The sequence below is a fragment of the Knoellia sp. Soil729 genome (assembly GCF_001427985.1).
Taxonomy (GTDB): domain Bacteria; phylum Actinomycetota; class Actinomycetes; order Actinomycetales; family Dermatophilaceae; genus Knoellia.
In genome coordinates this window covers 1-56973 of record NZ_LMSA01000006.1, presented here as the reverse complement: position 1 = coordinate 56973, position 56973 = coordinate 1, and the positions used below count along the sequence as shown (strand labels likewise).

Below are 56973 nucleotides of genomic sequence, written 5' to 3'. Positions count from 1 at the left end.
CGGGGGTCGGGCGACTACGTGTTCGTGCTCGTGCCCGGCGACCGCGAGATCTCCTGGCCCAAGCTGCGCACCCACCTCGGCGTCAACCGCCTCTCGATGCCACCGGCCGAGAAGGCACGCGAGGCCACGGGCTACGAGCGCGGGACGATCACCCCCTTCGGTTCGACGACGGCGTGGCCGGTGGTCCTCGACTCGACGGCGGCGGGGCGCACGATCTCCTTGGGGGCGGGCGCGCACGGCACGTCGGTGACCCTGGAGGCAGACGACCTGGTGCGCGTGCTCGACGCAGAGGTCGTCGACGTCACCGACCCGGCCCAGCCCGGGGCTAGCGCGCCGCCACGACGTCCTTGACGAGCTGGGGCGGCAGGTAGTCGTAGCGCGCGAACCGTCGCGTGAAGGTCCCCGTGCCGTGCGACACCGACCGCAGGTCGACCGGGTAGCGCGACAGCTCGAGCGCGGGCACCTCGGCATGGATGACCGTCCGCCCGTCGTGCTGCGACGGCTCGGTCCCGTGGACCTGGCCTCGGCGACCCCGCAGGTCGGCAAGGACGGACCCCACTGACGGGTCGGCGACGTCGATGTCGACCGCGTCGATCGGCTCGAGCATGGCAACGGTCGACTCGTTGGCGGCCTGGCGCAGCGCGAGGCCCGCGGCCATCTGGAACGCCATGTCGGACGAGTCGACCGCGTGCGCCTTCCCGTCGAGGAGGGTGACCCGGACGTCCACCGCCGGATACCCCGCGAGCACCCCCTTCTCGAGCTGGGCCCGGGCGCCCTTCTCGACGGACGCGACGAACTGGCGCGGGACCGCCCCGCCGACGACCTTGTCGACGAACTCGATGCCCGACCCCCGTGGAAGCGGCTCCACCCTGAGGGTGCAGACGGCGTACTGGCCGTGGCCACCGGACTGCTTGACCTGCCGACCCTGCGCGTCGCACGCCTGCACGAACGTCTCGCGCAGGGCGGTCCGCAACGGCTCCGCCTCGACGGCGATGTGGTGCCGGTCCTCGAGGGACTGCGTGAGCAGTGCGACGTGGTCCGGGCCCATCGCCCAGATCACCACCTGGTGCGTCTCGGAGTTGAGGTCGAGGCGCATCGTCACGTCTTCGCTGACGAGCGACTGGAGAACCGTGGCGAGCTTGTCCTCGTCGCCCTTGCTCCTGGCATGGATGGCCACGGGGAGGAGCGGCTCCGGCAGCACCCACGGTTCGACGAGGGCCGGCCGGTTCGGGCTCGAGAGGGTGTCGGTGGTCTCGGCGACGGCGAGCCGTGCGACGACGACGAGGTCCCCGGCGATGGCCGCGGCCTTGGGCCGCACCTCCTCCCCAAGCGCGGACGCGAGCGCACCCACCCGGTCGAGATCGTCGTCGTGCTCGCGATGGCCGCCGGCCCGCTCGCCCGCGAACTGCTGCAGATGGCCCGAGACGTGCACGGGGTCGTCCGGACGCAGCGTCCCCGAGAAGATCCGCACGAGAGACTGCCTTCCGACGAAGGGGTCGGTCCTCGTCCGCACCACCTCGGCGACGAGCGGCCCGTCCGGGTCGCAGGTGACGGCGCCGAAGTCCCCACCGTTGGTCCTCCAGACCGTCGGCAGCGCCACGTCGCCGGGCGAGGGAAAACCGTGCTCGACGAGGTCGAGCACCTCCTCGATACCGATGCCGCTCGTCGCGTGCGTCGGCAGCACGGGGAAGAACCGGGCCGTGGCCACGGCCGCGTGGAGGTCCTCGCGCAGGGTCGTGGAGTCGACCTGCGCGCCGTCGAGGTAGCGCTCGAGCAGCGTGTCGTCCTCCGACTCCTCGATGATCGCCTCGACGACCTCGCTGCGACGCTGCAGCACCTCCTCGGGCATGCTCGCATTCGCGGACAGGAGGTCGAGCAGCCCGGTCATCGTCGTCCCCGGCCCGTCGGGTTGGACGGGCAGGGCCAGCGGCTGGGCGTCCCCGAAGACGCGCCTGCAGGTCGCGACCGTCTCGCCGAAGTCCGCACGCGCCTGCTCGAGGCGGGTGACGACGATGGCACGCGGCACACCGAGCGTTGCGCACTCGCGCCACAGCATCCTCGTCGGCTCGTCGACTCCGTCCGCGCCCGAGACGACGAAGAGGGCGGCATCCGCCGCCCTCAGTCCTGCCCGCACCTCGCCGACGAAGTCGGGGTTGCCCGGGGTGTCGACGAGGTTGACCACCACCTCACCGCTGGCGAAGCTCGCCACGTCGAGCCCGGTGGACGACCCACCGTCGGTGCTCGGACGCCGGCCCTCGACCCGGGCTGCCACGAGGTGCTCGAAGAGGGTGCTCTTGCCGGCGCCAGGTGGGCCGACGAGCACGACGTTGCGGATCTGCTGGGGGCTGCGGGGAGCAGGGGCCTCCTCGCCACCTGACGAGCGGTTCATGACCACACCTTGCTCCCGGTTGCCTTCACGACACAAGGCCCAAGGTCCGTATGCCGTCCGCTTCCCTCGTGCTGTCGACGGGACCCGATCCGGCTGCGGGACAGGGTCGCCGGTGGGGGGCCAAAGCGGCAAGGCTGTCCCCCAGGCGAGGAAGGCTGGGCGGGGTCAGCCCTCGCGCATCGGGATGCGGATGCCCTGCTCTGCAGCGGTCCGGTCGGCGATGTCGTAGCCCGCGTCGACATGGCGGATGACGCCCATGGCCGGGTCGTTCGTCAGGACCCGGGCGAGCTTCTCGGCAGCCAAGGGTGTGCCGTCGGCGAGTGACACCTGCCCAGCATGCAGCGAGCGACCCATTCCGACGCCGCCACCGTGGTGGATCGACACCCATGAGGCGCCCGACGACGTGTTGACCAGGGCATTGAGCAGTGGCCAGTCGGCGATCGCGTCGGAACCGTCGGCCATCGACTCGGTCTCGCGGTACGGAGAAGCGACGGACCCGGTGTCGAGGTGGTCGCGGCCGATGACCAGTGGCGCGGTGACCTCACCGGTGCGCACGAGCTCGTTGAACGCGAGCCCGGCCTTGTCGCGCTCGCCCTGACCGAGCCAGCAGATGCGAGCGGGCAGGCCCTGGAACGCGATGCGCTCCTGGGCGCCCTTGATCCACGTGTGGAGACGCTCGTTGTCGGGGAAGAGGTCGAGCACCGCGCGGTCGGTGGCGGCGATGTCCTTGGGGTCGCCGGACAGCGCCGCCCAGCGGAACGGGCCCTTGCCCTCGCAGAACAGCGGCCGGATGTAGGCCGGGACGAAGCCGGGGAACTCGAACGCCCGGTCGTAACCGCCCTGACGGGCCTCGTCACGGATGGAGTTGCCGTAGTCGAAGACCTCCGCACCGGCGTCCTGGAACTCGACCATGGCCTGGACCTGCTTGGCCATCGAGGCGCGCGCGCGGTCGGTGAACTCCTCGGGCTTCTTGTCGGCGTACTCGTGCCACTCCTCGAGGCCGATGCCCTCGGGCAGGTAGGACAACGGGTCGTGCGCCGACGTCTGGTCGGTGACGATGTCGATCGGCACGCCCCGGCGCAGCAGCTCGGGAAAGACCGAAGACGCGTTGCCGACGACACCGACGGACCAGCCGCGCATCTCGTCCTTGGCCTTGAGGGCCTTCTCGACGGCCTGGTCCAGGTTCTCGGCGACCTCGTCGAGGTAGCGGTGCTCCACGCGGCGGCGCAGGCGCGCCTCGTCGACGTCGACGATGAGGCAGGCGCCCTCGTTCATGGTGACCGCGAGCGGCTGTGCGCCCCCCATGCCGCCACAGCCGCCGGTGAGGGTCAGGGTGCCGGCCAGCGTTCCCCCGAAACGCTTCTCGGCAATCGCCCCGAACGTCTCGTAGGTCCCCTGGACGATGCCCTGGGTCCCGATGTAGATCCACGACCCGGCGGTCATCTGGCCGTACATCGTCAGGCCGAGGTGCTCGAGCCGGCGGAACTCGGACCAGGTCGCCCAGTCGCCGACGAGGTTGGAGTTCGCGATGAGCACACGCGGCGCCCACTCGTGCGTCTGCATGACGCCGACGGGCCTGCCCGACTGCACGAGCATGGTCTCGTCCTGCTTGAGCGTGCTCAGCGTGCGGACCATGGCGTCGAAGGACTTCCAGTCGCGAGCCGCGCGGCCGGTTCCGCCATAGACGACGAGGTCGTCGGGACGCTCTGCCACCTCGGGGTCCAGGTTGTTCATGAGCATCCGCAGCGGCGCCTCGGCGCCCCAGTGGGTCGCGTGCGTCAGGGACGTGCCGCGCGGGGCGCGGACAGGACGAGCACCTTCCATGACGTTCTCCAATCTCGTTCAGCTCGTGGTGCGTTTCTCACCCAATTCCCCCGATATGCACACGGCGTGTCCGTGCATTTCGGGGGAATTGGGTGAGAAACGCACGGGGGGGATTCGTTCGGTTCAGTTGAGTCGGCCGGTCACCGTTTCGGCGGCCCTCACGACGGTGCCGTCGAGGACTGCCTCATAGGCCGCTTCGAGGTCCGGGGCGAGGAACCGGTCCGGGCCGGGAACCACGTTGCCGCCCTCACCCAGCGCAGCGATGACGGCGGCCGTGGCCGGGGCCGGCTCGAGGGGCGCCCGCAGCTGGATGCCGCGCGCCGCAGCGACGAGCTCGATGGCGAGGACCCGAGTCAGGGCGTCGACCGAGCGGCGCAGCTTGCGCGCCCCCGACCAGCCCATCGAGACATGGTCCTCCTGCATCGCGCTGCTCGGGATGGAGTCGACGGACGCGGGCACGGCGAGCCGCTTCATCTCCGAGACCATCGCGGCCTGGGTGTACTGCGCGATCATCAGTCCGGAGTCGACGCCGGGGTCGTCGGCGAGGAACGGCGGCAGCCCGTTGTTGCGCGCCTTGTCGAGGAAGCGGTCGGTGCGACGCTCGGAGATCGAGGCGAGGTCGGCCGCGACGATCGAGAGGAAGTCCAGGACGTAGGCGACGGGAGCGCCGTGGAAGTTGCCGTTGGACTCGACCCGCCCGTCCAGGGTCACGACGGGGTTGTCGATGGCCGACGCGAGCTCCCACTCGGCGACGCGGGCGGCGTGGTCGATCGTGTCCCGCACTCCCCCGGCGACCTGCGGTGCGCAGCGCAGCGAGTAGGCGTCCTGGACGCGCGTGCACGCCGCGGGGTCGCGGTGCGACTCACGAATCGGACTGTCGGACAGCACCTTGCGCATGTTCTCGGCCGAGCGCGCCTGCCCGGGCTGGGGACGCAGGGCGTGCAGGTCGGCGGCGAAGACGTCGTCCGTGCCGAGCAGGCCCTCGACGCTCATGGCCGCAGAGATGTCCGCAGTGGTCACGAGCTGGCGCAGGTCCGCGATCGCGAGGCAGAGCATCCCGAGCATGCCGTCGGTGCCGTTGATGAGCGCCAGGCCCTCCTTCTCGGCGAGCTGCACCGGCGTGATGCCGGCCGCGGCCAACGCTTCGCCGGCCTCCATCACCTCACCGTCGAGGTCGCGCACCAGCCCCTCACCCATGAGGGCCAGGGCGCAGTGCGAGAGGGGCGCCAGGTCGCCGGAACAGCCGAGCGAACCGAACTCGTGGACGACCGGCGTGATGCCGGCGTTGAGGATGGCGATGTAGGTCTCGAGCGTCTCGGCGCGGATGCCCGTGCGACCGGTCGAGAGCGTCGCGATACGCAGGAGCATGAGCGCGCGCACCACCTCGCGCTCGACCTCGGGGCCGGCACCGGCAGCGTGCGAGCGCACGAGCGAGCGCTGCAGCTGGGCGCGCAGCTCGACGGGGATGTGCCGGGTCGCGAGCGCGCCGAACCCTGTCGAGACGCCGTAGTGCGCCACCGTGTCGTTGGCAAGCCCCTCGATCGTGCCGCGCGTCGCGCGCACGGCGTCGAGGGCAGTGGGGCTCAGCTCGACCGGGGCGCCATGACGTGCCACCTGCACGACGTCGTCAATGCTGAGGCGGTCACCGCCGAGGCTCACCGGGTGTTGCTGCGTCGTCGTGTCCGTCATGCGTCAAGCACACCGCAGGTATGCCGCCCGCGTGAGGTGCGCGGACGGCATACCGTCTCGGATGCGAGACATGGACCTCGAAGGCAGGTCAGGCGCGGGAGGCGACCACACCGTCCTCGTCGACCCAGACCTGCTGTCCCGGCACGAACTCGACGCCACCGAACGACACCGGCACGTCGCGCTCGCCCACCCCGTCCTTGGCGCTCTTGCGCGGGTTGGAGCCCAGCGCCACAGCGCCCAATGGCAGCTCACGCAGGGCCACGACATCGCGCACCACGCCGTGGATGACGACACCGGCCCAGCCCTGGGCCACCGCGGAGCCCGCGATGAGGTCGCCCATGAGCGCCGACTCGAGCGAGCCGCCACCGTCGACCACGAGCACCCGCCCGTCGCCGGGCTCGGCCAGGGCAGCCTTCACGAGGGCGTTGTCGCGGTGGCAGCGCACGGTGCTGATCACCCCGGCGTATGCCGTGTGCCCGCCATAGTGACGCAGCTGCACCGAACAGGACTGCAGGGTGTCACCGCGTTCGTCCCAGAGGTCGGCAGTGGAGACGCGCGGGTCGCTCATGACGCGTCACCCTTGACGGCAAGCACAGGGCACCGGGAGTCGAGCAGGATCCGCTGCGCGACCGACCCCATGATGAGCTTGCCGACCGGCGTGCGGTGGCGCAGCCCGATGACGAGGACGCTCGCCTGCACCTCCGCGGCCAGCCCGAGGATCGCCTCGGCAGGGTCGTTGCCCTCTTCGATCCGGCGAACCTCGGCATCGAGGCCGAGCTCGTCGAGGTCGCGCCGGAGCCGGGCCAGCTGCTCCTCGTCGGCCCGCCTGGCATCGGCCAGGACGTCGTCGCGCGACATGTTCACCACGAGGAGCGACTCATGCCGGCGCCTCGCCTCGTCCACGGCCGCCGTGAGGGCGGCCTCGCCGTGGCCGTTGGGCACATAACCCACCAGAACTGTCATCAGAAGCCTCCTCCGGGAGCGTTTCCGCCACGGCCCATCTGGGCCATGGGGTCGATCAGGTGCCCGTCGGGACCGTCACCATCGTCGCCACCGCCGCCGTTGCTGTCGCCCCTGCGGCGACGGAGGAGGCCACTCACGAGCGGCCACCCCAGGGCGATGACGATGAGCGCGTAGCAGACCCAGGCCACCGGTCCACCGAGGAGACCGTTGATGTCGCCTCCGGTGAGCTGGAGCGACTGCCGCCCCTTGCGCTCGGCGAGGGGCCCGAGGATGACACCCACGATGAGTGGCAGGACCGGGAGCCCGAACCGTCGCATCGCGAAGCCGAGCAGACCCAGCGCCAGGAGGAGCCACAGGTCGAACGGCTGCGAGTTCACGGCATACGCGCCCATGGACGCGAAGAACAGGATGCCGGCATACAGGTAGGGACGCGGGATCTGCAGCAGCTTCGCCCAGGCCGGAGCGAGCGGCAGGTTGAGCAGGAGCAGCATCGTGTTGCCGACGAACAGGCTGGCGATGAGGCCCCAGACGAGTGCCGGCTCCTTGGTGAGCAGCAGCGGCCCGGGCTCGAGGCCCCAACCCTGCAGCGCCGCGAGCATGATCGCCGCGGTCGCGTTGGTCGGGAGACCGAGCGCGAGGAGGGGCACGAGCGTGCCAGCGGCGGAGGCGTTGTTGGCTGCCTCCGGACCGGCGACACCCTCGATGGCGCCGCGACCGAACTCCTCGGGGTGCTTGGTGAGCTTCTTCTCCGCGGTGTAGGAGAGCAGGGTCGGGATCTCCGCCCCACCGGCGGGCAGGGCACCGAACGGGAAGCCCAGGGCGGTTCCGCGAAGCCAGGGCTTCCACGAGCGCTTCCAGTCGCTCTTGCCCATCCAGGGGCGACCGACCGGGATGACCTCACCGGCCTTGCGACGCAGGTGGGCAGCGACCCAGAGGCCCTCACCGACGGCGAAGATGCCGACGGCGACCACGACGACGTCGATGCCATCGGCGAGCTGCGGGATGCCACCGGTGAGGCGCTGCTGGCCCGTGACGGAGTCGATGCCGACGACGCCGATGGTGAGGCCGAGGGCGAGAGCCGCCAGCCCACGGATGCGTGAGGCACCGAGCACGGCCGTGACGCCGGTGAACGTGAGCAGCATGATCGCGAAGTACTCGGGCGCGCCGAGGCTGATCGCGAATTTCACGACCTGGGGCATGAGGAAGACGATGCCGAGGGTGCCGATGGTGCCGGCGATGAAGGACCCGATGGCCGAGGTCGCGAGCGCCTGCGCGGCTCGCCCGGCCTTGGCCATCTTGTTGCCCTCGATGGCGGTGACCACCGACGAGGACTCCCCCGGGGTGTTGAGCAGGATCGAGGTGGTCGACCCGCCGTACATGCCGCCGTAGAAGATGCCGGCGAACAGGATCATGCCCTGGATGGGGTCGAGGCCGTAGGTGATGGGCAGGAGCAGCGCCACGGTCATGGCCGGGCCGATGCCCGGCAGGACACCGACGGCCGTGCCGACGGTGACCCCGATGAGGGCGTAGAGCAGGTTGAGGGGCGACAGGATGTCGCCGAAGCCGCCGATGAGGCTGTTGAGGTTGTCCATCAGAGGATTCCTTGGAGGATGCCGGCCGGGAGGTTGACTCCGAGGCCGACCGCGAACGCATAGAACGTCACGAGCGAGAGGGTCACGCCGATGGCCAGGCCGCGCACGTGGTGCCGGTTGCCGAGCGCGAAGGACGCTCCCCAGAAGAGGAGGGCGCCGCTGATGACCCAGCCGAGAGGCTCGATGAGGACCGCGTTGATGCCGAAGGCCACGATCAGCAGGCCGATCGTGCGCCAGTCCGAACTCGTCCCGAGGTCGACGTCCTCGCCCTCCTCTGCCTCTCCCTGGCCGCCGCGGAAGACGTCAACGGCATAGAAGGCCGCGAGGACGATGAGGGCGATGCCCAGCAGGACCGGCACGGCCTTGGGGCCGATGGGGTCGTTGCTCGAGGCGGCGGCGCCGATCCGGCTGGCGTCGAAGAGGACATAGGCCCCGAGCAGGCCAAGGGCCGCGCACAGTCCGTACTGTGCGCGGTCCTTGGCCCCACCCGACACCTCGGCCGAGGCCGCAGTGGTGGGGTGGGTCATGCCAACCCGAGCTGCTTGAGGATGTCGGCGACGGCGGTGTCCTGCTCCTTGAGGAAGGTGCCGAACTCGTCACCGGTCTCGAACGCGTCGGTCCAGCCGCGCTTGGCCTCCTCGTCCTTCCAGGCCTGGGTGTCGTGCATCTTGGTCAGGGCGTCGACCCAGACCTTCTTGTCGTCCTCGGAGATGCCGGGAGGGGCGACGATGCCGCGCCAGTTCGTGAAGACCAGGTCGATGTTGGACCCCTTGAGGGTGGGCACGTCCTTGAGCACCTCGACGGGCTCCGCACTGGTGACGGCGAGGACGCGCACGGCCCCGGCCTTGACCTGGTCGAGGAACTCACCGAAGCCGCTGGCGCCGAACGCGATCTTGTTGCCGAGCAGGGCGGGGAGGAGCTCGCCACCACCGTCGAAGGTCACGTAGTTGACGTCCTTGGGCGCGATGCCGACGGTCTTGGCCAGCTGCATGGGCAGCAGGTGGTCGGGGCCACCCGGCGAGGAGCCACCGCCGACGGCGAACTTCTTGGGGTCGGCCTTCCAGGCGGCGACGAGCGAGTTGATGTCCTTGTAGGGCGAGTCCTTGGGCACGACGATCGCGCCGGCCTCCTCGATCAGCTTGGCGATCGGGGTCGTCTCGGCGAGCGTCGCCTTGGACTTCTGGGTGTATGCCGCACCGACGACGCCCAGGCCCATCTGCATCGCGAGCTTGCCGTTGCCCTTCTCGTTGACGACCCGCTGGAGGCCGACGGTGCCTCCCGCGCCGGGAAGGTTGAAGACCTGCAGGGAGCCGGTGATCTTCTCGGTCTCGAGCACCTTGGCAGCGGTGCGGGCAGTGGTGTCATAGCCACCACCGGGGGCGTTGGGGACCATGATCTGCAGGCCGGTGGCAGGCTTGGCCTCCGAGGTGGCGCTGGCACCGGCGTCGGTGCCCTTGTCCGCGGTGGCGCCACAGGCGCTCAGGGTCAGGGCGGCGGCAGCGAGTGCTGCGCCGAGGAGAGCGGTCGGACGTGATCTCATCGTCGAGACCTTTCGGGTCAGGGGGATCAGGGGGGACACTGTCCCCTCAGGTGGGGTCGCGACGATGCTGTCCGGTCCAGCCCCCAATGTCCCGCTTCTGTCCGCAGTGAAGGTTGAGTACATAGTGGTCACACTCGCTCGGCGCGGCACCCTCGCCGGCCAGCTGCTCGTGCTGCAGGTCGCGGTGATCCTCGTCGTGCTCGTCCTCGTCGGTGCGCTCTCCCTCGCGCAGTCGGAGGCGACCTTCACCCGGGTGGAGGGTCGCCGGGTCACCGCGCTCGCCGAGCAGCTCGGCGGCAACCCGCTCGTGCGCAGCAACCTGGAGATCCCCGAGACCCGCACCGGCCTGGCCACCCTGGCCCAGTCCTTCGTCGCGCAGTCGTCAGTGGGCTCGGTGAGCTTCGCGGACGCCGACGAGGACGTGCGCGTGTCGACCAACCCGTCCTACGAGGGCGAGCGCATTCCGTTGCCACGAGAGGCAGTTGCCGACGGCGCGAGCTGGTCGGGCACCCTGTCGCTCGACGGGCAGCGGCAGCTCGTGGCCCAGGTGCCGGTCTTCTCGGTGAGCACCGGCCGGGTCGGTGAGCACCTCGGCACCGTGATGATCACCGAGCCCTTCCCCTCCGCGTGGGCGAGGGCGCGAGGAGCGTCGTCCTACCTCCTCACCTATGTCGGAGGTGCGCTGCTCATCGGGCTGCTCGGGTCGTGGCTCCTCGCCCGTCGCATCAAGCGCCAGACCCTCGGCATGGAGCCGCGCGAGATCGCCGGGCTGGCCGAGCACCGGGAGGCGCTCCTCCACGGGATCGCCGAGGGTGTCATCGCGCTGGACCCCCAGAACCGGGTGACCCTGGTCAACGACGTGGCTCGCCACCTGCTCGACCTGCCCGAGCACGCCGAGGGCCTGACCCTCACGGACCTGCGGGTGCGTGGCCGCCTCCTCGACGTCCTCTCGGGCTCGGACGACGACGACGCCGGCGACCGGGTGGTCGTGCGCCGCGGCCGGGTCCTCGTCATGAACCGGATGCACGTCGAACGCGACGGCCAGCCCTTGGGCACCGTGACCACGCTGCGCGACCGGACGGCCCTGGCCGACCTCGAACGCCAGCTGGGGACCTTCCGCAGCAGCACGCAGCTGTTGCGGGCGCAGGCCCACGAGTTCGCCAACCAGCTGCACACGATCAGTGGACTCATCCAGATCGGTGAGTACGACGAGGTCGTGCACTATGTCGACGCCGTGAGTGAGCGCCGCAACTCGCTCGACCTGAGCATCAACAGCCGGGTCGGTGACCCGGCCGTGGCTGCACTGCTCATGGCCAAGGCCAGCCTGGCGGCCGAGCGGCGCATCGACCTGCGGATCACGGACACGACGTCGTTGCAACGGTTGCAGCCGCAGGACTCCGCCGATGTCGGCACGGTCGTGGGCAACCTCGTGGACAACGCGCTCGACGCCGTGAGCACGGTGGGCGCCGGGGGCGGGGGTCCTGCGGCCGGGTGGGTGGAGGTCGCCATCACCCAGGACCGTTCCAGTGTCGAGATCGTGGTGTCGGACTCGGGGCCGGGTGTGCCGGAGGAGATCGTCGGTGAGGTCTTCGAGCAGGGCTTCTCCACCAAGTCCGACGGCGACGGCACGCGAGGGATCGGCCTCGCCCTCACGCGCATGCTGTGCGAGCAACGCGGTGGCGAGGTCCTCGTCAGCCCGAGCGACAGCGGCGCGCACTTCACGGCCCGGCTGGGCATCGACACGAGCGAGGACGTCCTCGCAGCCGGCTCCTCCACCCGCAGTGAAGGGCTGCGCTCATGATCTCGGTCCTCATCGTCGACGACGACTTCATGGTGGCGCGGGTCCACCGCGCCTTCGTCGAGCGCACCGACGGCTTCGAGGTCATCGGCGTCGCGCACTCGGGTGCCGACGCCCTCTCGATGGCCAAGGACCTGGCGCCGGACCTGCTCCTGCTCGACCTGTACCTGCCCGACCGCTTCGGCCTCGACGTCGTTGCCGAGCTCCGGCACGCAGGTTCGCACAGTGACGTCATCGTCATCTCCGCCGCCAAGGAGGTCGACGCAGTCAAGGCGGCGGTGCGCCATGGCGTGGCCGACTACCTCCTCAAGCCCTTTGCGTTCGACGACCTCCGGGAGCGCCTCGAGGGGTATGCGGCGCAACGCGCCCTGCACGAAGCCTCGCCCGAGGACCAGGCCGGCGTGGACCGGCTCTTCGCGCGCTCACCCGCCTCCCGCACGAGCCCGGTCGCCATGCCCAAGGGCCTCAGCCCCGAGACTGCCCAGCTCGTGGAGAGGACGCTGCGCGCGGCCGGCAGCGTCGGCGTGTCCGCGACCGAGACCGCCGAGCAGATCGGCGTATCTCGGGTGAGCGCCCGCCGCTACCTCGAGTACTTCACCACCAAGGGCGAGGCCGAGGTCGCCCTGCGCTACGGCAACACCGGTCGCCCGGAGCGCCGCTACCGCCCCACGTCCGTGACCCCGCGGACCTGAGAACCCGAGGAACGTATGCCGGCCGCCCCGGTGTGCGCACCCGGCATACCCGCGTCGTCTCGGTCGCAACGCAGATCGTAGCCGCCTCTTGTTTTTATACAAATAGTTTGTAACTATTGAAGTCGGCGGAAGGAGCCGACCATGACCCGCACACCCACCATCCTCTACGTGGATTTCACCTGCCCCTGGAGCTACCTCGCCCACCGGCGCCTCGCGCTGCTGTCGGCAGACGGCATGGACGTCGAGGTCCGCGCGGTCGAGCACGAGCCCAAGCCCTCGCACCTCGGCCTCGCCGGTGACGACGACTTCCAGTGCCTGCGCGAGGAGGTCGCGCGTGTCGAGCAGGCGCTCCTGCCAGGTGAGTCCCTGCCGATGAAGCTGCGAGGCTTCGTGCCCAGCACGAGGGCTGCGGTCTGGGCCTACGCCGAGTCCTACGGCGCCGGGGTCGCCGACATCGCGGCACCGATCCTCTTCGAGTCCTACTGGCGCCATGGGGTCGACCTCGGCAAGCCCGCGGTCGTGCGGGTCCTCCTCGCGGAGGCGGTGATGGCGGGGACGTCCCCGAGCGACCCGCTGCGTCGCTGGGGGTACTGCGTCGACGTGACGGGTGGCCCGATGACCTCACTGGCGTGGCGCCTCGTGCGCGCCTGGCGCCACCAGTGGACCGAGCTCGAGAAGGAGGTCGTGCCGGTCCTCCTGCCCGAGACCGGCGACATCCGCTACGGGGTCGACGCGGTCGACCAGCTGGGGCAGCTCCTGCAGGAGCGGGGCATCGACCCGTCCGCCCAGCCGGTGTGGCCGCACCCCGGAACGCGGCCACCCCTGGACGGCCACGGGCGCACCCAGATCCTCCACCCCCTCGGCGCCGCCTGATGGCGCACGCCATCGACGGCCTCGGGGCCACCCGGCGCCAGGTCCTCGACCGCTTGCGCGACGCTGGCACGGCCACCGGCGCCGTGGAGGTTGCGAGCGCGGTGGGGTTGCAGCCCAATGGCGCGCGGTTCCACCTCGAGGCACTCGTCGAAGCCGGGCTGGCCACGCGCTCGGCCGAGGACCGGTCCGCCAGGGGTCGGCCCAAGGTCCTCTACACGGCGCGGCCCGCCACCGGCACCGAGGTGGACGGCTACAAGGAGCTTGCCGAGGTGCTCGTCGAGGCACTGGCCGGCTCCGGGGGAGCACTGCCCGAGGGCCGTTCGGTGGCGGAGCAGGCCGGGATCATCCGCGGTCGTCGCCTGGCCTCGGAGCTGCGCTCGTCGTCGCCGACACCGGAACCCGCGACCGAGGCGGTCGTGGACGGACTCGCGCGCCTGGGCTTTGACTCGCGCTCCGTCTCGAGCCGCACCGGGCGTCGCATCGACATCACCCCCTGCCCCTTCCTCGAGCTCGCCCGCAGCCATCCCGAGATCGTGTGTGGAGTCCACCGTGGGCTCATGACCGGCGTGCTCGAAGGCACGGGTGCGCCGCTCGAGGTCGCCGACCTCGAGCCGTTCGCCACACCTCGACGGTGCGTCGCCCACCTGCGCACCGCCTGACTACTGATCTCCAGTCTGAGCGCCGGTCGCGGCACCGGCGCTCAGGCTGACGACCGCTACTCGCATGCGGACGCCGGTCACCAGTCGCTGCACCGGTCGCTCCACCGGCGCAGTCCTGAGCGGTGCCGATGACCGCCCACCGGGTCAATTCATTCACTGTCGAGCAAACTTGCACGGCAGTGCACACTGGCGTTAACCTGCCGGACATGAGCGAAACTCCTGACTCCACGGCTGGCGATGGACTGCGGGCGCGCAACCGCGAGCGGACCGCGCGCCGCCTCGAGCAGGCAGCGTGGGACCTCGTGGCCGAGAAGGGTTTTGACGCGGTCACGGCCGACGCCGTTGCCGACCGCGCCCAGGTCTCGCGCCGCACGTTCTTCAACTACTACCCCCGAGTCGAGCTCGTGCTCCAGGAGCCGATGCGCCAGGTGATCGGCGCCCTCGTCGAGCGATTCGTCGAGCGCCCCGTCGAGGAGAACGTCGCCGACTCGCTCGCCGCCGTCCTGACCGAGCCACTCGACGCAGAGTTCCTCGAGAAGGCGGCCATCTGCTTCGGTCAGGTCGAGCACTCGCCGGCCGCGAGGTTCTTCGTCCTGGAGGCCCAAGCCGCGGAGGTGGCCCAGGTCGCCCAGGCACTCCGGAACCGGGACCCCTCGATCGACGACCTCTATGCCCAGGTCGTCGCGGGCGCCGTGCTGACCGCGGGCTACGCGGCGACGATGACCTGGGTCAACACGTCGCCCGGCGCGGTGGACGACGCCAGTCGGCAGCAGCACCTCGAGCTCCTGCGACAGGCCTTCGCGCACCTGTTCACCGCCTTCTCCGCCCCCGCAAGCCAGACCCCGGAGGCCTGACATGGCACTACTCCTCTATCGCCTCGGGCGATTCACCGCCCGCCACGCCTGGGCCACCCTCGCGGCCTGGCTCCTGCTGCTCACCGGCCTCGGTGGCACCATGGCAGCCTTCGCCTCTCCCCCGACCTCGGCCATCAGCATCCCGGGAGCCGCCTTCCAGTCCGTCCTGAGCACCCTTGGGCGTGAGATCCCTTCTGCCGCAGGCGGAATAGGCACCATCACGATCGAGAACGAGTCGGGTGCCATCACCCCGGCCCAGCGCACGGCGATCGAGCGCACCCTGGCTGCCTGGAAGAAGGCGCCTCACGTGCAGTCGGTGATGAACCCCTTCGAGACGCAGCAGACGCTGGACGACTCGCGCGCCAGAATCGAGGACGGCGAGAAGGAGCTCGAGACGCAGTCCTACAAGCTCGACCAAGGCCACTGGCTCTACGACGAGGGTCAGCGCGACCTCGCCGAGGCGCGGGCCCAGCTCACCACCCTCGAGCAGTCGGGGCACGGCGAGGGCGAGAAGGCGCGCGTGCTGCGCGACGAGATCGACGCTCGTGTGCGCGGCAACGCCCAGCTCAAGGCGCAGCTCGACGACGGTGATGCCAAGGTCGAGCAGGCGCGCCTCCAGATCGGTCAGGGCAAGCGGCAGCTGGGCCTGACCGACGGCCTGCGCTTCCTCAGCGCGGACGGCAGCGCGGCAATGCTCCAGATCCAGTTCGACACCGCGATCGCCCAGCTCCCTCCCGAGATCCGTGCCCAGATCCCCGAGATCGGCCAGCAGCTCGAGCAGCAGGGGCTGCGCGTCGACTACAACGCCGACATCCTCCAGACCCGCAGCATCATCGGGATCGGTGAGGTGGTCGGTTTCGCCATCGCCGCGGCCGTCCTGCTCGTGATGCTCGGCAGTCTCATCGCCTCCGGCCTGCCGCTGCTCGTCGCCCTCGTCGGCGTCGGCGCAGGCCTTCTTGGTGCCATGGCGGCGACGGCCCTCTTCGAGATGAACTCGATGACGCCCGCATTGGCCCTGATGCTGGGCCTCGCCGTGGGCATCGACTACGCCCTCTTCATCGTCAACCGCCACCGCCAGCAGCTGCTCGACGGCATGCCGGTGCAGCACTCCATCGGCCTGGCCACGGGTACCGCAGGCAACGCCGTGGTCGTGGCCGGGACGACCGTGGTGATCGCCCTGTCGGCGCTGACGGTCTCCGGCCTGCCGATCCTCGCCCAGATGGGCCTCGTCGCCGCCGCGACCGTGGCGGTGACCGTCCTCGTCTCCCTCACGGTCACGCCTGCCGTGCTGAGCCTCATCGGGGCACGGGTCATCTCCCGGCGCACCTGGCGCAAGCACGAGGCAGCCCTCACCGCATCCGAACAGACCCCATCCGAGCAGACCACCTCGGAGGAGAGCCGCAAGGCCTCCTCGGGCCGGGGCTCCGGACGCTGGGGGGTCCTCGTCACCAACCACCCGTGGCGCGCGATCGTCCTCACCATCGTCGCCATCGGTCTGCTGGCGGTCCCTGCCGTGTCGCTGCGCCTGGGCCTGCCCGACGGCAGCAGCGAACCCAAGGACTCCAGCGCCTTCCACTCCTACACCACCATCGAGCGTGACTTCGGGCCCGGCGCCAACGGCCCGATCGTCGCAGTGGTCAGCTTCGACGAGCCCCTCACGGAGGCCGAGGTGCCCGCGATGCAGGTGCGCTACGGCCAGCAGATGTTCAACCTCGTCGGCAGCGAGCGGGTCGTGCCGTTCGGGGTGAGCTCGGACCGCGACACCCTGGCCTTTCAAGTCGTGCCGCTCGAGGGCCCGACGAGCGAATCGACCACGGAGCTCGTGCACGAGCTGGATGACCTCAGCGCCCACATGCCCGAGGGCACGAAGCTCGGCATCACCGGTCAGACCGTCGCCAACATCGAGATCTCGGAGCGTCTGGCCGGTGCGCTACCGCTCTATGTCGCCCTGGTGGTCGGCCTCTCCCTGCTCCTGCTCATGGCCGTGTTCCGCTCGGTGCTCGTGCCCCTCGTGGCGACGGCCGGGTTCCTGCTGTCCGTCGGGGCCAGCTTCGGCGCGGTCGTCGCGGTCTACCAGTGGGGCTGGCTGGGCGACCTGCTGCAGGTGAGCCGGCCCGGGCCGATCATGCCCTTCATGCCGACGCTGCTCATCGGCGTCCTCTTCGGTCTCGCGATGGACTACCAGATGTTCCTCGTCTCCGGCATGCACGAGGCGCACGCGCACGGTGAGGACAGTCGCAGCGCCATCCGCACGGGCTTCCGCAACGGCTACCGCGTCGTCGTCGCCGCCGCGCTCATCATGATGTCGGTGTTCGCGGGCTTCGTCTTCGCCCACCTCACGATGATCCGGCCGATGGGTCTCGGGCTCGCGCTCGGCGTGGCCGTCGACGCCTTCCTGGTGCGCATGACACTGACCCCGGCGGTGCTGCAGCTGCTCGGCGATCGTGCGTGGTGGATCCCCCGCTGGCTCGACCGCCTGCTCCCCGACCTCGACGTGGAGGGCACGAAGCTGCGCGCCCACCTCGAGCGCGAGGCGGACACGACGACGCCCACCGCATCCGACGAGGCGGAGGCCAACGGGCCGGCGCTCGTGGGCGCCGGTTCACGGGGCCGGTGACGACTCAGACCGAGGCGTATGCCGGCGTTCCCGCGAGTGCAGCGTAGCGGCCTCCCAGCGCCAGCAGCTCACGGTGCGAACCGCGCTCGATGACACGGCCGTGGTCGAGGACGGCGATCTCGTCGGCCGACTCGATGGTCGAGAGGCGGTGGGCGATGGTGATCGTCGTGCGGCCGCGGACGAGCTCGTCGAGCGCCTTCTGCACGGCCCGCTCGGTGTCGTTGTCGAGGGCGCTGGTGGCCTCGTCGAGGACGAGCACCTTCGGGTTGCGCAGGATGGTGCGAGCGATGGCGATGCGCTGCTGCTCTCCACCGGAGAACCGGTGTCCGCGAGCGCCGACCACGGTGTCGAGGCCTTGGGGCAGCGTGGCGACGAGGTCGGCGACCTGCGCAGCGCCGAGCGCCTGCCACAGCTGCGCCTCGGTCGCGTCAGGTGCGGCCAGCAGGAGGTTCTCGCGGATGGAGGCGTGCACCAGATAGGTCTCCTGCGACACGACACCGACGATGCGGGCGAGCACCTCGGGGTCGAGGTCGCGCAGGTCCACACCGTCGACCGTCACGCGACCGGACGTCGGGTCGTGGAGCCGGGCCACGAGGGACGCGAGGGTGGACTTGCCCGAGCCGGTGTGACCGACGAGGGCCAGCGAGCCACCGGGCGGGACCACAGCGTTGATGGAGTCGACGGCGTTGGGCGAGTCAGCGGCATACGCAAAGGAGACGTTCTCGAAGCGGACCTCGCCGCGCACGCTTTCGGGGTCGAGCACGACGGGCGCGGTCGGCGCGGCGACGTCGGGGATGAGGTCGAGGTACTCGAAGACCCGTGAGAACAGGGCCATCGAGGAGACCCACTGGGCGCCGACGTTGAGCAGGCCCATGAGCGGGCGGAAGATGCCCGCCTGCAGCGTCGTGAAGGCGATCAGGGTCCCGATGGTCATGCCGCCGGAGGTCGCGGGCAGCCCGGCGACGAGGTAGATGAGCGCGGGGATCGCCGAGAAGATGATCTGCATGGTGGCCATGCGCCAGCGGCCGGCCAGCTGCGACCGCAGCTCGAGGTCGACGAGCTCCTCGGAGGTGGTGGCGAAGCGCTCGGCGTGACGCCGACCGGCACCGAGCGTCTTGGACACGCGCACGCCGGAGACGGACAGCCCCTCCTCGATCTGGACGTTGAGGTCGGCGCGACGGGCCTGCTGGCGCGCGGTGACCTCCCGGCGGATGAGCGCGACGCGGCGGGTCATCCACACGGCCGGCGGGATGACGACGAGCGAGAGGAGGCTCAGGCGCCAGGACAGGGCGACCATCGCGACGGACGTGGCGATCGCGGTCGTGAGGTTGGAGGCGATGGAGGTCGCGGTCGTGGTCACGACGCCCTGCATGCCGTTGATGTCGTTGGTCAGGCGCGACTGGACCTCACCAGCGCGGGTGCGCGTGAAGAAGCCCAGCGACTGCTGCTGCAGGTGGGCGAACAGGTCGGTCCGCAGGCGGTGCATGACGCGCTGGCCGACGCCGGTCGACATCCACGTCTGCACGACTCCGAGGAGCTGGGTGGTCGCGGCCCCGGCGACCATGGCGCCGACGGCGAGGAGGAGCAGTCGCACGTCCTGCTGCGGGATGGCCGTGTCGACCACCTCGCGCACGAGGAACGGCTGGGCCATCGAGATGACCGAGGTGGCAACGATGATCGCGCTGACGATCCCGATGGGCCGGCCGAAGCCACGGAAGAGGTTCGTCACCCGGCGGAGTGGGACGGGGGCGATCTCGAGCTGGGCGCGGTCTCGGGGGTCGACCTGCATCGGGCGACCGCCGCCCATGCCTCGACCGCCGGGCAGTCGCGCGCTGGTGTCCTTGGGAGCGTCATGAGTTCCTGCTGCCATGAGTGCCCTCCCTTCTGTCGTGCTGAAACCTATTGGTGAGGTTGGCTCACAATGAGCCAAACAGGCTTGTTGCCGATATCATTCCCGTATGCCGTCCGCTCCCGTCCCTGCCCCCCGTGACGGTGAACCCGCGCTGGGGGAGCTCGTCATGGAGGTGGCCCGGGGCCTGCGTCGACGGTTCGCCGCCACGCTCGAACCCTGGGGAGTGACGCCACACGAGTCGCGAGCCCTGCGGGTCATCGGCCGCCATGAGCCGACGCGCCTCGGCGTGGTCGCCCAGCACCTGCGCATCGCACCCCGGTCGGTGACCGACGTCGTCGACTCGCTCGAGGAGCGCGGCTTCGTCGTGCGCGAGCCCGACCCGACCGACCGCCGCGCGACCCAGGTGTCCCTCACCGCGTCAGGGCGCCAGGTCCTCCGCGAGCTCGACACCGCCCGGCGGGCCGACCACGAGGGCTACTTCGCCGCGCTCTCCGACCGCGACCGCGCCACGCTGACCCGCATCCTCACGGGTCTGCTCGAGTCGGACTGAGGCCCGACCGATGGCCAACGCCCCCGGCGCCGCACACGCGCTCGACGTGCTCGAGCTGCTCGCCCGCAGAGGTGAGCCGCTGCCCGCCGCGACGGTCGCGCGCGAGCTCGGACTCCCCCGGTCGAGCACCTACCACCTGCTCTCGGTGCTGCGCGAGCGCGGTTACGTCTCCCACCTCGAAGGTGAGCGCAGGTACGGACTGGGCGTCGCGGCATACGAGCTGGGTTCGGCCTACCAACGGCAGGCCCCGCTCCAGCGGATCGCCCGGAGCACCCTCGACCGCCTCGTTGACGTGACCGGCCACAACGCCCACCTCGCGGTGCTGCACGGTCGCGACGTGCTCTATGTCATCGAGCAGCGCGCGCCGCAGGGCCCCGTGCTCGTGTCCGACGTCGGTGTCCGGCTGCCCGCGACGCTCACCGCGACCGGGCTCGCCCTGCTGGCGAGCCTGCCGGCCGGACAGGTGCGGGCGCTCTTCCCGCACGCCGCCACCCTGGTCCAGCGCGATGGTCACGGGCCGAGCACCACGACCGCCCTGCGCTCGCTCCTGCAGTCCGTGCGACAACGCGGGTATGCCGTCGAGGACGGTCACATCACGAGCGGGCTGAGGTCCGTGGCCGTGGCGGTGCTGGACCACAGCGACCACCCGGTCGCCTCGGTGGCCGTGACCTTCCGCTCCGAGCGCGTCGACGACGCGGAGCAGGAGCGGCTCGTGAACGCCGTCCGCCACGCAGCGGACGACCTGTCCACGCGGCTGCACCGGCAGCCGCGGCGCGGCCGAACCTGAGTCCCGCACCACCCACTCCGCACATGACTGCACCGCAGGTGGGGCGGTTGCCCCACCTGCGGTGCAGTGGTCCTTGCGGCGTCCGGCCGAAGCCTCAGTCGCGCAGGATCGGTGGTCGGTATCCGGGACGGCCGGCCAGCCCCGCCGACTTCACGGCTGCCCGACCCACGGCACGTCCGGCTCGACCCACCGCACTCTCCGGCTGCTGCGAGACCCTCGGCGGCATGATGACGACCGGGCACGAGGCGGCATAGACGATCCGCTGCGCGAACAGCGGCGCGCCGGTGAAGGTCCTCGGAGCGTCCACGACGACGAGGTCAGCCTCCTCAGCCGCCTGCAGGAGCACCTTGCGCTTGCCCCCGCGCACGACCCGCACCTCCGCCGAGTGGTCGTCGCCCAGGACCTCGGCGACATCCTGCTCGAGGGCCGCCTGCTCGCTGCGCTGGGTGCTCTGGTCGTCGGTGACGCGAGCCGCCACCCCACCCGAGGTCGTGCCGGGGGGACTGGTGCTGCGCCACGAACGCACGGCGATCAGCCGACCACGGTTCTGCGCCGCTTGGGCCGCGCCCCACTTGAGTGCGGTCGGCGACTTGGACGTGGCACTGACTCCGACCACGACGGTGTAGGGCTGGGCGCCCTCGGTGTGCTCACTCACGACGAACTCCTCAGACCGGAAGGTGGACGGTCTCGTTGCCGTCCTTGTCGTAGCTGCTCAGCGGAGGTGCGATCTCCTCGAGGGACTTGCCCTCGGCGTCCACACCCCAGACCGCCGCGACCGCGGCACCGATGAGCATGATGCCCGCAGCGATGAGGTAGCCCCAGAACATCGGGGTGCGGTCCTTGCCGTCACCGATGAGCCAGCCGTAGAAGACCGGGCCGATGGCGCCGAAGACCTGGGCCACGGCGAAGAAGTACGAGATCGCCTGCCCACGAGCCTCGAGGGGGAAGATCTCGGACACGGTCAGGTAGCCCGCGGAGGCACCGGCGGAGGCGAAGAAGAACGCCACGCACCAGAACGCCGTGTGCGTCGCCGCCGAGAGTGCATCGGCCTGGAAGAAGAACGCCGAGACGGCCAGCACGATGGCCGCGAAGGCGTAGCAGCCACCGATCATCTTGCGCCGGCCGATGGTGTCGAAGAAGTGGCCGAGCAGGAGCGGACCGAGCAGGTTGCCGATGGCGAAGGGAAAGAAGTAGACGGCCGCGCCCGACTTGTCCAGCCCGTAGAAGTTCTGGAGCACGAGCGAGTAGGTGAAGAAGATGGCGTTGTAGAGGAAGCTCTGCGTGATCATCAGCGTCGCGCCGAGCACCGTCCGCTTGGGGTAGAGCTTGAAGAAGACGTAGGCCAGCTGCTTGGGCGTGAGCCCCTCACGGGGCTTGACCCACATGCTGTCGCGCTCCTCGTCGAGCTTCGGCAGCTTCTTGCCTGCCGCGACGACCTCCTTCTCGATGTTCGAGACGATCCGCTCGGCGTCGTCGTGGTGCCCGTGGGTAATCATCCAGCGCGGGCTCTCGGGGATGTGGCGACGCAGGTAGATGATCGCCAGACCGAGGATGGGTCCGATGAGGAAGGCAATCCGCCAGCCGACGTTCTCACCGAAGCGGTCGGTGTCGAGCAGGAAGAGGGTCGCGAAGGCGCCGATGCCCGCGCCGAACCAGTAGGTGCCGTTGATGGCGAGGTCGACCCGCCCGCGGAACCGGCCGGGGATGAGCTCGTCGATCGCGGAGTTGACGGCGGAGTACTCGCCACCGATACCCATGCCCGCGATGAAGCGCAGGACGAGGAAGACGAACATGTTGGGAGAGAAGGCGGCCAGCCCCGAGGCGACGAGGTAGAGCACCAGCGTCATGGTGAAGAGCTTCTTGCGACCCAGGGAGTCCGTGAGTCGTCCGAAGAACAGCGCACCCACGACCTCGCCGACGAGGTAGACCGAACCGGCGAGACCAACCTGTGCGGTGCTCATCGACAGCGACTTCTCGAAGCCACCGGCCGCCACGATCTGGATCTCGATGCCGTCGAGGATCCACGCGGTCCCGAGTCCGAAGATCACCATCCAGTGGAACTTCGACCAGGGCATGTCATGCATTCGTGCCGGAATGAGACTGCGTACCGGCTTGTCTTCAGCGACGTCGGCGGACATCCGTACTCCCCTCGAACGGTGCGGGTAGCCCGACTGGTCGTGGGGCTACCGCCGCACGTTACGCCCGGACATGGCACCAATGGGGGTTTGGACGACCCCGTTTGACCTGCAGTGATGCGGCTCGAGGAAGCGCTCCATTTCGCGGGGTGGGCGACGCCCTCCCATGCCCGGCCGGTGACGGCGACAATGGCCGGATGGCGTCATCCGGAAGTGTCATCGTGCTGGCCGGGGGGACGTCGCGCCGCTTCGGCTCCGACAAGCTCGCCGCGTTGCTGGCCGATGGCCAGTCCGTTCTCGACCGCTGCCTCGTGGGTATGCCGGACGGCTGGCCCCTGGTCGTCGTCGGACCTTCGCGGGTGGTCCCGTCGTCGGTGGCCGACCGGGTGCAGTTCGTGCGGGAGTCGCCGGCCGGGAGTGGCCCACTGGCCGGAGTCGCGGCGGGTGTGGCCGCAGTGACGACGGACCTCGTCTGCGTCGTCGCGGGTGACACACCGCAGGCGGGGAAGGCGCTGCCGCTGCTCGTGTCGGCACTGGAGGCCGACCTCGCGGTCGACGCGGTGGTGGCGGGGGACGGCGACGGCGAGGGCGACGGACAGGCCAACCCGTTGTTGGCGGCCTACCGGACCGAGACACTGCGCGGCGGAGTCCTGGACTCCCCCGAGAACAGGCCCGCTCGCTCCTTGCTCTCCCTCGCGCACAGCGTCCTGCGGGTCGGCGACCAGGCCCGGGACGTCGACACCCCTGAGGACCTGGCGAGCTTGCGTCGTACGTTGGGGTCATGAAGGCGATCACCATCCCCGAAGCAGGCGGCCCCGAGGCACTCGTGCTCAGCGACGTCGACACCCCCGAACCGCAGGACGGCGAGGTGCGCATCAGGGTCAGCGCGGCAGGCGTCAACCGCGCCGACACGCTGCAACGGCAGGGGTTCTACAACCCGCCCGAGGGCCAGACCGAGATCCCCGGCCTCGAGGTCTCCGGCGTCATCGACGCGGTCGGCGAGGGCGTGAGCGAGTGGGTCGTGGGCGACGAGGTGTGCGCCCTGCTGGTGGGTGGCGGCTATGCCGAGCAGGTCACCGTGCCGGCCGGCCAGGTCCTGCCCGTCCCCGCTGGTGTCGGCCTCGTCGAGGCCGCGGCCCTGCCCGAGGTGACGTCCACGGTCTGGTCCAACGTGTTCCTCACCGCGAACCTCCAGCCCGGCGAGACGCTGCTCGTCCATGGTGGGTCCTCCGGCATCGGCACCATCGCCATCCAGCTCGCCCGTGAGGTCGGTGCGCGAGTGGCCGTCACCGCCGGCAGCCAGGAGAAGCTCGACTTCTGCCGCGAGCTCGGAGCCGAGATCCTCATCAACTACAAGGAGCAGGACTTCGTCGAGGAGCTCAAGAAGGCGACCGACGGCCACGGGGCCGACGTCATCCTCGACAACATGGGCGCGAAGTACCTCTCCCGCAACGTCGATGCACTCGCCATCGCCGGACGGCTCGTCATCATCGGCATGCAGGGCGGCACCAAGGGCGAGCTCGACATCAACACGCTGCTGCGCAAGCGCGGTGCCGTCATCGCGACGAGCCTGCGGGCCCGCCCGGTCGCCGAGAAGGCGACGATCATCGCGGCCGTGCGCGAGCACGTCTGGCCGATGGTGGCGCAGGGCCGCGTGCGCCCGGTCGTGCACTCGCGCCACCCATTGGCGAACGCGAGCGACGCGCACGCCGAGATGGAGGCCAGCACCCACATCGGCAAGATTCTCCTGCTCACCGACTGACCGGCATACGCAAGGTCTCGGTCTGATCCGGGACGCCGCGACGTCCCACGGCGCTTCTCCGGCAGGAACCTCTCACCTCGCTTGACCGCCGCGATCAGGCGAGGTGAGAGGAACCCACTTCAGGCGGGGAAGGTGGGGCTTGCCATGCGGGTGAATACTCGGTATACATGTCCTGTTCGAGCACGGCATACCGAGTATTGAGGCTGTTCAGGGGTTCGGCCCCGACTCGGTATACCGGCTCGGCACCGCACGCGAGAGCGCAGGGGTTCTCGCGTCAAACGTCCAGGAGGCACCGATGTCGGTCAAGCAGGGGCTTCTGGCCCTCCTCGCAGAAGGGCCGATGTACGGCGCCCAGCTGCGGGTGGAGTTCGAGGAGCGCACGGGCGGCACGTGGCCGCTCAACGTCGGGCAGGTCTACACGACCCTGAACCGGCTCGAGCGCGACGGGCTCGTCGAGCCGACCGGTGAGGCCGACGGCGAGGGGCGCATCTCCTACCGGCTCACCGAGGCCGGGGCCAGCGAGGTCACCACGTGGTGGCAGACGCCGGTCGACCGCGACAACACCCCGCGTGACGAGCTCACCATCAAGCTGGCCCTCGCGGTGACCGTCCCGGGCGTCGACGTCCAGTCCGTGGCGCAGACCCAGCGCACCTCGACCATCAGGCACCTGCACGACCTCACCCGCCTCAAGCAGCAGGTGATGCGCAAGCAGCGCGACGCCGAGGGCCACGAACCACAGGAGGGCGTGGCCAACCACGACCTCGCCTGGCTGCTGGTCCTCGAGAACCTCATCTTCAGCGCCGAGGCCGAGGTGCGCTGGCTCGACCACGTCGAGACCCGCCTGCACCGGGAGTCGCTGCGCCCTTTTCACCGTTCCGGAAGCACGCCGGCGACGTCCCGGCCTGAGGACGCCGACGAGCGCGCAGCCGCACGGGCGGAGGCACGTCGATGACCACTCCCAGCCTGCTCCTCGACAACGTCAGCCGGGTCCACGGCACCGGTGACACGGCGGTGCACGCCCTTGACGGCGTGAGCCTCGAGATCCTGCCCGGTGAGCTCGTGGCCGTCATGGGCCCGAGCGGCTCGGGCAAGTCGACGCTCCTCAACCTCGCCGGCGGCCTCGACCACGCCACGAGCGGGCGCGTCGTGATCGAGGGTGAGGACCTCACCACCCTGGGCGCCAAGGGCATCGCCCAGCTGCGGCGCCGCAGGGTCGGGTTCGTCTTCCAGGACTACAACCTCATCCCCAGCCTCACGGCCGCCGAGAACGTCGCTCTCCCCCTCGAGCTCGACGGCGAGCGCGCGAGCCAGGCGAGGCGCCACGCCCGCCAGAGCCTGGAGCTCATGGGCCTGCGCGAGCTGTCGGACCGCTTCCCCGACCAGCTGTCGGGTGGCCAGCAGCAGCGGGTGGCCATCGCCCGCGCGCTCGTCGGCAGCCGCCGCCTCGTCCTCGCCGACGAACCCACCGGCGCCCTCGACAGCCACACCGGTGAGGACGTGCTGCGGGTGCTGCGCGAGCGCTGCGATGAAGGTGTCGCCGGGCTCCTCGTGACCCACGAGGCCAGGCATGCCGCCTGGGCCGACCGGGTCGTGTTCCTGCGCGACGGCGTCGTCGTCGACTCGACGGGGCGCGCAAGCGCGGCCGAGGACCTACTCGACAGCGCGAGCTCCGCGCGATGACGTCGGACGCCAACGCCGACGCCGACGCCGACACGGACACCGAAAGGCGTTCGGCGTGGGGTCGCTTCGTGGGCAGCTGGGGCATCGCCCTGCGCATGGCCCGGCGCGACGTCCGCCGCCACCGGGGCCGCAGCGCGCTCATCATGGTCATGGTCGCGCTGCCGACGCTGCTGCTCGTCTTCGCCATCGTGTCCGCGGCCACGAGCCAGGTCACGGGCCCGGAGCAGATCCCGGCCCGCATGGGCAACGGGGTGGCCATGCTCGAGTACCCCCAGTCGGGCAGGGTCGACCAAGGCTTCGACCCGGGCCCGGGCAGCGCCAGCAGTGGCACGGCCGAACCCATCCCGGGCTGGGTCGACGGCGGCAGCGCGTTCGACAACGCGACGGCCATCGGCTCCCTGACCGCGGCCACCGCCGTGCCCTTCGTCGAGGAGTCCCTCGTCACGAGGATCGACGACCGGCGCCTGAGCCTCAGCGGTCTGGCCATCGACCCCCGCCCGGGGCTCAGGGACAAGATCGAGGTCACGAGTGGGCGCCTGCCGCGAGGCCCGGGTGAGGCACTGGTGTCCGACACCGGCAAGGCCCGCGGCCTGCCCACGAGCGGCACCTTCACCGCGACCTCGCAGGGCAAGGAGGTCACGCTCGAGGTGGTCGGCACCGCCACCGCCATCGGCCCGTGGAACGGTACCTACGACGTCGTCGTGCCGGAGCCACTCGTCGCGGGTCAGCCCGGCGGAGGCTGGGTCCTCCTGGGCTCCGAACCGGTGAGATGGCCGGAGGTCACGCGCCTCAACACCTTTGGGCTCACGGTCTGGTCGGCCGACGTCCTGAGGAACCCGCCGCCGGTCAGCGAGCTGTCGATGGAGCAGCGCTCCATCCAGCAGAGCAGCGACAGCCGCATGGGCACGTTCGTGGCCATCGGGGGTGCCCTGCTGCTCATCATCACCACGCTGCTCGTCGGACCAGCCTTCGCCGTCAGCGCCGCACGCCAGCGCAGGACCCTTGCCCTCTCGGCGAGCAACGGCGCCACCACGGCGCAGCTGCGGCACACCGTGCTCGCCCAGGCGCTGGTGCTCGGCGTCGTCGCGGCCCTCGCGGGGTCTGCCCTCGGGGTCGGCGTCGCCTGGCTGTCTACCCGCAGCTCCACCCTCAATCGGTTCCTCGGCATGAACGGTCCCTTCGACGTCCCGTTGGCGGCTGTCGGCCTCGTCACCCTGGCGGCTGTGGCCAGTGCCGTCATCGCCGCGCTGCTCCCCGCGCGCCGGCTCGGCCGTCTCGACATCGTCGGTGTCATGAAGGGGCAGAGCGTCTCACCACGGCCCAGCAAGGCCGTCTTCGTCATCGGTGCGGTCCTGGCCGGCGTCGGCGGGTTCGCGGTCATCTCCATGGCCGCCACCCAGGTCGCCTCGGGAGGCGGCGGCGAGGTCAAGGTCGTCGCCGCAACCATCGCCCTCGTCGTCGGCGCGATCATGCTGGCCCCGATGATCCTCGTCGGCATCGCGCGCCTCAGCTCGCGCCTGCCGGTGTCCCTGCGCATGGCGACGCGCGATGCCGGCCGGCAGCGCTCCCGCAGCGTCCCCGCGATCGCCGCGATCCTCGCCGGCGTCGCCGTCCTTACCATGACCCTCATCGCCAGCGGCAGCGACGAGGAGCAGAGCCGCCGGGAGTACACCGCGCAGAACATCCCCGGTGACGCCAAGGTCTACAACAACGCGAGCCCGGCAGCGGGTGCGTTCGACGTCGACGCGATCACCGCCTCGTTCGCGACGGTGCGGGCCGGGCTCGAGGTCGTGCCGGTCTCGAGCATCGACACCGGGGACCCGTGGATGCGCTCCATGAACCCCGCACCGCCGACGAGCCCCTACGACCTGACCGCGGTCAACGTCGTGCCTCCCGGATGCACCCCGCAGCAGTCAGTCAGCGACATGCTCATGGAGGGCGAGACCTTCGAGGCACCGACGTGCCATGCCATCGGCACCCAGGGGCAGGGCAACGTCGCAGCCATCGCTGTCATGACCAAGCAGGAGATCCTCCGGCGTCTGGGCCTCATGGGACGCGAGGCCGACGCCAAGGTGGTCGCCGACGGCGGCGCCGTCGTCGGGCGGGCACCTGGACGCGCGACCCTCCTGACCGACGGCAAGGTCACCCTCATGACCGGAACCCAGACGGTGGTCCCCGAGGGTGCGGGGGGTGGGGGCAGTCCCTCCGAGGTCCACGACATCAGGACCGTCACCGTGCCGGCCATCGAGGTCGAGCTCACCAAGGAGTCGGTCGGCACGATGCTCGGGCGGGCCATGCTCGTCCCGACGGAGGTCGCGCATGCCAACGACTGGCCGACCTACGTCGACCAGCTCACGGTGCACGACCCCGCGGGCCCGATCACCCAGGATGTCACCGAACGCCTTGGTGCCACGGCCTCCGACGACGTCTACATCGAGACCGAACGCGGCTTCCAGTCGCCGCTGCAGTGGGTCGTCCTCATCCTCATCGGCGTCTTCTCCCTGCTGCTGCTCGTCATCACACTCACGTCGACGGCACTCACCCTCGCCGAGCAGGAGAACGACCAGGCGACGCTCGCGGCACTCGGCTCAGGACGCGGCACCCGTCGCGTCATGGCTGCCGCCCAGGCGTTCGTGCTCTGCGTCATCGGCGCCGTACTCGGTGTCGCCGTCGGCATCGTCCCCGGCATCGCCCTGGCCTATCCGCTGACGGCGCAGTCGTGGAACCCCATCACCGGTGAGCAGCTCAACGGCGACCCGATCCTCGTCTTCCCCTGGCTCGTCCTGCTCGGGTTCGCCCTCGCCGTCCCGGCGGTGTCGGCTGGCCTGGCCGCGGCCGGCATACGCAAGGCTCCGGACGCGACCCACAGAACCGCCTGACTGACAGACCGAACTGACAGACTCTGCGTATGCCGTTCCCCCACGACCCAGCCGGGCGTCACCACGCGATCGCCGACATCTTCACCGACCGCGTCCGCGGGGTGAGCGACTGGGATGCCCCGGCGCCAGTCGACGGCTGGGTGGCGCGCGACGTGGTGCGGCACCTGGTCGAGTGGTTCCCGGCGTTCCTCAAGGGCGGCACCGGCATCACCCTGCCCCACGGGCCGACGGTGGATGAGGACCCGGTCGGTGCGTGGACCTCACATGCCGACGCGGTCCAGGCACTGCTCGACGACCCCGAGACCGCCACCAACGTGCTGAGCAACCCGCACACCGGCGACGTGCCGCTCCCCCAGGCGGTCGACCAGTTCTACACGGGCGACGTCTTCATGCACACGTGGGACCTGGCCCGCGCGACCGGCCAGCCGGACCGGCTCGACGCGGAGTTCGCCAACCAGATGTTCAGCGGGATGGAGCAGTTCGACGAGATGCTGCGGAGCTCGGGTCAGTACGGCCCGAGGGTGCCCGTGCCCGAGTCGGCCGACATCACCGACAAGCTCATGGGTTTCGTCGGCCGCGACCCGTCCTGGACGCCGCCCACCTGAGGCCCGACCCGCACGTGGGGCAGGATGGACGACATGAGCGACCAGCAGCCCACGCAGCCGGAGTCGAGCCGCGAGACCGACGAGCAGGAGACCCGTGAGGTCCACGGCACGGCCACTGTCGATGACGACAAGGTGGTCGTGGTGACGCCCGAGGGCATGGGCGTCGCCGACCGCAACCCCGAGGGCAAGCCCAACCAGAACCCTGCCGACCTCGTCGAGCAGCCGGCCAAGGTCATGCGGATCGGCTCGATGATCAAGCAGCTCCTCGAGGAGGTGCGCAACGCGCCCCTCGACGAGGCCGGTCGCGCTCGCCTCGCTGACGTCCACGAGCGTTCGCTCTCGGAGCTCAAGGACGGGCTCGCCCCCGAGCTCGTCGAGGAGCTCGAGCGCATCTCGTTGCCGTTCAGCGACGAAGCACCGTCCGACGCGGAGCTCCGCATCGCCCAGGCCCAGCTCGTCGGCTGGCTCGAGGGCCTCTTCCATGGCATCCAGACCGCCCTCGTCGCCCAGCAGATGGCGGCCCAGGCCCAGCTCCAGCAGATGCGGCAGCTGCCCCCCGGTCACGCCCCGGCACCCGGTCAGCCGGGTTCGCCGATGGGCATGCCCAACCTGCCGGGTGGCCACGGCGGGTCGAGCAACACCGGTCCGGCCGAGGGCACCGGCCAGTACCTCTGAGACCCCTCGCCGTGTGTGCCTCATGCAGACACATACCTCTGCGTGAGGCACACACGGCAGGTGCCCAGATTCGAACTGGCGAGTAACTGGCGTCGCGATTTTGCGGAAGCGTAGGTTGGCGAGCATGACCGCCACCACGTGGAGCCAGACCGACCTCCTGCGCGAGCTCAGCCCCGTCGTCGAGGAGAACCTCAACCGCCACATCGGCGTGGCCAAGACGTGGTACCCGCACGACTTCATCCCGTGGAGCGACGGTCGCAACTTCGACGGGCTCATGGGCGGCGACCCCTGGAGCCCTGACGACGCACCGATCTCGGAGGTCGCGCGGTCGGCGCTCATCGTCAACCTCCTCACCGAGGACAACCTCCCGAGCTACCACCACGAGATCGCGCTGATCTTCGGGCGCGACGACGCCTGGGGTGAGTGGGTGCACCGGTGGACCGCAGAGGAGGGCCGGCACGGCATCGCCATGCGCGACTACATGCTCGTCAAGCGCATGGTCGACCCCAATGCCCTCGAGGACTTCCGGATGACGCACATGTCGCAAGGCTACGAGTCCGCACACAGCGGCGAGCTGCTCCACTCGCTGGCCTATGTGTCGTTCCAGGAGCTCGCGACCCGGGTGTCGCACCGCAACACCGGCCGCTTCACCGCCGACCCGATGGCCGACCAGCTGCTGCAGCGCATCGCCGCTGACGAGAACCTCCACATGATCTTCTACCGCAACCTCATGGGCGCAGCGCTCCAGCTCGACCCGAGCCAGTCGGTGCAGGCGATCCGTGACGTCGTCCTCAACTTCGCGATGCCGGGCACCGACATCCCGGGGTTCCAGCGCAAGGCCGTCGAGATGGCGGTCGCCGGGATCTACGACCTGCGCCAGCACCGCGACGACGTCGTGGCGCCGGTGCTGCGCTTCTGGAAGGTCTGGGACCTCGAGAACCTCAGCGCCGAGGGCGAGCAGGCTCGCATGGAGCTCGCCGACTTCATGTCCGGGCTCGACACCAAGGCCTCCCGGTTCGAGGACAAGCGCGACACCCTCGCCGCTCGCATGAACCTCTGAAACAGACGGCTTTCAGACTGAGCGGGCTGCGGCGCGTCCGGCGGCCCGACCCGAGAACAGGCACCCACCCACGAACGTGCCCTCGAGAGAGCGGTATCCGTGGACGCCACCGCCGCCGAACCCGGCAACCTCACCCGCGGCATACAGGCCCGGCACGGGTTCGCCGTTCGTCCCGATCACCTGGCTGTCGAGGTTGGTCTGCAGCCCGCCCAGTGACTTGCGGGTGAGGATGTTCAGACGCACCGCCACGAGTGGGCCTCGCTTGGGATCAAGGATCCGGTGCGGTGGGAACGCACGCTTGGTGAGCCTGTCCCCGCGGTACTGACGGGCGACGCGCATGGCCGCGATCTGGGCGTCCTTGCCGAAGGAGTTGTCGAGCTGGCGGTCGCGCTCGAGGACCTGGCGCTCGATGTGCGCGAAGTCGACGGGCGCGTCCGGAGTGAGGGCGTTCATCCTGTCGACGAGCTCGCGCAGGGTGCCGGCCTGGACGAAGTCGACGCCATGGTCGAGGAAGGCCTGGACCGCCGGCGGCACTGCGGTGATCGGCCGCTTGGCGACGTCACGATAGCTGCGGTCGGTGAGGTCGAGGTTCTGCTCGCTGCCCGACAGGGCGAACTCCTTCCCCACCAGGGCGCGGTTGGTGATGAACCACGAGTGGTCGTGGCCGGTCGTGCGCAGGTGGGAGAGCGTCCCGAGGGTGTCGTAGCCGGGGAAGTTCGGCGGCGGGAGCCGGTCCCCGTTGCCGTCGAACCACAGCGACGAGGGTCCGGGCAGGATGCGGATCGCGTGGTGGGGCCACACGGGATCCCAGTTGTTGATGCCCTCCACGTAGTGCCACATGCGGTCGCGGTTGACCACGGTTCCGCCGGCGCTCTCCGTGATGGCGAGCATGCGTCCGTCGACGTATGCCGGGACGCCGGTGATCATGTGCTCGGGCGCAGTCCCGAGGCGGTCGGGCCAGTTGGCCCGGACGAGATCGTGGTTGCCGCCGATGCCGCCACTCGTGACCAGAACCGCGTGGGCGCCGAACTCGAAGTCGCCGACGACGTCACGGTTGGACGCCACCCCGCGTGGCGAGACGTCCTGCGCCAGGACGGATCCACGGACACCGGTGACGACCTCACCTGTGGTGACGAGCTCGTCGACCCGATGGCGTGGGCGATAGATGATGCGGCCGCCGGAGATGTGCTGGCGCACGCGGTCGATGAACGGTGAGACCACGCCGGTGCCGGTGCCCCACGGGATGTGGAAGCGCGGCACCGAGTTGCCGTGGCCACCGGCTCGGCCATCTCCCCGCTCCGCCCAGCCGACCACGGGGAAGAAGCTGATGCCGAACTGCCGCAGCCAATCCCGCTTCTCACCGGCCGCCCACTCGACGTACGCCCGGCCCCACTGGCGCCCCCAGTGGTCCTCCTCGCGGTCCCAGCCGGCACTGCCCTGCCAGTCCTGCCAGGCGAGCTCGAGGGTGTCCTTGATGCCCAGCCGTCGCTGCTCCGGGGTGTCGACGAGGAAGAGGCCCCCGAAGCTCCACCACGCCTGGCCTCCGAGGTTGGCCTCGCTCTCCTGGTCGAGGAGCACGACCGACCGCCCGGCGTCGGCGAGCTCATGGGCAGCGACGAGACCGGCGAGCCCGGCCCCGACGACAAGGGCGTCAGCATCCATGTCGCGACCCTAGTGGGCGCCACCGCCCGGACCCAGCACTGCGCGGGCTCAGCCGACGGGAGCCATGACCAGCGTGTCCCAGGGGATGTCGGCCACCGACTCGACGACGACGTCCGCATCCTGCGCCAGGACCTCGAGCGGAGTCGTCCCGAGGACGGCCACCACCAGCCCGGCCCCGGCGGCTCGTCCGGACACCAGCCCAGCGGTCGCGTCCTCGACGACCACGCACTGCGAGGGGTCCAGGCCCAGCCTCGACGCACCCAGCTGGTAGGGCTCGGGCCCGGGCTTGCCGTGCGAGACATCGCTCGCCGTGACCACGACGGTCGGCCTCGGCAGCCTCGTCGCGGCGGTGCGCACAGCGGCCAGCTCACGTTCGCAGGAGGTGACGATCGCGTGCGGCACCGCCAGCTCGTCGAGGCGGGCCAACACCTCCCGCGCACCCCTCAGGGCGACGATGCCGTCGGTGTCGGCCAGCTCGATCTCACGGATGCGGGCATGCGCGGCCAGTCGCTCGGCGTCGGTGCGCTCGGACATCACCGCATCAATCGTGTTGATGCTCGTGCGTCCGTGGGAGCCCGCGAGCGCCGCGGGCTCGAGGTCGAACTCCTCCGCCCATCGCATCCACGACCGCAGGACTGCCCCGGTCGAGTCGATGAGGGTGCCGTCCATGTCGAAGAGGACACCGGAGAACCGGCGCTGCGGGAACTGCCCGGCGAGGCTTGCCACCATGGGCCTCAGCCTAGGGTGGGTGCATGGACCGGCTTGCTGCAGGACGTCCCCGCGGCGCACTGCTGAGCGCGTTCGTCGCCTTCGTCGCGATCGTCGGCGGTTGGACATGGGCGGCGATGCAGCAGCCCGCCGGCTTCGACTCGGTGCGTGAGTCGATCAGTGCCCTCGCCGCGGTCGAGACCCCCCACCGCTGGATCATGACGTCGGCCCTGCTGCTCACGGGACTGGCCCACGTCGGGTCCGCGCTCCTGCTTCCCGGCCTGCGCCGCCGGGGCCGCTGGGTCCTCGGAGGAGCCGGGCTGGCCACTGTCGGTGTCGCTCTCGTGCCGCTGCCGTCCCGTTCGGAGGGCTCCGTCGCGCACGTCGCCGTCGCAACGCTGAGCTTCGTGCTGCTCGCGGCCTGGCCGTGGTTCGCCGCAGGCGCTTCGCGGATCCCGCTCCTGCGAGCGCGCGTCGCCCGCCCCGTGTCGGTCTTCCTGCTCCTGCTCGTTGCGTCGCTCGCCCTGGGGAACCGAGCCGGTATGCCGTTCGGCGCGCACGAGCGCATCGTCGCCGGGTTGCTCGCGTTCTGGCCCTTCGCCACCGCCGTCTCGGCGTGGTGGGCTTTGGGACACCGGGTGGGCGGCCGCACCGTTCGTGGACTGCTCACCGTCGCTGCCCTCACGGTCGGGTGCGCAGCGGGTGGGGTCGCTGCGACGCGAATCGCTCCGGCGACGGCGAACACGCTGCACTACTCGGCCCAGGTGCAGCTCTCGCTGGACCCCCAGCACTCGACCCGGCTCGTCGCCACAACGCTCTTCGGCGACATCCAGGTCGGCTTCACCGGGCTGGCACCCGGCATCGAGGTCACACCCCAGGTCAAGGCCTCCATCGCCGACGTCCTCAGCCGGCCCGGCGTGACGGTGTCCAACCTCCAGCCGGGGCCGCTCGAGCTCAACGCCGCGATCCGGCACACCGCTCGCGACGTGGGTCTGCGCTTCGGGGCCGGCGCCCTGGCCGTCGCAGTGCTGGCACTCGGAGCCAGCTCGCTGGCACGCCGTCGTCGACCGCGTCCTGGCGCGCTGGCCGGTGCGGCCGCCGCGTGGGTGATCGCCTGTGGCGCCACCGGGGTGGGCATCTGGCAGACCTACCAGCCGGACCGGCAGCACGAGTTCACCTCCACCGGCGTCCTCGGCACGGTGCAGCGCAACCAGTCGCTCCTGTCCGACGTGGAGGCCCGGACCGCCCAGGTCACGCCCTACCTGCGCAACCTCATTGCCCTGTCGTCGGCGTTGCAGGACAAGTACTCGCCGTCGGAGCTCAACGAGCCCGTCGCGCTGCGCGTACTCCTCGTCTCCGACCTCCATGCGGGCAACCAGTACTCGCTCATGCGAACGATCATCGAGCAGGAGGGCATCGACCTCGTCGTCGACACCGGCGACCTCGTGAACTTCGGCACGGTCGCCGAGGGAGAGGCCTCGGGGATGTTCGCCGGCATCGCGTCCCTGCCCGTGCCCTACCTCTTCACGCGCGGCAACCACGACGCGACCTCGGCAACCGACCACGCCATCCTCGACCGGATGGCCACCCTGCCCAACGTCGTCCTGTTGCAACCGGATGCCCAGGACTACACCGTCGTCGACGCAGGCGGTCTGCGCATCGGTGGCTTCAACGACCCCCGGTGGTTCGGCGACGACGGCAAGCGGAGCAAGGACAAGCAGCAGCCGGCCAAGAAGGCGTTCGAGGCGGCCTTCGCGCAGGAGCCGAGCCTGGACCTCCTCGTCTCGCACGAGCCGTGGGCGGTGGAGGACGTGCCCCGAGCCGACGTCGCGGTCAACGGCCACATGCACACGCCCGACCTGGAGGGCAACCGCATCCAGGCGGGCACGTTCACCGGTGGTGGCCCGCTCACGCACTTCGTCGGCGAGGACAACGGCGAGGAGCTCGTCGGCCAGCCCTACGCGTTCGACGTCCTCGCGTTCGGGGAGTCGTGCCGGCTCACCTCGGTGACCCGCTACAGCTACCGCAACGTCATCGAGGGGCGGCCGGCATACGACGACGTCAGCCTCGTCAACGGGAGCCGCATCGACACGGCGACCGACCCGGATCGCACGTGCACCCGACCGACCAAGGGCGAGGGGCCGCTGGACTCCCTCACGCTGCGCGAGGTCCGCGCCCAATCGCCCGCGGCGGCGCCGACCGGGGCAGACTCACGGGCATGGCTCAATACACCGACGCAGAACGCGACACCGTCCGCAACGCTGCTTTCGGGGCGATCGCCCTCGTGAGCAAGGCCGACCCCGGCTTCCTGTCTTCCTTCAAGGAGAGCCTGGCCGGGTCCAAGGCGCTCGCCTCGGCCCCCAAGGAGATCACCGAGATCCTGCGCGGGGGCGGCTTCCCCAGTCCTCCCAAAGGAGACGCGGCGGCCCAGGAGGCCGAGGTCCTGTCGGCCCTGACCCAGGCCGTCGCCGTCCTCGACGCCAAGGCCGATGGCTCGGCGCAGGCCTTCAAGGGGGTCGTCCTCGAGGCCACCCAGGCCGTGGCCGACGCCTCCGACGGGGTGAGCGCCCAGGAGCAGGCCGTCCTCGACAAGGTTCGGGCCGCTCTGGCCTGAGCGTCGAGAGCGAGCGGTGGGTTTCTCTCACCTCGCGTGACCGCGGTGGTCAGGCGAGGTGAGAGAAACCCACTTCAGGCGGCGGGTCCCACGCTCTGCGTGGGCAAGGTGTGGCGGCGGGGGGGTCAGCTGGGGCCGGGGATGATGGTCGTGCGGTATGCCGTGTGCTCACCGGGGCCCTTGCCGCACGACAGGGGCGCCGGGGGCAGCGCCTCGGCGCGCACCTCGACCCAGGTCGCGTAGGGCAGGGGCTCGTCGCCGATGACCTCGACCTGCGTCACGGTCTCGGAGATGACGTCCACGGCGCCCGGGCGCACGGCCGTGATCGGTGCCGCACCGTGGGCCGCGAGTACCGAGCCGGTGGCCGCCTGGACCGCCGGCGAGAAGCGGGCCACCCCGCGCAGGTGTGACGCGTCGACCCTGCCGGCCCGGTGGGCGCGCACGACGTCGACCGCGTTGGGCAGGTCGACCGTGCCGTAGCAGGTGCCGTCGGGCATGGAGATGAAGGTTCCCGCGAACCGGTGGCCGCTGAGGTGCGTGCACTCCCACACCTCGTCGGGCCAGACCTTGGCCAGCGCCGCCGTGACCGGCCGGCCACGCAGGGCACAGCAGGCGTCGCGCGTCCCCTGCGTGCAGACGAGCAGCATCGGCGCCGCGAAGGTCTCGCTGTGCGCGAGGGGCGCACCGAGCGCGGCGGCCGCGGCGAGCAGGTCGTCCGAGGTGCGCCACGTCCCCGTGACGGAGGTCCCGTGCAGGGTGTCCACGGCATACCAGGCAGGTGCCTGCCCGACGTCGCGGCGACCGGTGCGGCGCATGAGCAGTGAGCGGCCCTGGAACTCCGTGCAGGCCTCCTCGATGGCGCGCGCCACGGGACCGGCGAACGGTGGTGTGTCGAGGTGCTCGCGCGCCCACGGGCCGGGGTGCTCGAGAAGCAGCCAGCGCCGGGCGACCGGCGCCGAGCCGAGCATGGGCTCGCCTCGCTGACGGAAGGCGTTGGAACAGCGCACGGATTCGGATGCCACGGCCTCGATGCTACGGGGGACGCGCTCAGGCGCGCGCGAGGAGCAGGTCGGCCGTCTCGGCCGTCGTCACGAGCGAGTCGATGAGGTCGCCGCGCACTGCCGCACCGATCGCCTCGACCTTGTCGCTGCCGTGGGCGATGGCAATGACATGGCGTATGCCGTGCAGCTGGCTTCCGGTGAGACCGACGATCCGCGCGGTGAGGGGAGTATCGATGACGACACCGTCGGCGTCGAAGAAGACTCCCGCGGCTTCACCCACGGCTCCCGCCCTGGTCACGGCCCGGCGCTCGGCCGGGCTGAGTACCTCGTGGATCGTGGAGACGTGCGGCGCCCACGCGCCCAGCCCGATGACGGCCAGGGTGACGTCCGCGACCCGGTCGAGGGCCTTGCGCACCGGGGGCTGGCGCCGCATCACCTCGGCGCTCGCCGCGTCGTCGAGCAGCAGCGGCGAGTAGAAGACGTGGCGTCCTCCCCCGGCGATGCGACCGGCACGGCGGACGACGTCGACGGAGCTGCTGTCCTCCTCGGGAGTGACCATGGCACCACTGAGCTGGACCACCGGGATCTTGGGCAGGCTCTGCAGGACGTCGACCATCCGGCTCACCGACCGGCTCCACGGGAGCCCGAGCACGTCGCGGTCGGTGGCGACCTCGCTGAGCAGGGCCGCGGCCGCGGCGGAGACGCCGGGATCCGCCTCTGCTCCGGAGCCGGGCACGACGACGCAGTGCTGAAGTTGCAGGGCTTCGCGCAGCCGCGTGGACCGCTCGGTGTCGATGCCGAGGGGCGAGACGATCTCGATCCTGACCATCCCGCTCTCGTGGGCGGCGTCGAGGAGCCGGGCGACCTTGAAGCGGCTGATGCCGAGCGAGCTCGCGAGGTCGACCTTGGACTCGCCCTCGATGAGGTGGCGGCGCGCGACGGCAGCCGCCAGGACGGCTTCGGAGGGACCCAGGACGTCAGGCACGAGCCCCATCCTGCCCGGCCCGGGGTGCCGCCCGGCCCCGAGCCGACTGATTGCCCGTTCGGCCACCTTGGCGTGTCCGGAACCGGCCCGACGAACTGGCCGAACGGGCAATCAGTCGAACAGCACCGGGGCTGGGCAGCGCCGACCTGTTGACAGGGCGACCGGCTTCCGACAGGCTCATGTGCGCAGCCTAGGCGCTCATCTGAGCGCAACACCAGCGTTCGAGGAGAACTCGACCAGCGCGGCGACAGGAGGGCAACGATGCCCGGGAGCACACGGCATACCCCCAAGGCCTTGCGGAGACGTCGCGGGAGGTGGGTCGCCATCGGGACGAGCGGGGCACTGGCCGCGGCGCTCACCGGTTGCGCCGGCTGGGGAGGCGGCGGCATCGGCGGCGGAGGCGCGAACTCGATCGACGTCCTCATGGTCAACAACCCGCAGATGGTCGACCTGCAGAACCTCACGGCCGAGCACTTCACCAAGGACACGGGCATCCGGGTGAACTTCACGGTGCTCCCCGAGAACGACGTGCGCGACAAGATCAGCCAGGAGTTCTCGAGCCAGGCCGGGCAGTACGACGTGGCCTCCCTCTCCAACTTCGAGATCCCGATCTATGCCAAGGCCAAGTGGATCGCGCCGCTCGACGACTTCATCGCCAAGGACCCGGAGTTCGACCAGGGCGACATCCTCAAGCCGATGACGACGTCGCTCTCGAGCGAGGGCAAGGTCTACGGCGAGCCGTTCTACGGCGAGTCCTCCTTCCTCATGTACCGCAAGGACGTCCTCAAGGAGAAGGGGGTGACGATGCCCGACAAGCCCACGTGGCAGGAGGTGGCGGACATCGCCGCCAAGGTCGACGGCGCTCGCCCCGGCATGAAGGGCATCTGCCTGCGTGGGCAACCCGGCTGGGGGCAGATCTTCGCCCCGCTCACGACGGTCGTGAACACCTTCGGCGGCACGTGGTTCGAGAAGGACTGGACACCCAGGGTCAACGCCCCCGAGTTCACCGCGGCGGTGACGTTCTACGTCGACCTCGTCCGGGCGCACGGCGAGAACGGCGCTGCCCAAGCCGGGTTCACCGAGTGCCTCAACAACCTCGTCCAGGGCAACTCCGCCATGTGGTACGACGCGACGTCGGCCGCCGGCTCGCTCGAGGCCGACGACTCCCCCAACAAGGGCAAGTTCGGCTACGCCCCCGCGCCGGTGGTCAAGACGGACTCCGCGGGCTGGCTGTACGCCTGGTCATGGAGCATCCAGCAGGCCAGCACGAAGAAGGACAACGCCTGGAAGTTCATCTCCTGGGCGTCCGGCAAGAAGTACGAGCAGCTCGTCGGTGAGCAGGTCGGCTGGACCAGCGTCCCCGCGGGCAAGCGGGCCTCGACCTACGAGAACCCCGACTACCTCAAGGTCGCCTCCGCCTTCGCGGAACCGACGAGGGCCGCGATCCAGGCTGCCGACCCCACGAACCCGGGCGTGCAGCCGCGACCGGCGATCGGCATCCAGTTCGTCGACATCCCGGAGTTCCCCGACCTCGGCACGCAGGTGAGCCAGGACGTGAGCTCGGCCATCGCCGGCCAGACCACGGTCAAGGAGGCCCTCGACCGAGGACAGGAGCTCGCCGAGGACGTCGCCGAGCGCTACCAGACGAGGAGCAAGTGATGGCTTCCGACATCGCCCACGTCGACACCTCCCCGAACCCGCGCAACCTCAGTGCGGAGGAGGACGCGGCACGTGCGAGCAAGCTCGCCAAGGCAGGTGACTGGTCCCGGCGGGCACCCCTGCTGCCGGCCCTGATCTTCGTCATCATCCTCACCCAGCTGCCGTTCGTCGCGACGATCGTCGTGTCGTTCATGAACTGGAACGCCTACTACCCCGATGAGCGCGGGTTCGCCGGCTTCGACAACTTCGCGCGGGTCTTCACCGACAGCAACACGCGCAACGCCGTCGTCGTGACGATCCTGCTCACGGTGCTCGTCGTCGTCATCAGCCTCGTGCTGGGCATGGCGATCGCACTGCTCCTCGACCGCAAGTTCCTGGGGCGCGGCATCGTGCGCACCCTGATGATCACGCCGTTCCTCATCGTCCCGGTGGCCGCGGCCCTGCTGTGGAAGCACGCCCTCTACAACCCCGAGTACGGCCTGCTCAACGGCCTGCTCAAGGCGGTCTTCGGCGACAACGCACCGCAGCCCGAGTGGATCTCGAACAACCCGTTGCTCGCCATCGTCGCTGCGCTCGTGTGGCAGTGGACGCCGTTCATGATGCTCATCCTGCTGGCGGGGCTGCAGTCGCGCCCGCTCGACGTCGTCGAGGCAGCCCGCATCGACGGTGCGAGCGCGTGGCAGATCTTCCGCACGATGACCTTGCCGCACATGAGGCAGTACATCGAGCTCAGCGGTCTGCTCGGCGCGATCTACGTGGTGCAGAACTTCGACCACGTCTTCACGATCACCTCCGGTGGCCTCGGGACGGCGAACCTGCCGTACTTCATCTACCAGACCTTCTACACCGCGCAGGACTACGGACGCGCCTCTGCCGCAGGCGTGGTCGTCGTGGTCGGCACCATCATCATCGCGACCGCAGCGTTGCGGACCGCGTTCAGCCTCTTCAAGGATGAGAACTGATGTCCACAGCAACGCACGAACGAGAGTTCCGGGACGGCGCCGAGGTGGCGAGCACGACACGCGAGCCCCAGGCGATCAACCACCACCAGTCACCCAAGTCGCACATCCTGCTCACGGTGGCCGCCTGGGTGTGCGGGCTGCTCTTCGCCCTGCCCGTGGCCTGGATGATCCTCACCTCCTTCCACAAGGAGGAGGACGCCGCGACCAACCCGCCGAGCCTGTTCGCACCACTGAGCCTCGACGGCTACCGGTCGTTCTTCGACGCCGGCCCCTGGCCGCCGCTGCTCAACTCGCTCACTGCGAGCGTGCTGTCGACGATCCTCGTGCTGCTGCTCGCGTTCCCCGCGGCCTACGCGCTGTCGATCCGGCCGGTGAAGCGGTGGACCGACGTCCTCTTCTTCTTCCTCTCGACCAAAATGCTGCCCATCGTGGCCGGCATCCTGCCGATCTACCTCTTCGCGCAGAAGGTTCGCCTGCTCGACAACATCTGGCTGCTCATCATCCTGTACACGTCGATGAACCTGCCGATCGCCGTGTGGATGCTGCGCTCCTTCCTCGCCGAGGTCCCGCTGGAGATGCTCGAGGCCGCGCAGGTCGACGGCGCCTCGCTCATGGTGACGCTGCGCAAGGTCATCGCGCCGGTCGTCATGCCGGGCATCGCGGCCGCGGCGCTGATCTGCTTCATCTTCAGCTGGAACGAGCTGCTCCTCGCGCGCGTCCTCACCGGCACCGTTGCGGGAACGGCCCCGGTGTTCTTGACTGGGTTCGTGACCAGCCAGGGCCTGTTCCTCGCGAAGGTGTGCGCGGCGTCGTTCGTGGTCTCGCTCCCGGTGCTCGCCGCCGGGTTCGCCGCGCAGGACAAGCTCGTCCAGGGCCTGTCCATGGGTGCAGTCAAGTGAGGAGCGCGTCGTGAGGCTCAGCCAAGCCACCTTGGGTGAGCTGCCCGCAGAGGTGGAGCGGCCGGCATACGACCGCTCTGCCGTCACCCCCGGGATCGTGCACTTCGGTGTCGGTGGGTTCCACCGGGCCCACCAGGCGATGTACCTCGACGCACTCATGGGCAAGGGCGAGGCGCTCGACTGGGGCATCGTCGGCGTAGGACTCCTGCCGGGCGACGCGCGGATGCGCGACGCGCTGGCCGCCCAGGACAACCTCTACACGCTCGTGGTCAAGCACCCGGACGGGACGCTGGAGCCGCGCGTCATCGGGTCGATGGTCGACTACCTGTTCGCGCCGGACGACCCCGGCGCGGTCCTGGACCGGCTCGTCGACCCCGCGACGCGGATCGTGTCGCTGACGGTGACCGAGGGCGGCTACCACGTCAACCAGGTGACGGGTGAGTTCGACGCGAACGACCCTGTCCTGCAGGCGGACCTGTCCGCGGACTTCGCAGACGTGGGTATGCCGCGGAGCATGTTCGGCTTCGTCGTCGAGGCCGCGCGGCGGCGCCGGGAAGCCGGCGTCGAACCGTTCACGGTGATGTCGTGCGACAACCTGCCGGGCAACGGCGACGTCGCGAAGAAGATGATCGTCGCGTTCGCCCGCCTCAAGGACCCCGAGCTCGGCGACTGGGTGCAGGAGCACGTCGCCTTCCCCAACTGCATGGTGGACCGGATCACCCCGGTCACCTCGCCTGAGGACATCGCAGCGCTGAAGGAGAACTTCGGGCTCGAGGACGCGTGGCCGGTGGTCTGCGAGCCGTTCACCCAGTGGGTCCTCGAGGACCACTTCCCCACGGGGCGGCCGCCCTTCGAGGACGTCGGGGTGCAGATCGTCGACGACGTCGTGCCCTACGAGCTGATGAAGCTCCGGCTGCTCAACGCGAGCCACCAGGCCCTGTGCTACCTCGGCTTCCTGTCGGGCTACCGCTACGCGCACGAGGTGGCCCAGGACCCCCTCTTCGCGGAGTTCCTCCTCGGCTACATGAAGGAGGAGGGGATGCCGACGCTGCCGGAGGTGCCGGGCGTCGACCTGGGCGTCTATGCGCGACAGCTCATCGAGCGCTTCGCCAACCCCGAGGTGCGCGACACCCTGGCCCGGCTGTGCGCCGAGAGCTCGGACCGCATCCCCAAGTGGCTCGTTCCGGTGATCCAGGCCAACCTCGAGTCGGGCGGGTCCTTCGAGCGGTCGGCCCTGGTCGTCGCCTCGTGGGCGCGCTACGCGGAGGGGGTGGACGAGAAGGGCGAGCCCATCGAGGTCGTCGACCGGTTCAAGGACAAGGTCATGGCTGCCGCCGGCCGCTACGAGGAGGACGAGCTCGCGTTCCTGCGCGACCGGGACTTCTTCGGCAACCTCGTCGACAGCGAGCCTTTCACCACGGCATACATCGCCTTCCTGAAGTCGTTGCACGACAACGGTTCTCGCATCACCCTCGAGGATCTGGAGTCCAACAGGTGACGGCCAAGACGCTGCCCGGCACGATGCGGGTGGCCGTCCTCACCGAGCCGGGGTCGATCGTCGTGGAGACACGGCCGCTGCCCAGCCCTGCGGCGGCCGAGGTGCTCATCGAGGTGCGCTCGGTCGGGGTGTGTGGATCGGACACGCACTACTTCGACCACGGGCGCATCGGCGACCATGTCGTCACCGGGCCGTTGGTGCTGGGGCACGAGAGTGCCGGGGTGATCGTCGCGGTCGGGGACGGGGTCGACCCCGCGCGGGTGGGCGAGCGGGTGGCGATCGAGCCGGGCGTGCCGTGCCGTTCGTGCGAGCAGTGCCTCACCGGCCACTACAACCTCTGCCCCGACATGGTCTTCCATGCGACGCCACCGGTGGACGGCACGCTCGCCGAGTACGTCACCCACCCGTCGTCCTTCGCCTTCGCCCTGCCCGACTCCGTGTCGCTGGACGAGGGCGCGATGCTCGAGCCGCTGTCGGTGGGCATCTGGGCTTGTCGCCGGGCCGGTGTCGCGCCCGGGGTACGGGTGCTCGTGACGGGCGCGGGACCGGTGGGCCAGCTCGCGGCGCAGGTCGCCAGCGCCTTCGGGGCATCCGAGGTCGTCGTGGCCGACGTCAACGCCCACCGGCTGTCCGTCGCCTCCTCCTTGGGTGCGAGCGAGGTCGTCGACGTCTCGTCGACCTCCCTGAGCGATGCGTATGCCGGCCGCCCCGGTCCCGACGTCGTCCTCGAGTGCTCGGGTCACGAGGGTTCGACCCGGGCAGCGATCCACGTGGCGGCCCCTGCCGGGCGGGTCGTCCTCATCGGCATGGGCGGCGACACCCTGGCGCTGCCGCTAGGCGACGTGCAGAACCGGGAGCTGGAGGTGACCGGTGTCTTCCGCTACGCCAACACGTGGCCCACGGCGATCGACCTCGTCGCGTCGGGCCGGGTGTCGCTGGCTCCTCTGGCGACCGGCCACTTCGACCTCGACGGGACGCAGGGCGCCCTCACGGCCGCCCGCACCGACCCCCACGCGATCAAGTCGATCATCCATCCGCAGGGTGTCGAGCGGGCCGACGACCGATGACGACGATGCAGGCCGTGCGGTTGCCGGGGGACAGCACGGTCGAGCACGTCACCGTCGACGTGCCCGCTCCCGGGCCGGGCCAGGTCCTGCTGCGGATGCGGGCATCGTCGGTGTGCGGCAGCGACATCCGCGCCATCTATCGCGAGCACCTGGGCCACGGGGCGGAGGCCTACCAGGGCGTGGTCGCCGGGCACGAGCCCTGCGGTGACGTCGTCGAGCTGGGGCCGGGCGTGACGACGCTCGAGGTCGGCGAGCGCGTCGCGGTCTACCACATCACCGGCTGCGGTTCCTGCGCCGAGTGCCAGATCGGCTACCCCATCGGCTGCACCTCACCCACCCGCGCCGCGCATGGCTGGCAACGTGACGGGGGCCATGCCGACTTCATGCTGGCCGAGGCCGTGTCCTGCCTGCGCCTGCCCGACGGCCTGACCCACGTGGACGGTGCGCTGGTCACGTGCGGGTTCGGGACGGCATACGAGGGTCTGCTGCGCGCCGAGGTGAGTGGTCGCGACCGGCTCCTCGTCACCGGGCTCGGGCCGGTCGGCCTTGCCGCCGCGATGCTCGGCAAGCACCTCGGCGCCTCCACCGTCATCGGGCTCGAGCCCAATGCCGAGCGCGCCGAGCTGGCCCGCAACCTCGGCCTCGTGGACGTCGTGGTGACCGACCCGGACGAGCTGGCCGTCGCCGTCGGTGACGCGACCGGCGGCCGCGGGTGCGAGGTGAGCCTGGACTGCAGCGGCAATGAGCAGGCCCGCCTGGCGGCCCTGACCTCCACGGCCGCGCGCGGGCGCTGCGTCATGGTGGGTGAGGGCGGCCGGATCGACTTCGCGGTCTCGGACCTGCTCATCCACAAGCAGCTGGCGCTGCACGGGTCGTGGGTGACGTCGCTCGGTCACATGGCCGAGCTGCTCGACCTGCTCACCCGCTGGGGCGAGCATCCCGAGCGGACCGTCACCCACCGCTTCCCGCTCGCCGACGCAGGCGAGGCGTATGCCGTCGCGGCGGCGGGTTCCTCCGGCAAGGTCGTCATCACCTGGGACTGAGGGGTCGGGCCATGACGGGCCGACCGGTGCGCACCCGTGCATCGCCACCTCGGTTGGGCAAGGATGACGGCATGGCCACGAAGCACCAGCAGCTCGTCGCGGGCGTCGACTCGTCCACCCAGTCCTGCAAGGTCGTCGTGTGCGACGCCGCGACCGGTGAAGTCGTGCGGCAGGGACGGGCGCCACATCCGGACGGCACCGAGGTCCACCCGCACGAGTGGTGGACGGCTTATGAGGCGGCCACGGCGGGCGGGCTCCTCGACGGCGTCTCTGCGCTCGCCGTCGGTGGCCAGCAGCACGGCATGGTCACTCTCGACGACAGCGACGAGGTCGTGCGCCCGGCGCTGCTCTGGAACGACACCCGTTCAGCCCGGGACGCCGCCGACCTCACCGAGGAGTTCGGCGGAGCACAGCGATGGGCCACCGAGGTCGGCGTCGTGCCAGTCGCGTCGTTCACCATCACCAAGCTGCGCTGGCTGCGCCGCGCGGAGCCCGAGTCGCTCGACCGCACCCGGGCCTGCGTCCTGCCCCACGACTGGTTGACCGGGCGGATCCTCAAGCAGGGCAAGGGGTTCGAGGGCTGGGCGACCGACCGCGGTGATGCGTCGGGCACGGGGTACTGGTCGGCCGGTTCGAACGCCTACCTCCCCGAGCTCCTCGACCTCGCCATCGGCCGGCCGATCGAGGTGCCGCGAGTCCTCGGGCCCACTGAACCGTCCGGCCGCACCGAGTCGGGCATGGTGATCGGACCCGGTACGGGGGACAACGCCGGCGCCGCCCTCGGGCTCGGACTGCGCCCCGGCGACGCCGTCATCTCCTTGGGTACGAGCGGCACCGCGTTCGCCCGCCACGAGTCCGCCGTCGCCGATGCGTCGGGCGCGGTGGCCTCGTTCGCCGACGCCACCGGTGACTTCCTCCCGCTGCTCGCGACCCTCAACGCTGCGCGGGTCATGACGGCCGGCGCCACGATGCTCGGCCTCGACCTCGCCGAGCTCGACCGGCTCGCAGCATCGGCGCCCCGTGGCGCGGGCGGACTGACGCTCCTGCCCTACCTCGACGGGGAGCGCACCCCCAACCTGCCGACCGCCACCGGCACCCTGTCAGGCCTGACGCGGGCCAACGGCACCCCCGAGAACCTTGCCCGGGCCGTCGTCGAGGGCATGGTGGCCAACCTCGCCGAGGCCCTCGACGCACTTCGGGGGCAGGGGGTCCAGGTCGAGCGGGTGCTCCTCATCGGTGGCGCGGCGGCATCGACGGCGGTCCGCTCGATGGCCGCCGACCTCTTCGGGGTGCCCGTCGCCGTGCCTGCCTTGGGTGAGTACGTCGCCCTCGGTGTTGCGCGACAGGCGGCGGGGACCCTGGCCGGGTCCGACCTGCCCCAGTGGGAGGTGCGCACCGAGACGGTCGTCGAACCGGACGCGGCTGCCACGGACGCGACCGCTGAGCTGCGCGGCCGCTACGCCGACCTGCGGAGCCGCCTCCACGGCTGAGGGGCCCACATCGAGCCGCGCGAGCCGCGTCCGCTGAGGACACCTAGTCTGTGCGGGTGAGCGCAACCCTCGTGGCGAAGGACCTGTCCGGGGGTCGCGCCCACCGCACCCTCTTCGAGCACCTCGACCTCACGGTCGCACCGGGTGACGTCGTCGGGGTCGTCGGGGCGAACGGTGCCGGCAAGACCACGTTGTTGCGTCTGCTCGCCGGGAAGTCCACCCCCTTGGCGGGCTCGGTCGCCACCGCTCCCAGCGACGCCTTCGTCGGCTGGCTGCCGCAGGAGCACGAGCGCCTCGAGGGCGAGACCCTCGCCGGCTACCTCGCCCGCCGCACCGGCGCCACAGCCGCGACCGAGGCCATGGAGGCTGCCGCCGAGGCACTGGCGCACGACACGCCGGGTGCGGACACGGCATACGGGATCGCCCTGGACCATTGGCTCGCGAGCGGTGCCCCGGACCTCGAGGACCGCATCCCCGCCATGCTCGGCGAGCTCGGGCTCGACGTCGGCGGCGACGCCCTGATGACCTCGCTGTCCGGCGGGCAGGCGGCCCGCGCGGCGCTGGCGGCGCTGCTGCTCAGTCGCTTCGACCTCGTCCTGCTCGACGAGCCGACCAACGACCTCGACCTGGCCGGGCTCGAGCGACTCGAGGCGTTCGTCACCGGCCTGCGCGGCGGCGTCGTCCTCGTCTCGCACGACCGCGAGTTCCTCTCGCGCGTCGTCACCCGGATCGTCGAGCTCGACCTCGCCCAGAACTCCGTCGCGGTGCACGACGGCGGCTACGAGTCCTTCCTCGAGGAGCGCGAGATCGCCCGGCGCCACGCGCGCGAGGCCTACGACGAGTTCGCCGGGACCAAGGCCGACCTGCAGTCGCGAGCGCGCACGCAGCGCGAGTGGAGCAGCAAGGGCGTGCGCAACGCCCTGAAGAAGAGCCCGGACAACGACAAGATCCGGCGCGCGGCAAGCATCGACTCCGCCGAGAAGCAGGCCCGCAAGGTGCGCCAGATGGAGTCGCGGATCGCCCGCCTCGAGGAGGTCGAGGAGCCGCGCAAGGAGTGGGTGCTCCAGTTCTCGATCGGGCAGGCGCCACGGTCGAGCTCGGTCGTCGCCACGCTCAACGAGGCGACCCTGCACCGAGGCGACTTCACGCTCGGCCCGGTCTCGCTCCAGGTCGACGCCGGCGACCGCATCGGCATCACCGGGCCCAACGGCGCCGGCAAGACGACGTTGCTGCGGCTGCTCCTCGGGCAGGTCGAGGCCGACAGCGGGAGCGCCGCCCTCGGTGCGAGCGTCGCCATCGGCGAGATCGACCAGGCGCGCAGCGGCCTGCGTGAGGACCTGCCCCTCGGGGACGCGTTCGGTGAGGCGGTTCCCGACCTCGTGCCCGCCGAGCGCCGGACCCTGCTTGCCAAGTTCGGGCTGCGCGCCGACCAGGTGACGAGCCCGGTGTCACGGCTCTCGCCCGGCGAGCGCACGCGCGCGGCCATGGCCCTGCTCCAGGCCCGCGGCGTCAACGTCCTCGTGCTCGACGAGCCCACCAACCACCTCGACCTGCCCGCGATCGAGCAGCTCGAGGAGGCGCTCGCGTCCTACGACGGCACCCTGCTGCTCGTCTCGCACGACCGCCGGCTCCTCGAGAACGTCGAGCTCGACCAGCGCTGGCACGTCGAAAGCGGTCAGGTCAGCCGCCGTTGACGTCCGCGGGGACGATCATCCCGGCCAGGGCCAGCCGCCGCCTCAGCTCGGAGTCGAGCCCAGCAGGATCGCGTATGCCGGCCAGCAGGTCCGTGACCGCGTCGCGTTCGTCGCCCTGGACCGGCAGACGACCCACCCGCGTCACAAGGGTCGCGCGACCCCCGTTGTCCTCCCAGTGGGCGGCGAGGCCGCGGCGCACACGCCACACGGTCACGTCGTCGTCGGCTCGACGTGCCTGGGCGAGGACGGCCAGGGGCTCGGCACGTGCGGACGCCCGCACCCCGGGTCGCAGGGCATCGACGAGCTCGTCGACACCGATGTCCTGCAGCGCCTTGGCCACGAGCGAGCGCACCACCTCGGCGTCGTCGTCGAACGACACCTGCGCCGCTGGGCTGGTGCTCGGCCGCAGCGGCAGGGACCGCCGGGCCTCGACGTCGTCCTTGAGACGGTCACCGACCCGAGCCAGGAGGGCGTCGACCAAGTGGCGACGCGTCCAGGTGTGGACACCGAAGGTCAGGTGGATGCTGGTGCCGCCGAGTGCGGTCGCCGCGTGGAGGTAGCCACGCGGGAGGTAGAGGCAGTCCCCCGGGCTCAGGGTCGCCTCGAGGAGGGGCTCCGCGGTGGCGGCCTGCTCCACCGCTGCCCGGTGCTGCTCCCACGGCTGGTCACGCAGCGGCGCGTCGAGAACTGGTGGGCGGACGCGCCACCGCTTCTCGCCCGCGATCTGAAGCACGAAGACGTCGTGCACGTCGTAGTGGTCGGCGAAGCCCTGGCTCTGGGGCGGGGTGACGTAGGCGTTGACCTGCACCGGGTGCCCGAGGGCGGCGGCAACCTCGGCCGAGAACTCCTGGATCGGCGCCCACGTGCGGTGCAGCGCCTGGAGCACCAGCGTTGCGCCAGAGGCGAACTCGTGGAGGACGCGATCATCGCTCAGCTGGTCGGAGATGCCTGCCCCGACGCCGCCACCGAGCGTGAAGCTGCGGTCGGGGAGTGTGCGCCCGTCCTTGGCCATGCGGGCAAAGGGCGTGCGCAGACCGCGGTGGGCGACGAGCTCGTCGACCGCTGCCTCGCTGAAGAGGTCGGTGAAGTCCCGGGGCAGGTCGCTGGACCGGGTGAGCAGGGGCGCACGGGACCAGACGTCGGACGCGAAGTCCGCGGCCGGCATACCCACCAGACGCGACAGCGCACGAGGAGCCGCGCCCGGGACTGAAGTCTCGGGGCGCGGCTCCTCGTGCAGCTCGGTCACCGGGAGCTGTCGGCCCCGCCGTCAGCGCCACCGTCGTTCTCACCGGGCACAGCGGGCTCGTCGCCGCCACTGTCGGCCGGACCCTCGGAGCCGCCGCCCCCGGACCCGCCGGCACCTTCAGATCCGTCTGCGCCGCCGTCGGCGCCACCGTCCTGCTCGCCCGTCATGCCGGACTCCCCGGCACCGCTGTCAGCAGGACCCTCGGGCCCGCCCGGGCCCTCGGAGCCTCCCGCTCCACCGCCTGCGCCGCCGCTCGCACCGCCGTCGGCACCACCGTCGTGCTCGCCCGGCATGCCCGACTCCCCGGCACCGCTGTCGGCAGGACCCTCGGCCCCATCACCGCCGCCGCCGGGAATCGCGTCGGGCCCCTGGCCCATGTTGAGATCTGCTTCCGGGTCGTGTCCACCGGTTGGGTTCTGCGTCATCGCGTGCTCCCATGTGTCGTCCAGCACCGGGCGGTGCCGGTCCTCCATGTCTACTCGCTCACCCCGGGACTGGCCACCCCCGCAGGGGTGAGATGTGCACGTCAGACGCTTGTGCCGGGCTCGAGCCGCGACCCGGGAGGGATGACGGAGCCGCGGCGGACAGTGCTGTCGCGGCCGACGAGGACGAGGCGGTCGTCACCGATGCGCGTGCCCGGTGGGGTGGCGCCCACCCGGGCTCCACGGCCGATGGTGCAGCGCGAGTCCACGACGCTTGCGCGCACCTCGGCACCCGCCTCGATGCTCGTCGCGGCGAAGATGACCGAGTCCTCGACCACAGCACCCTTGGCCACGCGCACCCCTGGCCCGAGGACGCTGCGGACGACCGTCCCGGCGACGTCGGCACCGGCGCTGACCACGGAGCCATCGACGGCGGCGCCGCGGCGGATGACGGCCGACGGCAGCTCGGGCCACCGCGTGAGGATGGGTCGCTCCGGGTCGTCGAAGACGTCGACGCGCCCGGCGAGCAGGTCGCGGTGGGCTGCGACGTACTCGCTGGGTGTCCCCAGGTCGCGCCAGTAGCCCGGCAGCTCGAAGGCATGCACCGCTCCAGCCTCGACGAGGCGAGGGATCAGGTGCTCGCCGAAGTCCCCGATCCCGGAGTCCTCGCCGTCGGCGGCGTCGACGCGCTCGATGCGCACGTCTTCGAGCGTCGAGATGAGCCGGGCCGGGTCGTAGGCGAAGATCTCGGCCGCGACGGTCGTGGTGGCCGGGTCCTCGGGCTTGTAGTCGAAGGCGGTGATCGACTGGTCGCGGCCAAGCTGCACGACGCCCTTGTCACTGGCCTGCGAGCGGGTCACCTCCGCCGTGACGATGGTGCACGACGAGGCGCGGTCGAGGTGCTGGTCGACGACATCACGAAGGTCGACGGCGCACACGGAGTCGGCGCTGAGCACGAGCACCACGTCGGGGCGGAAGTCGCGGATGGCGTCGAGGTTCCGGTAGAGGTCGTCGCCGTTGCCGGCGCTGAAGCCGTCCTGCGAGGCGGCACCGCTTCCCTCCTGGGGCGGCAGCCACTGCAGCCCGCCGCGGGTGCGGTCGAGGTCCCACGGGCGCCCGTTCGCCACGTGTTTGTGCAGGCTGTTCGCGAGGTACTGCACCGAGAGCCACACGTCGGTGACACCGCTGTGCGCGAGCGACGACAGGGCGAAGTCGACGAGCTGGTACTGACCTGCGAAGGGCAGGGCCGGCTTGGCCCGCTCATGGGTGAGGACGTCCATGCGGGAGCCCTTGCCGCCCGCCTGGACGATGGCCAGCACCTTCGGTCGTCGCACCATGGCCCCACTGTGCCCCACAGCCGCACCGAACCCCGGCACAGCGTCGGGCATCGCCTACATTCGGGGAATGAGCCCCACCCGTGAGTTCGACCTCGTCCTCGTCGGCGCGACCGGCTTCGTCGGTCGCCTGACCGCCGCCCACCTCGCGGAGCACGCGCCGACGTCGGTGCGCATCGCCCTGGCCGGTCGTTCGGAGTCCAGGCTGGCCGACGTGCGGTCATCCCTGCCCGACGCCGCTGCGGACTGGCCCCTCCTCGTCGTGGACACGACGGACTCGGCCGCGGTGGCGGACCTCGCGGCGCGCACCCGCGTCGTGGTCACCACCGTGGGTCCCTACGCCAAGCTGGGTATGCCGCTCGCGTCGGCCTGCGCTGCCGCTGGCACCCACTACGCGGACCTCACGGGCGAGGTCCTCTTCGTCCGGGACAGCATCGAGGCCAACCACGCCGAGGCCGAGCGCACGGGCGCCAAGATCGTGCACTCCTGCGGCTTCGACTCCATCCCCTCCGACCTCGGCGTGTGGAAGACCGCCCAGCGGGTGGCGGCCGACGGCGAGGGCACGCTCGGCGAGACGCTCCTCCACGTCCGGACCCTGCGGGGTGGCGTCAGCGGCGGCACCATCGACTCGATGCGCCAGCAGGCCATCGAGTCCGGCGCCGACCCGGCGCGGCGGCGGGCCGTGAGTGACCCCTACGGCCTCTCCCCCGACCGCGAGGCCGAGCCGCCGTCGCGCAACCGGCCGAGTGGGCCGAAGCCCAGTGGGATCGCAGGCGCCCTGAGCAAGGCGCAGGCCCTCTCGGGTACCCGTTTCGACGAGGTGACGCAGCGGTGGGTCGCCCCCTTCTTCATGGCGTCGTTCAACACCCGGATCGTCCGCCGCAGCAACGCCCTCACGCACTGGTCCTATGGTCGCGAGTTCCGCTACGACGAGGTGATGGACACGGGCCGTGGCTCCATGGGTGCCGTCAAGGCCGGCCTCACGTCGGCGGTGCTCGGGGGGCTCTTTGCGGGGATGTCGACGGCTCCGACGCGCAGCGTGCTCGACCGCGTGCTTCCGAAGCCGGGCGAGGGACCGTCCGAGGACACGCAGGCCAAGGGACGCTTCGTCATGGAGGTCGAGACGACCGCGACGACCGGCGCCCGCTACCGCACGAAGGTGGCCGCTCCCTACGACCCGGGCTACTCGGGCACCGCGATCATGCTCGGGCAGGCGGGACTCTCGCTCGTGCAGGACGAGCTGGACCCACGCGGCGGGGTGCTCACCCCTGCGGTGGCGCTCGGCGACGCGCTCGTGGGCCGGCTCGAAGGCTTCGACTTCGAGTTCTGCACCATCCGCAGGTGAGCGTGCGTCGTGAGCGTGCGTCGTGGGCGTGGGCACGGGTCGTGAGGACCGCATGATCATCCGCGAGATGACGCAGGACGACTGGCTCGCCTTCTTCCCGACCTACGTCGAGGTCGTCGAGTCGGGTGAGTCCTACGCGTTCCCCTCGGGACAGTCCGTCGACGAGGCGCGCGGCTGGTGGCTGGAGTCCGCGCCCGGTGTCACGGTGGTGGCCGTGGACGAGGAGCGCGGCGAGGTCCTCGGCTCCGCGAAGACCGGACCCAACCGGCCGGGTCGCGGGTCGCACGTGGCCACGGGGTCGTTCATGGTGTCGAGCTCGGCCCGTGGTCGCGGCGTCGGACGGGCACTCGGCGAGTGGGTCCTGGACTGGGCTCGCGAGAACGGCTATGCCGCAGTGCAGTTCAATGCGGTGGTCGAGACCAACACCGTGGCCGTGCAGCTGTGGCAGGACCTCGGCTTCACCATCATCGGCACCGTCCCGGAGGCGTTCGAGAGCCGCACCCACGGCCGTGTCGGCCTGCACGTCATGCACCGGCGCCTCTGAGCGCACGGTCGCGCGGTCTCTTGACTTCGAGTGCACTCCAAGGCGCACGATGGGTCGGTGACCATCACCGCCCCGCCCACCGGTCTGTCGATCGCGCAGGCGGCCGAACGCTCCGGACTCACCACCCACACGCTGCGCTACTACGAGCGCGACGGACTGATGCTGCGAGAGGTTCCGCGGTCGAGCTCGGGCCATCGGCTCTATGACGAGGCCGACCTGCGGTGGGTCACCATGCTCACCCGGTTGCGCGCCACGGGAATGCCGATCCGTGAGGTCAAGGCCTATGCGCAGCTGTGCCAGGCCGGCGACGGCAACGAGACCGCACGCCTGGAGCTCCTGCAGGCCCACCGGGCCCGAGTCCTCGCGCAGCTGGCCGAGGTCACCGAGCACCTGGGGGCCATCGACAACAAGATCGGGATCTACGAAGCCCGCCTCTCGGACGGTGCGACCCGCGGGTCTTGACTTCGAGCGCACTCGAAGTCGTTGACTCGGGGCATGACCACCCACCACGCAGCGTCCCTCCCCAACCGCACCCTCGGCAGCGGTCCCGCGGCCCTCGACGTCTCGGCCCTCGGCTTGGGCTGCATGGGCATGTCCGAGTTCTACGGCACCGGAGACGAGGCCACCGGGATCGCCACGATCCACCGCGCGCTCGAGCTCGGAGTGACCTTCCTCGACACGGCCGACATGTACGGGCCGTTCACCAACGAGCGCCTCGTCGGCAAGGCGATCGCCGGCCGCCGTGACGAGGCCGTGCTGGCCACGAAGTTCGGCAACGAGCGCGGTGAGGACGGCAGCAGGCTCGGCGTCAACGGACGTCCCGACTACGTGCACAAGGCAGCCGACGCGTCGCTCCAGCGGCTCGGCGTCGACCACATCGACCTCTACTACCAGCACCGGGTCGACAAGAACGTGCCCATCGAGGAGACCGTCGGCGCCATGGCCGAGCTCGTGGCGGCCGGCAAGGTCCGCCACCTCGGCCTCTCGGAGGCCTCTCCCGAGACGATCCGTCGGGCCCACGCCGTTCACCCGATCACCGCCCTGCAGACCGAGTACTCGTTGTTCACCCGCGACATCGAGGACGAGATCCTGCCGACGATCCGTGAGCTCGGCATCGGCCTCGTTCCCTACTCGCCCCTCGGCCGCGGCATCCTCACGGGTGCGATCACGGCCGAGTCGGACCTCGAGTCGAACGACTCGCGTCTCACGGCATACTTCCCGCGTTTTCGCGGTGATGCCTTGGAGGCCAACCTTGCCCTCGTCGCGAAGGTTCGCGAGATCGCCGAGGCCAAGGGGGCCACTCCCGGGCAGCTCGCGCTTGCGTGGGTGCTGGCGCAGGGCGACGACATCGCGCCGATCCCCGGCACCAAGCGTGTGAAGTACCTCGAGGAGAACGTCGGTGCGGCGTCCGTCGAGCTCACCGCCGAGGACTTGGCGGCCCTCGTCGCAGCCGTCCCGCGCGAGTCGGTGGTCGGTGCGCGCTACGGCGACATGTCGACGATCGACGCCTAGGTGGCGGGGTCGCCGCTGCATGGCCCAGGCCAGACGGATGGCCTCGCGGATCGCCTCCGCGTCGCCGTCGAGGTCGGCCTGCACCTTCAGGTGCGCCTCCCAGCGCGGCGGCACCCCAAACGTCTGCGGGTATGCCGCGAGCATACTTTCGCGGTCGTCGAACCCGACGCGGACGAGGACAGTGCCGGGCTGGTCCTGGCGCACGACGAGCCGATCGTCGACGTACCAGGCCACGCGACCGGGATGCCCCTTGCGCTTGCAGCCCTGGAGCGACGTGGCGAACGCGTCGATCTCGTCCAGCGTCATCGACCCAACGTAGCGGCGGCCCGGTGTCACCGAAAGGACCTGGGAAGCATCGGGATCCTGCGTCCTATGCGCGGTTCGGTCTGGACGTCGAGCTCGAGCGTTTCCTCTTCACGGCGGATGAGGCGCCGTCTCGCTCACAGCGCTCTGAGCGCGACGACCAAGCGGCACTGCTCCTGCATTCGGTCCAGCTGTCGGTGGCTCTGGCTAGGGTGGTTGAGACGGCCTATGTGGTCCCAAGCCTTCTTCCGAATTTCGTTGTGCCACAGCGAAATTCGTTCAAAGATTCTCACGTAAAGCCTTGACACTCGAACGCAAGTTCGACGACAATGGGGCCATGGGGATGGACGGCAGCATGGCGGAGGTCAGTGACACGGGGAGCGTTCGTGACGCACTCGGCGTCGCGCGATCCGCCGTGACTGGTGTGCGCGAGATTCTCCACCGACTGAGTGGGGCAGAGCTCGCGGAGTTCCTGACCTTGGTCGACGACGTCAAGGCGCAGGCCGGTGCTGCGCAGGTCGTGATCGCTGTCGAGGCGGCGCACCGTGGCGAGTTCACCTCCGCCCGCCGCGGTGAGGGGTCAGCGCATGCGTGGGTGCGTGAGCACGCCCCCTCGCTCCGGCAGGCAGGTGCGGGCCAGCTGGCCTCGTTCGCCGTTGAGGTCGCGCACGCGACACCGGAGGGCCAGTGGTCCACCAAGGGCCCACAGGCCGGCGCGTTCGCGGACTCCACCCGCCCCGAGGGCAGGGTGTGGGACCGCGTCGTCAGCGGCGAGGTTGCCCTTGCGCTGGCCCTGACCGCCCTGTCCGAGATCGCCCGCATGAAGGACCGACTCCAGCAGGACGCCGTCCCGACCGTGACCGACGCCATCCTCGACCACGGGGTGCAGTGGGGCGCCAGGGATGCCAAGCGGATCCGCACCCGCCTGCTCGCCGAGCACGGGCTCGACGGCGAGCTTCAGGACCAGCAGCGGCGGCTGCGGACCGCGGCCTACCTGACCCAGCCGCAGGTCAGCGACGGTGACATCACCGAGTACCGGATGGGCCTGACCCCCGAACAGTGCGCCGCCCTCGAAGCGGCCCTGGGGCCGTTGTCCAAGCCGATCCCCGACCCCCTCACCGGAGTCTTCGACGAACGCCCCAACAGCCAACGCCGCGCCGAGGCCCTGGCCGCGATCATCACCGGCCACGCCGCCCGCGACGCCGAGAGCCAGGGCCCCGCCGCCGCGTCCGCCACACTGCACGTCACCATCGCCCTGGCCGACCTCCTGCGACTGCTCGCCCTGCCGGACCGCACGCCCGACAGCTGCACCACCGACACCGACGCGTTCGGTCAGACCCTCACCGGCAGCACGGGTGCGGGCACGGTTCTCGGGTCCACCGCTGCGGGCACCCTGCTGGGCCCCGCCGAGATCCGCCGCCTCGCCTGCGACGCCGACATCATCCCCGTCGTCCTGGGCACCGCCGGCGAGGTCCTCGACGTCGGACGCGCCGCGCGCCTGTTCACCCGG

50 protein-coding genes (1 of these 50 only partly in view) are annotated in these 56973 nt (G+C 70.6%); 32 read left to right on the top strand and 18 right to left on the bottom strand.

Features of this window, described 5'->3' with window-relative positions; all coding sequences use genetic code 11:
- Positions 1-351 carry the 3' portion of an aminoacyl-tRNA deacylase gene (locus ASG74_RS15755; protein ID WP_056145839.1) on the top strand. 174 nt of this gene lie to the left of the window's left edge, so the window shows 351 of its 525 coding nt (coding positions 175-525); its start codon lies off the left edge, out of view; its stop codon occupies positions 349-351.
- Here ASG74_RS15755 and ASG74_RS15750 read toward each other — a convergent pair.
- From ASG74_RS15750 to ASG74_RS15715, 8 genes are all read right to left on the bottom strand, one after another.
- On the bottom strand, positions 326-2389 hold the full coding sequence (locus tag ASG74_RS15750) for an elongation factor G-like protein EF-G2 (RefSeq protein ID WP_056145837.1): 2064 nt from the start codon (positions 2387-2389) through the stop codon (positions 326-328). The two genes, ASG74_RS15755 and ASG74_RS15750, sit on opposite strands and share 26 nt — an antisense overlap.
- A gap of 165 nt (positions 2390-2554) precedes the next feature.
- The gene (hutU, locus tag ASG74_RS15745) at positions 2555-4213 is read right to left on the bottom strand and encodes a urocanate hydratase (protein ID WP_056145835.1); all 1659 of its coding nucleotides are present in this window, start codon (positions 4211-4213) and stop codon (positions 2555-2557) included.
- A 123-nt stretch (positions 4214-4336) separates the two neighbouring features.
- Positions 4337-5902 carry a histidine ammonia-lyase gene (gene hutH / locus ASG74_RS15740; protein WP_056145828.1) on the bottom strand — a complete coding sequence of 522 codons (1566 nt, stop codon included), beginning with the start codon at positions 5900-5902 and terminating at the stop codon, positions 4337-4339.
- Between the two features lie 88 nt (positions 5903-5990).
- The gene (rraA, locus tag ASG74_RS15735; RefSeq protein ID WP_056145824.1) at positions 5991-6470 is read right to left on the bottom strand and encodes a ribonuclease E activity regulator RraA; all 480 of its coding nucleotides are present in this window, start codon (positions 6468-6470) and stop codon (positions 5991-5993) included.
- Positions 6467-6865: a universal stress protein gene (locus ASG74_RS15730; RefSeq protein WP_056145821.1), complete on the bottom strand. Its 399-nt coding sequence runs from the start codon at positions 6863-6865 to the stop codon at positions 6467-6469. The genes rraA and ASG74_RS15730 overlap by 4 nt, the downstream gene beginning before the upstream one ends.
- The gene (locus tag ASG74_RS15725) at positions 6865-8457 is read right to left on the bottom strand and encodes a tripartite tricarboxylate transporter permease (RefSeq protein ID WP_056145819.1); all 1593 of its coding nucleotides are present in this window, start codon (positions 8455-8457) and stop codon (positions 6865-6867) included. The genes ASG74_RS15730 and ASG74_RS15725 overlap by 1 nt, the downstream gene beginning before the upstream one ends.
- Positions 8457-8984 carry a tripartite tricarboxylate transporter TctB family protein gene (locus ASG74_RS15720; RefSeq protein ID WP_056145816.1) on the bottom strand — a complete coding sequence of 176 codons (528 nt, stop codon included), beginning with the start codon at positions 8982-8984 and terminating at the stop codon, positions 8457-8459. The genes ASG74_RS15725 and ASG74_RS15720 overlap by 1 nt, the downstream gene beginning before the upstream one ends.
- Positions 8981-9997 carry a Bug family tripartite tricarboxylate transporter substrate binding protein gene (locus ASG74_RS15715; RefSeq protein ID WP_056145810.1) on the bottom strand — a complete coding sequence of 339 codons (1017 nt, stop codon included), beginning with the start codon at positions 9995-9997 and terminating at the stop codon, positions 8981-8983. Before ASG74_RS15715 ends, ASG74_RS15720 begins: the two co-directional genes overlap by 4 nt.
- A 124-nt stretch (positions 9998-10121) precedes the next feature.
- Between ASG74_RS15715 and ASG74_RS15710 the strand changes: the two genes are divergently transcribed.
- The 6 genes from ASG74_RS15710 to ASG74_RS15685 all read left to right on the top strand — a co-directional run bounded on the left by ASG74_RS15710 (position 10122) and on the right by ASG74_RS15685 (position 17490).
- On the top strand, positions 10122-11798 hold the full coding sequence (locus ASG74_RS15710; protein ID WP_235499044.1) for a sensor histidine kinase: 1677 nt from the start codon (positions 10122-10124) through the stop codon (positions 11796-11798).
- Positions 11795-12487: a response regulator gene (locus ASG74_RS15705; protein ID WP_056145805.1), complete on the top strand. Its 693-nt coding sequence runs from the start codon at positions 11795-11797 to the stop codon at positions 12485-12487. Before ASG74_RS15710 ends, ASG74_RS15705 begins: the two co-directional genes overlap by 4 nt.
- A 141-nt stretch (positions 12488-12628) precedes the next feature.
- Positions 12629-13360: a hypothetical protein gene (locus ASG74_RS15700; RefSeq protein ID WP_056145802.1), complete on the top strand. Its 732-nt coding sequence runs from the start codon at positions 12629-12631 to the stop codon at positions 13358-13360.
- A complete protein-coding gene (locus tag ASG74_RS15695) occupies positions 13360-14019 on the top strand; it encodes a helix-turn-helix transcriptional regulator (RefSeq protein ID WP_056145799.1) in 660 nt (219 codons plus the stop codon). Before ASG74_RS15700 ends, ASG74_RS15695 begins: the two co-directional genes overlap by 1 nt.
- Before the next feature lie 206 nt (positions 14020-14225).
- A complete protein-coding gene (locus tag ASG74_RS15690) occupies positions 14226-14873 on the top strand; it encodes a TetR/AcrR family transcriptional regulator (RefSeq protein WP_056145796.1) in 648 nt (215 codons plus the stop codon).
- A gap of 1 nt (position 14874) precedes the next feature.
- A complete protein-coding gene (locus tag ASG74_RS15685; RefSeq protein ID WP_082569837.1) occupies positions 14875-17490 on the top strand; it encodes an MMPL family transporter in 2616 nt (871 codons plus the stop codon).
- A 4-nt stretch (positions 17491-17494) separates the two neighbouring features.
- Here the strand turns inward: ASG74_RS15685 and ASG74_RS15680 are convergent, their stop codons facing one another.
- The gene (locus tag ASG74_RS15680) at positions 17495-19360 is read right to left on the bottom strand and encodes an ABC transporter ATP-binding protein (RefSeq protein ID WP_442910092.1); all 1866 of its coding nucleotides are present in this window, start codon (positions 19358-19360) and stop codon (positions 17495-17497) included.
- A gap of 88 nt (positions 19361-19448) precedes the next feature.
- Here ASG74_RS15680 and ASG74_RS15675 point away from each other — a divergent pair, with 88 nt between their 5' ends.
- Both ASG74_RS15675 and ASG74_RS15670 read left to right on the top strand, forming a co-directional pair.
- Positions 19449-19892, top strand: a complete 444-nt coding sequence (locus ASG74_RS15675) for a MarR family winged helix-turn-helix transcriptional regulator (RefSeq protein WP_056145790.1) — start codon at positions 19449-19451, stop codon at positions 19890-19892.
- A 10-nt stretch (positions 19893-19902) separates the two neighbouring features.
- Positions 19903-20679: an IclR family transcriptional regulator gene (locus ASG74_RS15670; protein ID WP_056145787.1), complete on the top strand. Its 777-nt coding sequence runs from the start codon at positions 19903-19905 to the stop codon at positions 20677-20679.
- A gap of 94 nt (positions 20680-20773) precedes the next feature.
- Here ASG74_RS15670 and ASG74_RS15665 read toward each other — a convergent pair whose 3' ends face one another.
- Together ASG74_RS15665 and ASG74_RS15660 are read right to left on the bottom strand one after the other, a co-directional pair.
- Positions 20774-21334, bottom strand: coding sequence for a universal stress protein (locus tag ASG74_RS15665; protein WP_056145784.1), 561 nt, complete (start codon positions 21332-21334; stop codon positions 20774-20776).
- Between the two features lie 10 nt (positions 21335-21344).
- Positions 21345-22763: an MFS transporter gene (locus ASG74_RS15660; RefSeq protein WP_200942647.1), complete on the bottom strand. Its 1419-nt coding sequence runs from the start codon at positions 22761-22763 to the stop codon at positions 21345-21347.
- 248 nt (positions 22764-23011) lie between these two features.
- Between ASG74_RS15660 and mobA the strand changes: the two genes are divergently transcribed.
- The 8 genes from mobA to ASG74_RS15620 all read left to right on the top strand — a co-directional run bounded on the left by mobA (position 23012) and on the right by ASG74_RS15620 (position 31475).
- Positions 23012-23599, top strand: coding sequence for a molybdenum cofactor guanylyltransferase (gene mobA, locus ASG74_RS15655; protein WP_156465443.1), 588 nt, complete (start codon positions 23012-23014; stop codon positions 23597-23599).
- Positions 23596-24576 carry an NAD(P)H-quinone oxidoreductase gene (locus tag ASG74_RS15650; protein ID WP_056145776.1) on the top strand — a complete coding sequence of 327 codons (981 nt, stop codon included), beginning with the start codon at positions 23596-23598 and terminating at the stop codon, positions 24574-24576. The genes mobA and ASG74_RS15650 overlap by 4 nt, the downstream gene beginning before the upstream one ends.
- 295 nt (positions 24577-24871) lie before the next feature.
- Complete coding sequence (locus ASG74_RS15645; protein ID WP_056145773.1) at positions 24872-25528, top strand: PadR family transcriptional regulator; 657 nt, start codon at positions 24872-24874, stop codon at positions 25526-25528.
- Positions 25525-26256: an ABC transporter ATP-binding protein gene (locus ASG74_RS15640; RefSeq protein ID WP_056145771.1), complete on the top strand. Its 732-nt coding sequence runs from the start codon at positions 25525-25527 to the stop codon at positions 26254-26256. The genes ASG74_RS15645 and ASG74_RS15640 overlap by 4 nt, the downstream gene beginning before the upstream one ends.
- Positions 26253-29135 carry an ABC transporter permease gene (locus ASG74_RS15635; protein ID WP_056145768.1) on the top strand — a complete coding sequence of 961 codons (2883 nt, stop codon included), beginning with the start codon at positions 26253-26255 and terminating at the stop codon, positions 29133-29135. Before ASG74_RS15640 ends, ASG74_RS15635 begins: the two co-directional genes overlap by 4 nt.
- A gap of 29 nt (positions 29136-29164) precedes the next feature.
- Positions 29165-29740, top strand: coding sequence for a TIGR03086 family metal-binding protein (locus ASG74_RS15630; protein WP_056145765.1), 576 nt, complete (start codon positions 29165-29167; stop codon positions 29738-29740).
- 24 nt (positions 29741-29764) lie between these two features.
- Positions 29765-30415 carry a bacterial proteasome activator family protein gene (locus ASG74_RS15625; protein WP_056145762.1) on the top strand — a complete coding sequence of 217 codons (651 nt, stop codon included), beginning with the start codon at positions 29765-29767 and terminating at the stop codon, positions 30413-30415.
- Between the two features lie 124 nt (positions 30416-30539).
- A complete protein-coding gene (locus tag ASG74_RS15620) occupies positions 30540-31475 on the top strand; it encodes an acyl-ACP desaturase (protein ID WP_056145759.1) in 936 nt (311 codons plus the stop codon).
- Positions 31476-31487: 12 nt separating this feature from the next.
- Here ASG74_RS15620 and ASG74_RS15615 read toward each other — a convergent pair whose 3' ends face one another.
- Together ASG74_RS15615 and ASG74_RS15610 are read right to left on the bottom strand one after the other, a co-directional pair.
- Entirely contained in the window at positions 31488-33137 is a 1650-nt protein-coding gene (locus ASG74_RS15615) for an FAD-binding dehydrogenase (protein WP_056145756.1), read from the bottom strand.
- 48 nt (positions 33138-33185) lie between these two features.
- The gene (locus tag ASG74_RS15610) at positions 33186-33866 is read right to left on the bottom strand and encodes an HAD-IA family hydrolase (RefSeq protein ID WP_056145754.1); all 681 of its coding nucleotides are present in this window, start codon (positions 33864-33866) and stop codon (positions 33186-33188) included.
- 23 nt (positions 33867-33889) lie between these two features.
- Between ASG74_RS15610 and ASG74_RS15605 the strand changes: the two genes are divergently transcribed.
- Both ASG74_RS15605 and ASG74_RS15600 read left to right on the top strand, forming a co-directional pair.
- Complete coding sequence (locus ASG74_RS15605) at positions 33890-36133, top strand: DUF998 domain-containing protein (RefSeq protein ID WP_056145751.1); 2244 nt, start codon at positions 33890-33892, stop codon at positions 36131-36133.
- Positions 36064-36459 carry a hypothetical protein gene (locus ASG74_RS15600; RefSeq protein WP_156465442.1) on the top strand — a complete coding sequence of 132 codons (396 nt, stop codon included), beginning with the start codon at positions 36064-36066 and terminating at the stop codon, positions 36457-36459. The genes ASG74_RS15605 and ASG74_RS15600 overlap by 70 nt, the downstream gene beginning before the upstream one ends.
- A 125-nt stretch (positions 36460-36584) precedes the next feature.
- On the opposite strand, the gene ASG74_RS15595 is transcribed toward ASG74_RS15600, so the two are convergent.
- Both ASG74_RS15595 and ASG74_RS15590 read right to left on the bottom strand, forming a co-directional pair.
- Complete coding sequence (locus ASG74_RS15595; protein ID WP_156465441.1) at positions 36585-37481, bottom strand: sucrase ferredoxin; 897 nt, start codon at positions 37479-37481, stop codon at positions 36585-36587.
- A 25-nt stretch (positions 37482-37506) separates the two neighbouring features.
- A complete protein-coding gene (locus ASG74_RS15590; protein ID WP_162252817.1) occupies positions 37507-38445 on the bottom strand; it encodes a sugar-binding transcriptional regulator in 939 nt (312 codons plus the stop codon).
- Between the two features lie 261 nt (positions 38446-38706).
- On the opposite strand from ASG74_RS15590, the gene ASG74_RS15585 reads away from it, so the two are divergent.
- From ASG74_RS15585 to ASG74_RS15550, 8 genes are all read left to right on the top strand, one after another.
- The gene (locus tag ASG74_RS15585; protein ID WP_056145739.1) at positions 38707-40104 is read left to right on the top strand and encodes an ABC transporter substrate-binding protein; all 1398 of its coding nucleotides are present in this window, start codon (positions 38707-38709) and stop codon (positions 40102-40104) included.
- A complete protein-coding gene (locus tag ASG74_RS15580) occupies positions 40104-41066 on the top strand; it encodes a carbohydrate ABC transporter permease (protein WP_082569835.1) in 963 nt (320 codons plus the stop codon). Before ASG74_RS15585 ends, ASG74_RS15580 begins: the two co-directional genes overlap by 1 nt.
- Positions 41066-41965: a carbohydrate ABC transporter permease gene (locus ASG74_RS15575; protein WP_235499042.1), complete on the top strand. Its 900-nt coding sequence runs from the start codon at positions 41066-41068 to the stop codon at positions 41963-41965. The genes ASG74_RS15580 and ASG74_RS15575 overlap by 1 nt, the downstream gene beginning before the upstream one ends.
- Before the next feature lie 10 nt (positions 41966-41975).
- The gene (locus ASG74_RS15570) at positions 41976-43463 is read left to right on the top strand and encodes a mannitol dehydrogenase family protein (RefSeq protein WP_156465440.1); all 1488 of its coding nucleotides are present in this window, start codon (positions 41976-41978) and stop codon (positions 43461-43463) included.
- Positions 43460-44530: an NAD(P)-dependent alcohol dehydrogenase gene (locus ASG74_RS15565; RefSeq protein WP_235499040.1), complete on the top strand. Its 1071-nt coding sequence runs from the start codon at positions 43460-43462 to the stop codon at positions 44528-44530. Before ASG74_RS15570 ends, ASG74_RS15565 begins: the two co-directional genes overlap by 4 nt.
- A complete protein-coding gene (locus ASG74_RS15560) occupies positions 44527-45573 on the top strand; it encodes a zinc-dependent alcohol dehydrogenase family protein (protein ID WP_056145734.1) in 1047 nt (348 codons plus the stop codon). Before ASG74_RS15565 ends, ASG74_RS15560 begins: the two co-directional genes overlap by 4 nt.
- A gap of 71 nt (positions 45574-45644) precedes the next feature.
- Positions 45645-47063: a xylulokinase gene (xylB, locus tag ASG74_RS15555; RefSeq protein WP_056145732.1), complete on the top strand. Its 1419-nt coding sequence runs from the start codon at positions 45645-45647 to the stop codon at positions 47061-47063.
- 56 nt (positions 47064-47119) lie between these two features.
- Positions 47120-48757: an ABC-F family ATP-binding cassette domain-containing protein gene (locus tag ASG74_RS15550; protein ID WP_056146009.1), complete on the top strand. Its 1638-nt coding sequence runs from the start codon at positions 47120-47122 to the stop codon at positions 48755-48757.
- Here ASG74_RS15550 and ASG74_RS15545 read toward each other — a convergent pair.
- From ASG74_RS15545 to ASG74_RS15535, 3 genes are all read right to left on the bottom strand, one after another.
- A complete protein-coding gene (locus ASG74_RS15545; protein ID WP_235499038.1) occupies positions 48744-50003 on the bottom strand; it encodes a cupin domain-containing protein in 1260 nt (419 codons plus the stop codon). The two genes, ASG74_RS15550 and ASG74_RS15545, sit on opposite strands and share 14 nt — an antisense overlap.
- The gene (locus ASG74_RS15540; protein ID WP_235499037.1) at positions 50000-50428 is read right to left on the bottom strand and encodes a hypothetical protein; all 429 of its coding nucleotides are present in this window, start codon (positions 50426-50428) and stop codon (positions 50000-50002) included. Before ASG74_RS15540 ends, ASG74_RS15545 begins: the two co-directional genes overlap by 4 nt.
- A 101-nt stretch (positions 50429-50529) precedes the next feature.
- The gene (locus ASG74_RS15535; protein ID WP_200942646.1) at positions 50530-51762 is read right to left on the bottom strand and encodes a glucose-1-phosphate adenylyltransferase family protein; all 1233 of its coding nucleotides are present in this window, start codon (positions 51760-51762) and stop codon (positions 50530-50532) included.
- A 67-nt stretch (positions 51763-51829) separates the two neighbouring features.
- Between ASG74_RS15535 and ASG74_RS15530 the strand changes: the two genes are divergently transcribed.
- The 5 genes from ASG74_RS15530 to ASG74_RS15510 all read left to right on the top strand — a co-directional run.
- Positions 51830-53104, top strand: a complete 1275-nt coding sequence (locus tag ASG74_RS15530) for a saccharopine dehydrogenase family protein (RefSeq protein WP_056145726.1) — start codon at positions 51830-51832, stop codon at positions 53102-53104.
- A gap of 22 nt (positions 53105-53126) precedes the next feature.
- Complete coding sequence (locus ASG74_RS15525; protein ID WP_327035388.1) at positions 53127-53648, top strand: GNAT family N-acetyltransferase; 522 nt, start codon at positions 53127-53129, stop codon at positions 53646-53648.
- A 57-nt stretch (positions 53649-53705) separates the two neighbouring features.
- On the top strand, positions 53706-54110 hold the full coding sequence (locus ASG74_RS17500) for a MerR family transcriptional regulator (protein ID WP_056145996.1): 405 nt from the start codon (positions 53706-53708) through the stop codon (positions 54108-54110).
- 33 nt (positions 54111-54143) lie between these two features.
- Positions 54144-55160, top strand: coding sequence for an aldo/keto reductase (locus ASG74_RS15515; protein WP_056145723.1), 1017 nt, complete (start codon positions 54144-54146; stop codon positions 55158-55160).
- A 604-nt stretch (positions 55161-55764) separates the two neighbouring features.
- On the top strand, positions 55765-56973 hold a 1209-nt coding region (locus tag ASG74_RS15510; protein ID WP_056145720.1), incomplete at its 3' end, for a DUF222 domain-containing protein.

What these genes read in the sequence shown, in the direction of transcription:
- ASG74_RS15750 (WP_056145837.1), bottom strand. Translation starts at nt 2,389, where the DNA reads ATGAACCGCTCGTCAGGTGGCGAGGAGGCCCCTGCTCCCCGCAGCCCC.
- hutU (WP_056145835.1), bottom strand. Translation starts at nt 4,213, where the DNA reads ATGGAAGGTGCTCGTCCTGTCCGCGCCCCGCGCGGCACGTCCCTGACG.
- hutH (WP_056145828.1), bottom strand. Translation starts at nt 5,902, where the DNA reads ATGACGGACACGACGACGCAGCAACACCCGGTGAGCCTCGGCGGTGAC.
- rraA (WP_056145824.1), bottom strand. Translation starts at nt 6,470, where the DNA reads ATGAGCGACCCGCGCGTCTCCACTGCCGACCTCTGGGACGAACGCGGT.
- ASG74_RS15730 (WP_056145821.1), bottom strand. Translation starts at nt 6,865, where the DNA reads ATGACAGTTCTGGTGGGTTATGTGCCCAACGGCCACGGCGAGGCCGCC.
- ASG74_RS15725 (WP_056145819.1), bottom strand. Translation starts at nt 8,457, where the DNA reads ATGGACAACCTCAACAGCCTCATCGGCGGCTTCGGCGACATCCTGTCG.
- ASG74_RS15720 (WP_056145816.1), bottom strand. Translation starts at nt 8,984, where the DNA reads ATGACCCACCCCACCACTGCGGCCTCGGCCGAGGTGTCGGGTGGGGCC.
- ASG74_RS15715 (WP_056145810.1), bottom strand. Translation starts at nt 9,997, where the DNA reads ATGAGATCACGTCCGACCGCTCTCCTCGGCGCAGCACTCGCTGCCGCC.
- ASG74_RS15705 (WP_056145805.1), top strand. Translation starts at nt 11,795, where the DNA reads ATGATCTCGGTCCTCATCGTCGACGACGACTTCATGGTGGCGCGGGTC.
- ASG74_RS15700 (WP_056145802.1), top strand. Translation starts at nt 12,629, where the DNA reads ATGACCCGCACACCCACCATCCTCTACGTGGATTTCACCTGCCCCTGG.
- ASG74_RS15695 (WP_056145799.1), top strand. Translation starts at nt 13,360, where the DNA reads ATGGCGCACGCCATCGACGGCCTCGGGGCCACCCGGCGCCAGGTCCTC.
- ASG74_RS15690 (WP_056145796.1), top strand. Translation starts at nt 14,226, where the DNA reads ATGAGCGAAACTCCTGACTCCACGGCTGGCGATGGACTGCGGGCGCGC.
- ASG74_RS15685 (WP_082569837.1), top strand. Translation starts at nt 14,875, where the DNA reads ATGGCACTACTCCTCTATCGCCTCGGGCGATTCACCGCCCGCCACGCC.
- ASG74_RS15680 (WP_442910092.1), bottom strand. Translation starts at nt 19,360, where the DNA reads ATGGCAGCAGGAACTCATGACGCTCCCAAGGACACCAGCGCGCGACTG.
- ASG74_RS15675 (WP_056145790.1), top strand. Translation starts at nt 19,449, where the DNA reads ATGCCGTCCGCTCCCGTCCCTGCCCCCCGTGACGGTGAACCCGCGCTG.
- ASG74_RS15670 (WP_056145787.1), top strand. Translation starts at nt 19,903, where the DNA reads ATGGCCAACGCCCCCGGCGCCGCACACGCGCTCGACGTGCTCGAGCTG.
- ASG74_RS15660 (WP_200942647.1), bottom strand. Translation starts at nt 22,763, where the DNA reads ATGCATGACATGCCCTGGTCGAAGTTCCACTGGATGGTGATCTTCGGA.
- mobA (WP_156465443.1), top strand. Translation starts at nt 23,012, where the DNA reads ATGGCGTCATCCGGAAGTGTCATCGTGCTGGCCGGGGGGACGTCGCGC.
- ASG74_RS15650 (WP_056145776.1), top strand. Translation starts at nt 23,596, where the DNA reads ATGAAGGCGATCACCATCCCCGAAGCAGGCGGCCCCGAGGCACTCGTG.
- ASG74_RS15645 (WP_056145773.1), top strand. Translation starts at nt 24,872, where the DNA reads ATGTCGGTCAAGCAGGGGCTTCTGGCCCTCCTCGCAGAAGGGCCGATG.
- ASG74_RS15640 (WP_056145771.1), top strand. Translation starts at nt 25,525, where the DNA reads ATGACCACTCCCAGCCTGCTCCTCGACAACGTCAGCCGGGTCCACGGC.
- ASG74_RS15635 (WP_056145768.1), top strand. Translation starts at nt 26,253, where the DNA reads ATGACGTCGGACGCCAACGCCGACGCCGACGCCGACACGGACACCGAA.
- ASG74_RS15630 (WP_056145765.1), top strand. Translation starts at nt 29,165, where the DNA reads ATGCCGTTCCCCCACGACCCAGCCGGGCGTCACCACGCGATCGCCGAC.
- ASG74_RS15625 (WP_056145762.1), top strand. Translation starts at nt 29,765, where the DNA reads ATGGACGACATGAGCGACCAGCAGCCCACGCAGCCGGAGTCGAGCCGC.
- ASG74_RS15620 (WP_056145759.1), top strand. Translation starts at nt 30,540, where the DNA reads ATGACCGCCACCACGTGGAGCCAGACCGACCTCCTGCGCGAGCTCAGC.
- ASG74_RS15615 (WP_056145756.1), bottom strand. Translation starts at nt 33,137, where the DNA reads ATGGATGCTGACGCCCTTGTCGTCGGGGCCGGGCTCGCCGGTCTCGTC.
- ASG74_RS15610 (WP_056145754.1), bottom strand. Translation starts at nt 33,866, where the DNA reads ATGGTGGCAAGCCTCGCCGGGCAGTTCCCGCAGCGCCGGTTCTCCGGT.
- ASG74_RS15605 (WP_056145751.1), top strand. Translation starts at nt 33,890, where the DNA reads ATGGACCGGCTTGCTGCAGGACGTCCCCGCGGCGCACTGCTGAGCGCG.
- ASG74_RS15600 (WP_156465442.1), top strand. Translation starts at nt 36,064, where the DNA reads ATGGCTCAATACACCGACGCAGAACGCGACACCGTCCGCAACGCTGCT.
- ASG74_RS15585 (WP_056145739.1), top strand. Translation starts at nt 38,707, where the DNA reads ATGCCCGGGAGCACACGGCATACCCCCAAGGCCTTGCGGAGACGTCGC.
- ASG74_RS15580 (WP_082569835.1), top strand. Translation starts at nt 40,104, where the DNA reads ATGGCTTCCGACATCGCCCACGTCGACACCTCCCCGAACCCGCGCAAC.
- ASG74_RS15575 (WP_235499042.1), top strand. Translation starts at nt 41,066, where the DNA reads ATGTCCACAGCAACGCACGAACGAGAGTTCCGGGACGGCGCCGAGGTG.
- ASG74_RS15560 (WP_056145734.1), top strand. Translation starts at nt 44,527, where the DNA reads ATGACGACGATGCAGGCCGTGCGGTTGCCGGGGGACAGCACGGTCGAG.
- xylB (WP_056145732.1), top strand. Translation starts at nt 45,645, where the DNA reads ATGGCCACGAAGCACCAGCAGCTCGTCGCGGGCGTCGACTCGTCCACC.
- ASG74_RS15540 (WP_235499037.1), bottom strand. Translation starts at nt 50,428, where the DNA reads ATGACGCAGAACCCAACCGGTGGACACGACCCGGAAGCAGATCTCAAC.
- ASG74_RS15535 (WP_200942646.1), bottom strand. Translation starts at nt 51,762, where the DNA reads ATGGTGCGACGACCGAAGGTGCTGGCCATCGTCCAGGCGGGCGGCAAG.
- ASG74_RS15530 (WP_056145726.1), top strand. Translation starts at nt 51,830, where the DNA reads ATGAGCCCCACCCGTGAGTTCGACCTCGTCCTCGTCGGCGCGACCGGC.
- ASG74_RS15515 (WP_056145723.1), top strand. Translation starts at nt 54,144, where the DNA reads ATGACCACCCACCACGCAGCGTCCCTCCCCAACCGCACCCTCGGCAGC.